The organism is Flavobacterium sp. LAR06, assembly GCF_041946075.1.
In the GTDB taxonomy this organism is placed as follows: domain Bacteria; phylum Bacteroidota; class Bacteroidia; order Flavobacteriales; family Flavobacteriaceae; genus Flavobacterium.
Genome location: NZ_JAUTYT010000010.1, coordinates 173,014 through 230,684 on the forward strand (window position 1 = coordinate 173,014; position 57,671 = coordinate 230,684).

Sequence of the window (57,671 nt, forward strand, 5' to 3'; positions counted from 1 at the left end):
TAACCCGAATAAGAATCCTGATTTAAGTCTTGTATTTGTTTTCCAGTATAAGAAGTACAAAATGGCAAATACGAAAATATAGCAAATTCCTTCGTATAATTGAGTTGGATGCTTTGCAGGAACTTGCGCTAATAATTCAGCGAATTTTGGATCGTGTACAATTGCATTGTAAGCTTCTTTTGGATCTGCGATTTGAGTTGCATTTACGGCTTCAGCTTTACTGAATTTGTCGTGTAAAAAACGAATTCCAAATGCAGAAGAAGTTTCGTGTCCGATGATTTCAGAATTAAAAAAATTTCCTAAACGTACAAAAACAGCACCACTTGCCACCGGAATAACTACGCGGTCTAAAATCCATAATAAAGGGCGTTTCAGGATCTTTTTGCTGTAATAGTACATTGCGATAATGATTGCAATGGCTGCACCATGACTTGCAAGACCCTGGAAACCTGTGAATTCAAATTTAGGTTCAAATCTGAAAGGTAAAAAGATTTCAAGTAAATGATTTCTGAAATACTCCCAATCGTAAAATAAAACATGTCCTAAACGTGCGCCTGCTAAAGTTGCTAAAACGGTCCAAACAAATAAAGAGTCTAATTTATCAATGGATTCATTTTCGCGTTCGAAGATTTTTTTCATTAGGAACCATCCTAAACCAAAAGCAATTACGAACATTAGACTGTAATAGCGAATCATAAAAAATCCTAAATTGATTCCTTCTGAAGGGTTCCAAACAAGGTTTAAGGCGTGTGTCATGTAGTATTGTATTTTTTTATTGGTTGTAAAAATAAATATTTAAAGTAGAGTTCCTCTTTATAAAAAGTTAATGTTTGTGTGAATATTTCTTCTCAGGAACCGGATCGTAGCCTGTTCTTCCCCAAGGGTGACAGCTCAAAATACGTTTCATTCCTAAGTAACCGCCATAAAATAATCCGTGTTTTTGCAGTGCTTCAATCATATAGCTCGAGCATGTTGGTTCGAAACGGCATGACGCCGGAGTAAATGGCGAAATGGCGGTTTGATAAAAGCGTACTAATAAAACAAATGGCGTAATGACTTTCATGGTTTATTAGAAAATGAATTGATTATACAGAAAAAGTTGTACCGTCTTTTCCGTCTTTCAGCTGAATGCCTAAAGCAATCAATTGATCTCGGATTTGGTCAGAAAGTGCAAAGTTTTTATCTGCTCTGGCCTGATTTCTCATTGCGATAAGCATGTTTACGACACCTTCTAATTTATCATTGTTGCTGTCAGTAGCCTTTTCGTCGCTTAAACCTAAAACATCAAAAACAAAAGCATTAATTGCTGTTGTAAAAATTTTTAAATCTTCGGCAGTGATCGTTTCTTTTTCTTCTTTTAATAAATTGATATAGCGAACCGCTTCAAACAACTGCGCAATTAAAATTGGTGTATTGAAATCGTCGTTCATCGCGTCGTAGCACAATTGTTTCCAAGAGGTAATATTAATAGAACTTGTTGCGCTGGCTGCAATAGCGGGCAAGGCCTCAACAGCTTCCATTAATCGTTTGTAACCTTTTTCGGCAGCCACAATCGCATCATCAGAAAAATCCAATATACTTCTGTAATGTGCCTGCAGCATAAAAAATCGTGTTACAGATGCCGAGAAAGCTTTGCTTAAAATAGTATTGTCTCCACTTAAAATCTCACCTGGTAAAATATTATTGCCAGTTGATTTTGCCATTTTCTTTCCGTTTAAGGTCAGCATATTGGCGTGCATCCAGTAATTTACCGGAGACTGACCAGTACAAGCTTCATTCTGGGCAATTTCACATTCGTGGTGTGGGAATTTTAAATCCATTCCACCACCGTGAATATCAAAATGATTACCAAGATATTTGGTGCTCATTGCAGTACATTCTAAATGCCAACCCGGAAAACCATCACTCCAGGGTGAAGGCCATCTCATTATATGCTCTGGTTCTGCTTTTTTCCAAAGTGCAAAATCCTGTGGATTTCTTTTGTCTGACTGACCATCAAGATCACGTGTATTGGCCAGCATGTCTTCTATATTTCGACCGCTTAAAACTCCGTAATTGTTGGTTTCGTTATATTTTACAACATCAAAATAAACAGATCCGTTGGCTTCATAGCCAATTCCGGTATCGATAATTTTTTTAATGATCTCAATTTGTTCAATAATATGCCCTGTTGCAGTTGGTTCAATACTTGGCGGCAGAAAATTAAATGACTTTAAAATGTCATGAAAATCTACTGTATAGCGCTGCACAACTTCCATCGGTTCCAATTGCTCCAAACGCGCTTTTTTGGCGATTTTATCTTCGCCTTCATCAACATCATCTACAATGTGTCCTACGTCTGTAATATTACGAACGTAGCGAACTTTATAATCAAGGTGTAAAAAATACCTGAATATAACGTCGAAAGACATAAAAGTTCTCACATTTCCTAAGTGTACATTGCTATAAACCGTAGGTCCGCAAACATACATTCCAACATTTCCTTCATGAATTGGGTTGAAATTTTCTTTTTCACCCGAAAGTGAATTGTATATTTTTAGATGTTGACTTGTATATAAAGGCATATTCGTTTTTACTGTTTAATCGTTTAATTTGTTGATTTGTTTAATCGTTGGAGTAGTTAACGATTAAAATTGCGTATCTAATTTGATGTAATCCAAGAACTCTCTTTTCGTTTGAGGATCTTTAAATTTTCCACCAAATTCAGATGTTACTGTGCTGCTTTCGATATCTTTAATTCCTCTTGAATTTACACAAAGGTGTTTAGCGTCAATAACGCAGGCAACATCTTCTGTACCTAAAGCTTTTTGAAGTTCCTGAACAATTTGCATAGTAAGACGCTCCTGAACCTGAGGTCTTTTTGCATAATATTCTACAATACGGTTCATTTTAGATAAACCGATAACTCTTCCGCTAGAAATATAAGCTACGTGGGCTCTACCAATAATTGGCAGTAAATGGTGTTCGCAGGTAGAATAAACAGTGATGTTTTTCTCGACTAACATTTCACCGTATTTGTAATTATTGTCAAAAGTAGAAGCTTTTGGTTGTTTTGAAGGGTTTAAGCCACCAAAAATTTCCTTTACAAACATTTTTGCTACTCTATTTGGAGTACCTTTTATGCTGTCGTCTGTCAAATCCATTCCAAGAGTTTGTAGAATGTTTTCGACATCTTTTTTTATTTTTTCTATTTTTTCATCATCTGTTAAGTCAAAAGCATCCTGTCTTACAGGGTTTTTCGCGTTGCTGCTAAAATGATTGTCTCCTATTTCGTCTAAAAAATCTTCGTTATTTATCATTAAAAACTACTATTATAATGGGTATATCTTTTTAAGGCGGTAAAGATAATTAATAAAAAGGAAACCTTTTCTATCGTTTTTACTATTTAATCGATCCTTTTTAGATATAGTTTAAATTAAGACTGTTTAGGTGTTTTTTAGTTTACGTTTTTATTAATTTATATTTATTGATCGAGGAAATAAGAGTACGTTTTTATAAAATCAATTGAAAAATCGGAAAAAGCAAATTTCCTGGTATTAGTTTCTTCAGGGGAGAATTTTTTTGCAGATTGGTATTTTGTTATTTCTTTCTCAGGTTTAGTAAATCCATAATTATAGGCAGTGGCGAAAAATCTAATTTTGTCTTCTGTGGTTTTAAAATCAATGTTTTGAAATTTGTATTCAGCAACATACCAGAAAACTTTTAGATATCGAAGTTGCCATTGAAAATTTGCCAGACGCTTTATTCTTTCTTTTCTTACCTCTGTTTCATTTTTCTTTTGAATAAGAATCCAATTATACTGCTTTAAACTTTCAGTGATAGCCACATAATTTTCTAAATCTTCTAGAAAGGAAGGTTTTATTTGGAAATAACCAGTTGAAAAATCAGATGCATTCTTTCCTTCATTAACATATAAAACTCTGTTTGAGGAGGTTTCCAAATAGTCTGAGTAAGAATCGTATCGTAACATTTCTGGAAAAGCAACAGAAAGAATATGTGCTTTTTCGTTTTTATTGAGTTCTAAATCAATTTTCTTTTTCTGTTTTTTTAATAATGAAAAAGCGCGGTTAATATGTTTACGATAATATTCTATACTTTCGTTTTGAGGATTAAAAAGAGGTTTAATTCTAAGATTATCTTTTGCATCCAAACTATTGTAATCAATAGTAAACGATGTTGATATCAGAAAGGGAAATACTATTATAATTAACTTTTTCATGATAAAAAGCCTATAAGTCTATAGCTAATTTACTAAGAACTAATTACATCAAAACTTTTTTAGTACTTTATTTGAAAAAAAATACAGAGCAAAAAAAATCTGTTTCAACATCTAAGTTAAAACAGATTTTGGAATAAATATTTTTGATCTTTATCTTTTATTATAAACTAAAAGTGCTTCTTTTAAAACGTTAACAGCTTTAATTAAGTCTGCTTTGTTTAAAACATAAGCAATTCTTACCTGATTCAATCCCATCCCCGGAGTCGAGTAAAAACCAGCAGCAGGAGCAACCATTACAGTTTCACCATTAAGATCGTAACTTTCTAAAAGCCATTGCGCAAAGTCTTCTGAGTTTTCAATTGGCAATTGAGCAATACAATAAAAAGCTCCTTTTGGTTTTGTTACAATTACGCCTTCAATTTTATTTAATTCGGTAATTAAAGTATCGCGACGGCTTTTGTATTCTGATATCACTTCGTCAAAATAGCTTTGTGGAGTATCTATTGCAGCTTCACAAGCAATTTGTTCGATCGTTGGTGGACTCAAACGTGCCTGAGCAAATTTCATCACAGTTGCTAAAACGTCTTTGTTTTTAGTAACCAGACAGCCAATTCTAGCGCCACACATACTGTAGCGTTTTGAAACTGAATCGACCATGATTACGTTTTGCTGTACATCTTCAAGGTTCATTACAGAAAAATGAACGTCATCTCCGTCATATAAGAATTCGCGATAAACTTCATCAGCGATTAAATACAAATCGTGTTTTTTGATTAAACCTGCTAATTGTTTAATTTCAGCTTCAGAATATAAGTAACCTGTTGGATTTCCAGGGTTACAAATTAAAATGGCTTTAGTTTTTGGAGTAATCAACTTTTCAACTTCTTCGATACCTGGCAAGGCAAATGCAGTTTCGATAGTTGAAACAAGAGGTACTACTGTTGCACTGGTTGATGATGCAAATGCGTGATAATTAGCATAAAAAGGCTCAGGAATAATGATTTCATCTCCAGGGTCTGTGATTGTGGCTAGTGCAAATAATAAGGCTTCAGAGCCACCAGTAGTTATAATGATGTCTTCTGAGTTAACATTTACGTTTTGACGTTGGTAAAATTTTGCTAATTTTTTTCTATAACTTTCATATCCGGCAGACGGACTGTATTCTATAATAGTTAAATCAATATTTTTTACCGCCTCGATGGCCACTTCGGGTGTCTTAATATCCGGTTGACCAATGTTTAAGTGATACACTTTGTGTCCTTTTTGTTTTGCAATGTCTGCATAAGGAGCGAGTTTGCGTATCGGTGATTCGGGCATGTTTCTGCCTTTGTGTGAAATTGTTGGCATGAGCTTTATTATTGAAGTGCAAATTTGCATTTTTTTTTTCAATTTAACGTAAACATTATGGGGTGTTACGAAAATGTAACAATTATCAATATTTTTATTAATTTTATCCTAAAATTTTATCAATGAAAAAATATTTCATGTTGTTTTTTGGGCTTTTCTTACCTTTTTCACTTTTGGCTCAGCAAGATTTTACCATTTCGGACCACAGAACTCAGGTAGCTATACCCTTTAAACTCATTAATAATCTTGTTCTTATACCGATAAAAGTAAATGGAATCGAGTTGAATTTCTTGTTAGATTCAGGTGTCGAGGAAACTATTTTGTTTAGTATGGAAGACAAAAAAGAAGTAAGCTTTAATAATGTAGAAAAGGTAAAATTAAGAGGATTGGGAGCTGAAGAAGAAATTGAAGGGCTGAAGTCTGCAAATAATGTATTGGAAACTCATGGATTAAAATCGCATAATCATTTGTTGTATATAATTTTAGATCAAAGCTTTAATCTGTCGTCTCATATTGGAATTCCTGTCAATGGTATTATTGGTTATCAATTTTTTAAAAATAATTTGGTTGAAGTCAATTATCAGAAGAAAAAAGTTATTATCCATAGTAACAATGAAAAAAACCGAAAAAGAATTGAGAAAAAGTTTACGACAGTTCCTATTACAATCGAACGAGCGAAGCCTTATATTGTTGCAAATGTTGTTGTTGATAGTGTTAATATTGACGCTAAATTACTTATTGATATTGGTAATAGTGATGCCTTTTGGATTTTTGAAAATAACAAAATTAAACTGCCTAAAAAGAATTTTCCCGATTTTTTAGGAAAAGGATTTAGTGGTGATGTTGAAGGGCATAGGGCAAAAATTGCAAAATTTTCTGTTGATGAGTTTGATTTTAAAAATCCAATTGTTGCTTTTCCTGATTTAACGTCTATTAAAAATGTCAGAATGGTTCCTGGTCGTATTGGTTCTGTTGGTGGGGAAATCTTGAAGCGTTTTACTGTGATTTTAGATTACCAGGATAAAAAAATGTTTCTTAAAAAAAATAGTAAATTTTCTGAACCTTTTACTTATAATAAAAGTGGAATAACTGTTCAACATAATGGTCTGCAATGGGTTCAGGAGACTGTTCATTTACAAACTGTCCAGGTTGCTTCATCTCCGAATGAAGTTACAGATAATAGAAAAGATGATAATTTTAGATATAAGTTCTCATTAAAGCCGGTCTATGAAATTGTAAATATTCGTAAAAACTCAACAGCTGAAAAATGTGGTTTAAGACCTGGAGATATTATCGTCAGTATTAATCAAAATAAACCTTATAAATATTCTTTACAACAAATAAATACACTTTTAAAATCGGAAGAGGATATTTGGATTACTTTGGAAGTAGAGCGGGATAGTTTAATTTTGAAATTTAAGTTTAGATTAGAAGATGAATTATAGGAAAATGCTACTGAAATATATGTGTAATTTTATATTAAAATGATGATTATCAATAATATTTTTTGAGATTATTTGAATATCATTTAAATTTTGTTGTTTAAAAGGAAATAGTAGTTCACTAGCGCTATAATTTTATTAAGTTTATACCAAATTAATAGTTTATGGTGGAAAAATACTCTAATTTCTTAAAAGTAATCCTGTCTTTTGTTTTTCTTTTTTATATCTCTGCGACAACTTATGCGCAATGTGCTGGTGAAGATAATGACGTGACTATTTGCAACGTTTCTGATGTAAGCAACCAAACACTCAATTTATTTGATTTGTTAAAAGGTTCACCTGTTCCTGGCGGAGAATGGACGGATGATGATGAAACGGGAGGTTTAGACGTATTGACAGGAGTTTTAAATGTCCAACTTATTCGCCAGAGTGGTGTTTATCATTATACTTATAAGGTTGAAGGTCTTCCTCTTTGTCCTGATAATTCTGCAACTCTTACACTTACAATTGGAGGATATTCCGGTATCACTTCTCCAAACGTTTCGGTTTGTAGTGCTGTTGAAACCTTTAATCTTTTTTCAGCTTTTAATGGAGTTGGCATGGGGCCGCATTCTAATGGGCAATGGCATAATGATACAACAAATCGGAATGTAGGTGCTGTTATTAATGTAGAGAATTTGGAAGGAACCTTCCAATTCACTTACACAATGCCTGCAATTAGTACTTGTCCGGCGATGTCTTCAACGGCAATAATCACAATTTTTAGATCACCTGAATCTGGAGATCCAAAAAATTTATCTTTATGTGGTACAGATGGTTTGGCTGCTTATACAAATTATGATTTAAATAATTTGCTTACAGGGCAAGATCCTGATGGAGTATGGATTGATCTTAGCGCCACAGGAGAGTTAACCTCTTCAACAGATCATTTTGTGGATCTTCAAAAAATATTCGATGCAAAAGGGGAGGGAACTTATTCGTATGGTTATAGAGTCAAATCTACAAATCCTATTTGTTCAGACAGACAGTCAACCGTTAGAATAAGACTTGAAAAAAAACTCGATTTTACTGGAGCTGAAGTTTTTATAGATCCACCCAATTTATGTGAAAAAGATATCCCGACAGCTACTTATTCTGTGAAAATCACGAAAGGACCGGCAGCTATACCGAACACTACTTATTTTGTTAGCTATAGTGTGTCTGGACCTAATGCAGCTAGTGAAACTATAACGGCGAATTTTATTAATGGAGTTTTAATATTTCCAATAAAATCGGATTACTTTCAACAAATTGGGCATTTTACGGTAAAGATTCTCAATATTGTTGCTGAAAATAGTTCTCGTGCCTGTACTAACATTATCAATGATTTATCTGGTGAATTAACTATTTATCCTATTCCTGATTTAACAGGAGCCAAAATTGTACAGGCAGTAACTTGTCAGGGTGCTGATGCAACTGTACAAATTTCGGATGCAGCTAAGGTAGCTGATGGAATATATCAAATTACATATAATTTGTCGGGTGCAAATACGGTTTCAGGTCAGATTGCAAGAGTTACCTTTGCAGGGGGAATTGCCAATGATTTTATAATTCCCGGAATATTAAATGCCAAAAGTGGTACTACGGAAATTGAAATTACAAGTATCGCGCTGGTCGTGACACCATGTGAAAATGCAGCAGATTTGAAAGGAAATCTTCTTGTAAATTCATTGCCGAATGTATCAGGCTTACGAATACAAATTAACGATGTCTGCTTTGGTTCACCTGTCACCGCCTCGGTTTCAGGATTAGGAAGTTTAACAGATGTTAAATTATCTTATGTGTTGTCAGGAAGTAATACATCAACATTACAAACGATCGATTTAACCGCTACGGGTGGTAATGCAAGTTTTGTGGTTCCTGCTGATTTACTTTTAAACTTGGGGTCTACAACTGCGACGGTAACGAATTTGACAAATAATATTACAAATTGTGGTGTAAATGTAAGCGGTGTTGCAAATGCTTTTTTATTAAATCCTATTCCAGTTGCACCAACTGCCCTTGATCAGTCTTTTTGTAAGTCAGATAGAGCTACAATTGCTAATTTAGAACCTAATGGTGCTCAATACAAATGGTATATTTCTGCAACTGAAACAACCCCTCTTGAGGATACTTATCTTTTAAAATCTGAAAGCTACTGGGTGAGACAGACAATATTAGACTGTGAGTCAGATCCAACCATGATTACAGTGACGTTAAAAGACACTCCGGCACCTGAATTGAATCCGGATGGGCAAAATTTTTGCGGTACTGACGTTCCGACGATTGCAGACTTATCTAATAACACAAATATTCCTTCGTCAATCGTTTGGTATGATGCTCCGGATAATGGAAATGTTCTTCCGTCAACTACTATTTTGCGCGAGAATATTACGTATTACGGTTTTGATTTTGATACAACAACTGGTTGTCTTTCTTTTGAAAACCTTTCTGTTATTCCTGATTTAACAGACTGTAATACTGTGCCTGATACTTTCTTTGTGCCAGATGGATTTTCTCCAAATGGTGATGGTATAAACGACACTTTTGTTATTCCGGACATTGATTTTTTATATCCGGATTATACACTTGAAATTTTCAACCGTTACGGAAACGGAATGTATAGAAGTTATAAAAATAAACCAGGCTGGGACGGTATAAATTACGAAACGCAAGGACTTAGCCATGGCATTGCACCTAATGGAGTTTATTTTTATATTCTCAATTTTAATAAAGGCAATAAACCTCCGCAACAGGGACGTCTTTATTTAAATCGATAATTTCTTTTTTGCATTCCTAATATATTTTTCAAATGAAAAAAATAATACTCTTTGTAAGTTTTCTCTTTTATGTAAACACGGTTTCTGCGCAGCAAGATCCAGAGTATACCCATTATATGTATAATATGAGCGTAGTAAATCCAGCCTACGCTACAGGTGTTCCAGCGATGATGAATTTTGGAGGATTGTATAGAACTCAATGGGTTGGTGCGGTTGGAGCTCCAAAAACTTTTACATTTTTTGGACACAGTGCTTTGACGGAAAAGGTTGAAGTTGGTCTATCCTTCATTTCTGACGATATTGGAGACGGTGCAAAAAAAGAAAATAATATTTACGCCGATTTTGCTTATGTGTTGAACTTAGGAGGAAAAAATAAAATTTCCTTAGGTCTTAAAGCGGGCGTATCTTCAATGCAGACTAACTTTAATGGATTCCGTTTTAGTGATCCCGATGTTGATAGGGCTTTCGCCGAAAATATTAACGCAACAAAACCAAATATTGGAGTTGGAGCTTATTATTTTAGAGACAATTTGTATGTAGGATTTTCAGCACCTAATTTATTAAAGACAAAATATATCGAAGAAAAATCAGGGGTAAATGCTTTTGGTGCTGAAGAAATACACATGTTTTTTACAGGAGGATATGTTTTTCAAATTAATGATAATTTAAAATTGAAACCGGCATTTATGTCACGACTTGTAAAAGGAGCTCCAGTTTCTGTTGATTTGACAGCGAATGCATTGTATAATGAGAAGTTTGAATTAGGGATGGCTTATAGAATTGATGATTCAGTAAGTGCTTTATTTAATTTTAATGTTACGCCTACTCTTAGAGTTGGTTACGCATACGATTACACACTTTCAAATTTAGGACAGTTCAATTCCGGGACACATGAAATTATGCTGCTGTTTGATTTAGACTTATTGGGAAAAGGATATGATAAATCACCTAGATTCTTTTAAAAATGAAAAATATGAAAAAACTACTAGTTATTATATTCGTATTTTCAATACAGTTTATAAACGCCCAGGATAAAGATGTGGCGAGAGCCCAAAGATTTTTTGATAAAACATTTTATAGTGAAGCTATTATTCTTTATGAAAAATTAGCTGAAGAAAAACCTTCTCAGGAAGTAATCAAAAACTTAGCCGATTCTTATTATTATACCAATGAGCTAATAAAGGCACAACGTTATTACAGGCTTTTATTTCAAAAGTATGGAAAAGATTTAGATAGGGAATATTATTTCAGATATGCTCAAACATTAAAAGCGAGTAATACCTATGCAGATGCCAATGAGGTTTTAAAACAATATTATGCCTTATCCACAACTAGCAAGGATTCTGTTTATTTTAAAAATGAGCTTCACGAACTTGAAAATGTATCTGCAATCGGAAACCGATTTGATATAAAAAATCTAGCTATTAATACACCAAATTCAGAGTTTGGGGCTGTAAAATATAAAGGTAATATAGTTTTTGCCGGAGTAAAATTAAAACCTGGCTTATTCGATAAAAAGTTTAAGTGGGATAATGAAACGTATTTGAATCTGGTTACAGTTCCTTTAGCTGAAATTAATGCCACGGAATCAAATGTAAGTTATTTTGCTGATGAGCTAAAAACCGGAATGCACGAAGCAAATGCTGTTTTTACGAAAGATGGTAAAACAATATATTTTACACGTAATAATTCTAAAAACGGAACAAAAAAGAAAAATGACGAGAAGATTTCGAATCTTCAAATTTTTAAGGCCGAATTAGTGGATGGAAAATGGACTAATATTACGGCGCTTCCATTTAATAGCGCAAATTATTCTGCAGAGCATCCTGCTCTTAGCGCTGATGAAAAAGTAATGTATTTTGCTTCTGATATGCCAGGAAGTGTTGGTTCTTTTGATATTTATTCCGTAAATATTAATAAAGGAGCATTTGATACACCGAAAAATTTAGGAGTACTAATCAACACAGATAAAAGAGAGCAATTTCCTTTTGTTTCAAATGACAATAAATTATACTTTTCTTCTGATGGACATTTAGGCTATGGATCTCTGGATGTTTTTGTTTCAGATATTACTGGAAATGAATATTCAGAACCTCTTAATATTGGTTTGCCATTAAACTCTAATTTGGATGATTTCTCTTTTAATATTGATTCTGATACTAAAGAAGGATATTTTGCTTCTAACAGAGAAGGTGGAAAAGGAAGCGATGATATTTATCAATTCAAAGAAATTAAAGATTTAATTATTGAAGATTGCAAGCAGTTTATTGCCGGAACAATTACAGATGTTGATACGCATTTAGCACTTGATAACTCGACTGTGATGTTGCAGGATTCTTCTAAAAAAGTTTTAAATACAATTACGACTTCTGCCGATGGAAAATTTAGTTTTACAGTTGCCTGCGAAAATTCCTATACAATTGTAGCTTTTAAAGAAAAATACACCAACGAGTCAAGAACTTTAGAAATTGGGAAAACCAGAAATAGTATAAACGATGGTTCATTGGCACTAAAATCTTTGGATGCGATTAAATTAGAAGAGCAGAAAAATGCTGAGGACAAACGAAAAGAAGAAATTCGTTTAGAAAAAGAGAAGAAAGATAGAGAAGCGCTGGCTCTTATTGCTCTAAATGAAGCAGCAAAAAAGGCTAAAGCCGATGAAATTGCTGCTGGAGAAGCGAAGAAAAAAGAAAAAGAGAATCAAATTTTGACACAAGAAAAAGATGTCGTAAAAGATAAAGACCGTTTAATTATCAAAACAGATCCTATTTATTTTGATTATAATATGTGGTACATTCGTAAAGAATCAAAAGTTGTTTTAGGTCGAGTGGTGGCTTTGATGAACAAATATCCGGGAATGGTAATCGAAATTGGTTCGCATACAGATTCTCGTGGAAATGCGAAATTCAATGAGGAACTATCTCAAAAAAGAGCCAATTCTACCAGAGAATTTATTATTCAGTCCGGTATTAATGCCAATAGAGTTTCAGCTAAAGGGTATGGGGAATCTGTGCCAATTGTTAAATGTAAAACAGATGACGCCTGTTCAGAAGAGGATCACGAATTGAACCGACGAAGTGAATTTGTAATTAAGAACTTATAAAATTCATCGGAATAAAAACATAAATTTAATTGAGAAGCCTTTTTTTTGGCTTCTTTTTTATTTATTTTTATAGGATAAGAATGAACTTAAAAATTAAATTATGAAAAAAACTGTGTTATTATGTTTGGTTTTGGCTTCTATCGGATTTCAAAGTTGTAAAAATGATGAAAAACAAAAGCAAATTGAAGCTGCAAAAGCTGAAGGTGAAAAGGTTGTAAATACGGAGTGTTTTAAAGCAATATATGAAAAGGATACGATTGACTTAAATGTAAATACACTAAAAAATGGAAAAGTATCCGGAGATATGGTAATGAAAATTGCCAAGGCTCCGCAAAGAACCGGAGAAATAACAGGAGAATTTAAAGGAGATACGCTGTTTATTGATTACACGTTTGTAGATACCGAACATAAAGACACAAAATTCAAAAATCCGATGGCATTGTTAAAACGTGACAAACAACTTATCCTGGGTAATGGAACTATGCAGACTACAATGGGAGTTACGTATTTAGTGAAAGATAAACCGATAGATTTCGAAAATGTGAAATATAAATTCTCAGCTGTTGATTGCGTTGAAAAAGCAAAATAAGTAGAGAAAATTTAAAATGAAAAAGCCGTTTCACAATTTCATGAAACGGCTTTACTATTTTGTTTAAATTCTTTTTTATAAAACTTCACCTTTAATTTTTAAGGCTACACGACCATCAGGATAATTCACCGCATTGGTTTCAACTGTAATAGTTTTACGAATAGGACCAGCGGCCATATTATATTTTACGTCAATTTTCCCTTTTTTTCCTGGCTGAATGGCAGCTGCAGGTTTGGTCACAATAATAGAGCTTACTGTAGATTCGGCACCTAAAATCAATAGCGGTGCATCTCCAGTGTTTGTAAATTCGAAAGAACGAACGGCATTATCACTCTTAGAAATTTTTCCATAATCAATTGTATTGTCCTGAGCCGCAAATTCAATTTTGGGACCATTTTGTGCGTAACCTATTGCACTAAACAATACGATTGCAATAAAAGAGGCAACATTTTTCATTTTGAAATTATTTTAAGTTGTAAGTAAATATACATTCTTTTAATTAACACACAAATTATTAATTCGCTTTTTATAGTGTCTTTAATTATTTACTTTTGCTGTCAATTATAATTACAAATATTGAACCAAAGTTAATTTCTGACTTAGTTACTTGTTTAACAGCTGTTAGGAATATTAAATTTAAAGAAATAACATATCCAAGATAAAATGACAATTCCAGCACAATTTGACGCTAAAACGATCGAGAATAAATGGTATGATTACTGGATGAAAAATAACTATTTTCATTCGGAGCCAGATCATAGAACGCCTTATACAATTGTAATTCCACCGCCAAACGTGACAGGAGTCCTTCACATGGGGCATATGCTGAACAATACAATTCAGGATGTTTTAATTCGTCGCGCTCGTCTTAAAGGTTTCAACGCTTGCTGGGTTCCGGGAACGGATCATGCATCAATCGCAACTGAGGCGAAAGTGGTGGCAAAATTAAAGGCTGAAGGAATCAATAAAAATGATTTAACCCGCGAAGAATTTTTGGCGCATGCCTGGGAATGGACAGATAAGTATGGTGGGGTTATACTTGACCAACTTAAAAAGTTAGGAGCTTCTTGCGACTGGGAAAGAACCAAATTCACGATGGATCCGGACATGTCGGCATCTGTAATTAAATCGTTTGTAGATTTATACAACAAAGGATTAATATACAGAGGATACCGTATGGTAAACTGGGATCCGGAAGCTAAAACAACTTTGTCTGACGAAGAAGTTATTTATGAAGAACAACAAGGAAAACTGTTTTTCTTAAAATATAAAATTGAAGGTTCAGAAGATTTCTTAACCATTGCAACAACACGTCCGGAAACTATTTTTGGGGATACTGCAATTTGTATCAACCCAAATGACGAGCGTTTTACACATTTGAAAGGTAAGAAAGCAATTGTTCCTATTTGTGGAAGAGTTATTCCGATTATCGAAGATGAATATGTAGATGTTGAATTCGGAACCGGATGTTTGAAAGTAACTCCGGCGCACGACATGAATGACAAAACGCTAGGGGAGAAGCACAATCTTGAAATCGTTGATATTTTTAATGAAGATGCTACACTAAATAGTTTCGGATTACATTATCAAGGAAAAGATCGTTTTGTGGTTCGTGCTGAAATTGCAAAAGAATTAGAAGAAATTGGAGCTTTGGCAAAGACCGAAATCCATTTGAATAAAGTGGGAACATCTGAAAGAACTAAAGCCGTAATCGAACCAAGATTATCAGATCAATGGTTTTTGAAGATGGAAGATTTAGTGAAACCGGCAATCCAATCTGTTTTGGTTGATGGTGATATTAAATTACATCCAAAACGTTTCGAAAACACTTATGCGCACTGGTTGAATAATATTCGTGATTGGAATATCTCACGTCAATTATGGTGGGGACAACAAATTCCGGCCTATTATTATGGAGATGGGAAAGAAGATTTTGTAGTTGCGGAAAACATCGAAGATGCCTTAGCTTTAGCTAAAGAAAAAACTTCTAACAACTCACTTACAACAGCTGACTTAAAACAAGATGTTGATGCACTTGATACGTGGTTTTCATCATGGTTATGGCCAATGTCAGTTTTTGGTGGAATAATGGATCCTGAAAGTGCAGATTACAAATATTATTATCCAACCAACGACTTGGTTACAGGTCCGGATATCTTGTTTTTCTGGGTTGCCAGAATGATTATTGCAGGTTATGAATATGCTGGTGAAAAGCCATTTACAAATGTGTATTTGACTGGTTTAGTTCGTGATAAGCAACGTCGTAAAATGTCTAAATCATTAGGAAACTCTCCTGATCCTTTAGACTTGATCGAAAAATTTGGTGCTGATGGTGTTCGTGTAGGATTGCTTTTAAGCGCTTCTGCAGGAAACGATATTATGTTTGATGAAGAATTATGTAATCAAGGAAAAGCGTTCTCAAACAAGATTTGGAATGCCTTTAAATTGATTAAAGGTTGGGAAGTTTCTGAAACTATTCCGCAACCAGAATCATCAAAAGTAGCGATCGAATGGTACGAAGCGAAGTTGCAGCAAACCTTAGTTGACATTGAAGATAATTTCGAGAAATATAGAATTTCAGATGCGTTAATGGCGATTTACAAATTAGTTTGGGATGATTTCTGTTCTTGGTTTTTAGAGATGATCAAACCGGCATATCAACAGCCAATTGATAAAGCGACGTTCGATAAAGCAATCGTAATGTTAGAAAGTAACTTGAAATTACTTCATCCGTTTATGCCATTCTTAACTGAGGAAATTTGGCATTTAATTGCTGACAGAACTCCGGAAGAGGCTTTAATCGTTTCAAACTGGCCAGAATTGAAACCGTTTAATGCGAGTTTAATTGCTGATTTTGAAAGTACAATTGAAGTAATTTCAGGAATCAGAACAATTAGAAAAGATAAAAATATTCCGTTTAAAGATGCGATCGAATTGAAAGCAATCAACAGTGAGAATATTTCAACTTATTTTGATTCAATCGTAACGAAATTAGGTAATATTTCAGCTTTCGAATATGTTTCTGCCAAAGTGGATGGAGCATTATCTTTCCGTGTAAAATCAAACGAATATTTTATTCCGATTTCAGGAGGAAATATTGATGTTGAAGCTGAAGTTGCAAAACTGACAGCAGAGTTGGTTTATACACAAGGTTTCTTAAAGTCAGTTCAGGCAAAATTGTCTAACGAGAAATTCGTTTCTGGAGCTCCGGAGAAAGTTTTAGCTAATGAAAAACAAAAAGAAGCTGATGCTTTGGCAAAAATTGCTACAATCGAGCAGAGTATTGCTGGGTTGAAATAAGAATCAGGATTTACTTTTAAATATAAAATCCCAATGCTGAATTTTTCAGAATTGGGATTTTTTTTTATTTTTCACATTTCACATTTCACCTTTCACTTCTTTCTTTTCAAAACCAAAAACAATGGATGAGAAACTAACGTAATTCCAACAATGATAATAAAGCTTTTAGGATCACTGTAAATGAAACCTGCAAGTAATGCGATAGAAAATATAATAGCCAACATAGTGGTCCAGGGATACCAAGCCGAACGATAGGGACGTAGTAAATCTGGTTCTGAATTTCTAAGTTTTATTAGAGAGCAATAAGCCAACCCCCAAACTATAATAGAAGTAAAGGCCGCAAATGAAAATAGGACTTCAAACGAACCAATGCAAATCAGAAACAAACTGAATACAGAAGAAACCAAAAGAGCCGTAATTGGAGTACCTCCTTTGTTGACGTTAGTTCCTTTTTGAGTAAAAAAACCATCTCGGCTTAAGCCATATAAAATTCGTGGCGGAATCATCATGAAAGCATTCAGAATGCTAATTAGAGAGAAAATAGAGATTACAGTTACGATAATAGCTCCATTTTTTCCGAAGATAATATTAGCAACATCGGCAGCAGCCAAATTTGACTTTGCTATGTTTTCAAGTGATAAAACATGGAAAAAGGCGACGTTTACCAAAACATAAATGGCAATAACCAGAAGCACACCACTATATAATGATTTGGGAATGTTTTTACTCGGATCATCATTCTCTTCAGCAAAAAAGCAAACGCTGTTCCATCCATTATAAGTTCCGATGATAAGTTGCAAGGATTTAAAAAAGCTGAATATAAGTCCAATTTGAAAGGCAGTATTGTCTTTAGGAATCGGAGCTAGTTGTACTCCTGAATACATAAAACAGGCAACGACCAAACAGACAAAGCAAATAACTTTTAGAAAACTCGTAATTTGCTGAATGGCACTTCCGTTTTTTACGCCGCTTAAGTGCAGCAATACAAATGCAACTAGTAACGAAATAGCCATTACGGTAGAATAACTCGCTAAGCCGGGAAACAAAATGATCAAATATTCACTGATTACAATGCAGTAAAAAGCAGGAGGAATGGCATTAGTAATATAATCAAACCAACCGGATAAAAAGCCGGCATAATCCCCAAAAGCCCTTTTAATGTAATTGTAAGAGCCTCCGGCTTTCGGAAGCATTGTAGCCAGTTCTGCATAGGAATTGGCGCCAATTAAAACATATACTCCGCCAAAAAGCCAGGAAGCAATAATAAGCCAATAATTATCTAGCATTCCGGCAATAGTTCCCGGTGTTCGCAGAATTCCAACTCCAATTGTTCCTCCAATTAATACGGCAATGTTAAAACTTAATCCGAGCGTTTTTTTTAATTGGTTTGGTTTGGAATCTGACATAGAATTTTGTTTTGTTGAATTTGAAATGTTTTCTGCAAAAGTAAAGATATTTAAAGCAGTCTCGCCTATGAAAATAAAAAACCTCATCTATTGCTAAATGAGGTTTTATAAGTTTAAAAGCCAAAACTTTCCCCGCTTTTTCAAATAGGAAAGTGCAGAAAAAGCCCTGGCTAATTAAAATCTAATTCAAATTTTTAGAACTTGTATCGTAGACTTGTCATGATTTGACGAGGTGCGATAGGATTCACACTATAATTTTCGTGAACGGTATAATTCAACTCGTTTGTTATGTTTGAAAGTTTACATAAAATGGAGAATTTCTTCCATTCATATCCAAGAGAAGCATCTATAGTAACGTATCCTTCTAACGGAATATCGCGATCTCTGATTGTAACAGTGTATGCCGTATCTGGTTTTGGTTTTTCAGGTGTAGGTTTATTTTCTGTCCACAAGTAATCGTCATTCCATCCGCCTAAACGATCTCCGATATAATTTGCGATTGCTCCAAAAGATAAACCTTTTAAAACACCTGATGGCAAAGTATAGAAGAAACTTAAATTTGCTGTATTTTGCGGTGTTCTGGCTACACGGTCACCCTCTACAAAACTTCCACTGGTTCCGGAAGTATTTGTATAGCGCATATCATTATAGCTGTAACCTGCAATTATGTTAAGTCCTTCAATTGGTCTTGCAGTAACATCAATTTCCACACCTTTACTTTTAGTACCTCCGCCAAGTACTTTTAGCTGATTATTCACATTAAGAGCTCCATTTGCGTCTAATTCTGCTGTTTGTGCCAGATTACTATTTGTAATTTGATATACGGTCAAGTTTGTACTTAAAGACCCGTTCCAGAAATCTTTTTTGATTCCAGCTTCGTATTGATTTATAATGGAAGCTTCTAAGGGTTGTAAATCAACCGTTGTTCCTGTATTTGGCGTAAAAGAGCTTGAGTAACTTGCAAATAATGATAGGTCTTTTTGTGGCTGATAAACTAATCCTATTTTTGGAGAAAATGCGTTATCAAGACGTTTTGGAGTAACAGTTGGAACTGCTTTTTCTGGATTTCCTTCGCCAGCAGCAGTTTCTTTGTAAGTACTAACTTCTGCTTCTTGCCAAGACCATCTTAGACCTGCCAAAACTTTGAATTTTTCTGTAATTGAGATGAAATCCTGGAAATAAACTCCAAAGCGATTTGTTTCTGTTTTTGCAATTTGTGTTGCTCTTGCGTTCGGAATGTCATTTCTTTGTGTTGACGGATCAAAATCATAAAGATAAATTGTGTCATAAAGACTAGGGTCATATTTATCATTTATTAATACAGATTCTTCACTAAAAGCATAAGTATAAGCAGTTGCAAACGAGTTTTCCCAATCCACACCAGTAAAAATTTGATGTTTTACTGATCCAGTATTAAAGTTACCCTGAAGGCTTAATTGATCTCCTAAAATTTGCTCTAAGTTTTGTCCTTGAGTTAATCCTCTGTTCCAGTAACCTGGAGTTGGATATATTTTGGTATCATCTAAACCTGATAGCTGAGCTGTAGATTTTTGTGATCTATTGTACGTTTGATAAGAACTATTGAAATTAAGCTTCCAGTTTTTATTGAAATCATGATTTAATAATACAGATGCACTGGCAGATTTAGTTGTACCATTTGACCATAATGATCCGTAAAAAGCATTACGCGGTAAGTCTAAAATTTCTTTTCCGATAATTCCAGTTCCAAAATCAGGAGTCCAATCTGCAGATAGATAATCTCCCTGAAGCGTTATTTGTGTTTTTTGAGTTACATTAAAAAGTAAAGATGGATTAATGTATAAACGTTCGTTTTTTACAACATCTCTAAAACTTTCTGAGTTTTCATACGACCCGTTAATTCTAAAAGCGATAGAGTTAGTTAAGGGACCATAAAAATCGATAGATGGCTTATAAAAAGCATAACTACCCATTTGCATTGCTATTTCACCACCACTTTTGAATGATGGAGTTTTAGTTACAAGATTAAGGATTCCACCCGGAGCTACATTTCCAAATAGCAATGCTGAACCGCCTTTAAGGAATTCTACTTTGTCTAAACCGGAAACATCAGGGATAGAACCCGCATTATAGCGGAACCCATTTTTAAACATATTATTTGGTCCCATATCATACCCTCTTGAGAAAAATGATTCCTGAGCACCACCTCTTGCAGAACTTACATAAACACCATTTGCATTTTTCAATACCTCACTTAATCTGATAGCTTGTTGTTGTTCGATAATTTCAGAACCAATAACTTGTATAGCTTGTGGATTATCCATTGGTTTTAATCCAGAACGAACGGCAGTTACAGGTTTTGGCTCTCTTGTTTTAGTAACAATTACCTCATTAAGAATCTCTCCTTTTTTATTTTTTACAGTATCATTTAAAGTAGTCGTGTTTTCTGCACTTGTGTATTCCTGGCTATAAGCTGCAAAGCTTAGAAACGATAATGCAAGTAGTAAACTATGTTTCATGTTCTTTATTTAGATTTAATAAAAATAATTTTTTTGTGCAAATATAAGTCTACTTATTAGTTTTAACAAAATTTAACAATGTCTTTTCTTGCTTAATATTACATTATTTTTGTCTTAAGATTAGATTAAGATATTGCGTTTTTTATTTTTATTCATTATAAATAGTAATAATATATTTCACTTCTAAAGCTTTAGGTACTAATTAAAATGAAAAAAACCTTGCTCAAAAGAACAAGGTTTTAATTATTGCAAATAGATAATGATCTAAATATAGTATGTTATTTAACAGAAATTAAGTAAGTAGCCATTTTCCAGATTTCATCGTATTTTTTGCCATTGTGTTCGCCAGAAGCTTTTTCAGTATAAGCAAATTCTACCATATAATTTCCTGGCCAGATTGGTGTAAATGAGATCTCTCCATTTTCATTACTCCATAATTCTTTTTCCCATCCGTTTGGAGCAATTACTTTCATTTTTTGCTCTTTGGCAATTTTACCTTCGTATAGAGCATTTACATTGATTTTTGTATTTTGTTTTGCCGTTAAAACATCTTTAGAAAATAAACTGATAACATTTGTGTTCGCTACAGCTTCATTTCCTTTTGCTGCAGTACCAACAGTTACGTTAGCGCTTGAGTTATAATCTAAAACCATAGTACCATAAACATCTTTTACTTTATGATGCATTACAATTGTATATACTCCTTCTTCATCTGGTGTAAAAAAGGCCTGATATTTATTATCTAATGCTTTTGCTGAAAGTTTAGTTTCCTTTTTTGATGGGCTAATCACAACCAGCGAAAAATCTTTTAAATCTGAAAACCATTTGTCAGCTTTAGTAATATCGTTATCTGAAAATTCTCCAAAGTAAACAGAGATTTCCTGCGCTTTTCCTTTTGTTCCTGTTGCCTTAGTTTCTATCCAAAGGGCATGTGCAAATAATTGCGGACTTGCAACAAGCATAAAAAGAAAAAAGGTGATTTTTTTTAATGTATTTGATTTCATAAGATCAAGGTATAAATTATTAAGAATGATATTTTTTACAAATCTAAAGCTTATTTAGAATAATTAAAATTAATAATTCGTAAAATTATAATTTTTATTCTGATTTAAAAATTGGCTTTAAATATATAAGGAGTGACTTCAAAAATTAAAAAGAGTATCGTAGAATAGAATAGGAGCAAAAGCCCTAATTTTGCAGCCGAACAAAATGACACAACTACATGATCATTCCTTTTTTTAAAAAAATACAGGGTTCGCCAAAAGGATTTAGACTTGCCAATACTGTATTTTTTTTCCTTTCAGGTTTTGGATATTCTTCCTGGGTATCGCGAATTCCACATATACAAGCAGAATTACATTTGTCTGAAGCTGAATTTGGTGCTGTTTTATTTGCATTTCCGATTGGTTTAATGCTGACAATGCCTTTTACCGGAATGTTATTAAATAAATACAGCAGTCGTTATATTATGTTGTTAGGAGCAGTCATGTTTAATATTGCCTTGGCCTTACCTGGTTTAGTGGCTTTTGTATGGCAGTTGGTTATAGTTCTTTTAATTTTTGGAGCTTCTCGTAATATTTTCAATTTATCTATTAATGCACAGTCGCTGGAGGTTCAAAAATTATATCCAAAATCGATCATAACGCGGTTTCATGCGGTTTGGAGTATTGCTGTTTTTTCCGGAGCAGGTTTAGGCTATGTGATGGTTACACAGCATATTGCGCCTTCACATCATTTATTAGGAGTAAGTGTTTTTATGATGGGACTTACGGCTTGTTTTTATCCAATGAGTATTCACAATGAGCCGGTACCGGTTAAAAAGAAGTTCTTTTCGATGCCAGAAAAAAACCTTGTTAAGTTTGCCATGATTTGTTTTGTGTCTATGGCTTGCGAAAATACGATGTACGACTGGAGCGGTATTTATTTTAAAAATATTTTGCATGCTTCTTCAAAATTAACCAGTGCTGCCTTTGTATTTTTTGCAACAGCAGTAACGTTAGGACGTTTGTTTGGAGATTATGGTGTAATGAAATTTGGTACGAAACGAATTCTGTTTTATAGCGGTATTTTGATCACAGCAGGATTTGGTATCTGTTTTATTCTCCCTTATGCTTACCCAACTATTTTTGGCTATGTATTGATTGGAGTAGGGGTTTCCTGCGTGGTTCCGCTAGTATTTGCTATTGCCGGCAGATCATCAAAATTGAGCAGCGGTTCTGCCTTAACTTCTATATCTACTGTTGGTTATCTTGGATTTTTACTTGTGCCGCCAATGGTGGGTTTTATCTCGGAATATCTAAGTATGAAATGGGCGTTTTTAATAATGGCGCTCTTAGGAATACTGATGATTTTTATGGTGAATAAGATTGGGGAAAATGAGTAGCCAGGTTTGCCACGAAGGCGCTAAGTTTTTTGTTTGGGTCTAGAATGGACTGAAATCCAGCCGTACGAAAATGGTAGAACCGTGTTTTTTTTTAATTTTTAAAATTCGTTTAGATAATCTTTCCATTTTTGTTTTTCAATGATATAAGAGTATTGTAAGCCCTTTTCATAGATTCTTACCTTGTTTTTAAATTGAAGCGTATCAACATAAAGTAGATCCAGTTCTTCTTTTGTATTTAAAAAATGAATGGAATAAATAGCTGTGGGACAACAACAGTATCCAGTTTTTTTAGCATTTATAAATAATCTGTCAAAACTTTCAAGTTGTTGCTTATTTAAAGCTTTAAATTCTTTTTTTGAAGGGAAGAATTCAACATCTGTTATTCTTCTTTTGGTAATTGTTGTATCGTATAGCTTGATAATTATTTCTTTACTGTTAGATTTTGTTTTATTAAAGGAATAATTATCAATAACATCTTCTAATGTATTTTCAATTTTTGAATTACAACCTACGATGAAAATTAAAGTTAAAATTAAGAAGAAAGCTCTTTTCAAAGTTTTAATTTTTATTTATTATTTTCTAATGACTCACAATTTAGCAATGTACTTTTCAATTTTAATTCTTTTCTAAATTTTTCGGGTAATTGCAATTTATCGTCACAAAAGTCTTTTATCTCATAGACTTAAGTTTCTTTATTAAATAAAATTGCGTGTGAAGAACTATAATCTGAATTATAATATCATATGTCAAAATTTCTATCGGCATATAAAGCCCAATAATGATATTTGCTGAAAGTTTGATTCAGGCTTTGCTGAAATAGTATTTTGTTTCTCGAATTTCTAATGGCAAATATTAGCGAGCCATCTTTTAATTCTTTAACTAAAAGATTTTTTCGCTGATGTGGATTTGAATAAATTCCAGCTTCATAAATAAAACAGGATTTGAGGTTTTTATAATCCAATCCTGGATCTCCACATGATATAAAAAGAGAAAGTAAAAGAAGATGAAGAAATAGAATTTTTACTTTTTTTATGATTTCAAACATTTTACTTCTTACTTTTAACTGTTTACAAAAAAAATCTACTTCTTAGTCATAACAAACTTCTCCTTCGTCATCTTCCCTTGTAAATTCCCGGAAATTTCAGCTGTCAAAGTATTATTAGCTCCTTTTGAATACGTTATTTTTTGAGGATAATCGTGTGATGGATTTTCGAAAACCAATTTGTTTTCGCTTTCTGTAGTCGAACCAAAATCGATGGCTTTGTCGTTGTTTTGTCCGTTTACCGCTGCGCTGTACAATAACATTTCGCCTTTTTGAGCTAAGGTTATTTTCTCAGCATGCAAAGTGTCGTTGTTTTTAATGAAATAGGAAGTTGCTGTAAATGTACTGTCGTTTAGTTTTTGCCAGTTTTCTGTCAAAACACCGTCTTCTGTTTTATTTTCCCAGGTTCCAATAAGCCAGTCGGCCAATTTGATTTTATCTTTCTCAACTGTTTCTGCTTTTTTGCAAGATACAACGGCTAATAAAACAAGGAGAAGAGTGGTTTTTTGAAACATATTTTTGGTTTTTAGATGATGTTAAATAGTACTACTAAATTATGAAAAAAAAGCATACCTGCGACCTGAATGAAAGGAATGGGCAAGCAATTGTGAAATGAAAAATCATTTTAATCCTTGATCCCGATAGCTATGGGAGTGGCAAAAAACTTTAAACACTTTCGCTTAAAATGGAATAAACCAATTCTTTGGTAGGTTTTTGGTCCTTTAGTTTCGCTCTGACCTCATCAAAGCTTACTTTGAAATCGCAACCCAGTTTATAATCACTGCAGCCGTAAGCTGTGTTTCCTTTTAGAACCGTTCCATTTTTGCATTTAGGGCACGCTAATGCATCTGATGCTGTATTTACTTTTGCTTCAGGTTTTGCTTTTGAAGCTGTTTTTTTTGCCTCTAATTTAAGTTTGTAGTTTTCTTCAAAACGAATTAAACCTTCTACGGCACCAGCTTCGGTTTTAAAGCCTTTTATATTTACGGTTGAACCTTTTTGAAGCAATCGCATATATTGGCTCTCCGTTATTTTTTTATCTGAAAAAACATAAGGCAATACAAAATCACAACCCGACTTATATTCAGAACAGCCGTAAGCCGATTTTCCTTTAATCAGATTTCCTTTTTTGCATTTAGGGCAGGCTTCTGCCAAAATTCCGGCCACTTTCTTTTGTTCGACTTTTACGGCTTCTTTCTGCAAATTACCAACATGCGAAATATTGGCGTGTCGGGTTTCACTTCGGACTTCCGTGACCAAAGCTTCAACCATGCGTTTCATGTTTTTTATAAAGGCACCGGCGGTGTAAGTTCCTTTCTCGATATCTTTCAGTTGCTTCTCCCAGGAACCTGTCAATTCAGCCGATTTGATTAATTCATTCTGAATCGTTTCAATAAGCTGAATTCCGGTTGGTGTTGGCAATACTTGTTTTTTGTTTCGAACGATGTATTGACGTTTAAAAAGCGTTTCAATAATATTTGCACGTGTTGACGGACGGCCAATTCCGTTTTCTTTCATCAATTCGCGCAAATCTTCGTCGTCTACTTGTTTTCCAGCAGTTTCCATGGCGCGCAATAAAGTCGCTTCCGTAAACTGATTCGGTGGTTTGGTTTCTTTCTCTAAAAACGAAGGTTCATGCGGACCTCTTTCGCCCACAACAAAACTTGGTAATATATCCGCTTCTTTTTCTTTGGCATTCGGATCTTCAAATACAACACGGAAACCTTTTTTCAGGATCTCTTTTCCGGTGGTTTTAAATAGTACGTCAGCCGCTTTTCCAACTACTGTGGTGTTGGCAACCAAACAATCATCATAAAAAACAGCAATAAAACGCTTTACAATGATATCGTAAACCTGTTGCTGATTGTACGGCAAATTGATTTCTATTCCGGTTGGAATAATAGCGTGGTGATCGGTAACTTTTTTGTCGTTGAAAACCTTTGGTGATTTTTTAATTTTTTTCTCTAAAAGCGGTTGGGTCAACGTACTGTAATTCGATAATTTCTGCAGAATTCCCGGTACTTTGGGATAAATATCACTAGGTAAAAATGTCGTATCAACTCTGGGATAGGTAACTACTTTTTGTTCGTACAAACTCTGCGCAATTTTAAGCGTTTCATCTGCCGAAAACCCAAATTTGGTATTGCAATACACCTGTAAACCTGTTAAATCAAACAATTTTGGAGCAAATTCATTTCCGTTCTTTTTATCTACCGAAACAATTTCGAAGTCACTTTCTTTTACTTTATTGGCCAAAAGCTGTCCGTCTTCTTTATTCAAAAAACGGCCTTCTTCATAACTAAAAAGTGTTTCTCTGTATAAAGTCTGCAATTCCCAATAGGGTTGGGGTTTGAAATTTTCAATCTCTTTAAAACGATCCACCACCATCGCTAAGGTTGGCGTTTGCACACGACCAATGGACAATACTTGTTTGTAACCGCCATGTTTTACGGTATACAAACGGGTAGCATTCATTCCGAGTAGCCAATCGCCAATCGCTCTTGAAAAACCAGCGTAGAATAAATTATCGTAATTGGCAGAGGGTTTTAGGTTATCAAAACCTTCTTTTATGGCTTCTGTTGTCAAAGACGAAATCCACAAACGTTGTACTTCACCTTTATAATTGGCTTCGTTCATCACCCAACGCTGAATCAGTTCTCCTTCTTGCCCGGCATCCCCGCAGTTTATGACTACTTCGGCTTTGTCGAATAGACTTTTTACAATTTTGAATTGTTTTTGGATTCCTGAATTCTCAACCACTTTGGTTTCGAATTTCTCCGGAAGCATGGGTAAGTTATTTAAATCCCAGCTTTTCCAGTGTGGTTTGTAATCGTTGGGTTCTTTTAAGGTGCATAAATGCCCAAAAGTATAGGTCACTGCATAACCATTGCCTTCGTAATAACCATCATGCTTGGTATTAGCGCCCAAAACGGATGCGATTTCACGTGCTACACTTGGTTTCTCGGCAATACAGACCTTCATTTTCTCTTTCTTAATTGGAAAGCGAAATTAGCGATTTATTATAAGAAAGTTGCTAAGATGCTAAGCTTCTAAGATAGTAAGTTTTTTGTATTGTCGTTAAGAAGCTGAATATGAAGTTTTTTAGAGGAGGATTTATTCAATCTCACAAGGGCGCAGAGTTTGCTCTCGCAGATTTTGGAGATTAAGCAGATAAATGCATTAAAAAAAATCTGCCAAATCTGCGAGAGAAAATTCTTCATTGTCTTTCTATATTGTGAGTTAAGAAAAAAACTCCAACATTGTTTTTAATGCATCTTTTGAGTGCATTTTTTCACCGTTTTCAAGGGATTCCTTTGCGGCTTTTGATGCTCTTTCACACATATTTAATTCATAGTTTGCAATGGCTTCCTGCAGCGTTGCATATTGATTTGAAGTCAGGTTCTCGCTTAATTCCAAAGCATCAAGCATGGCCATATTGGCACCTTCACCTGCAAAAGGAGGCATTACGTGTGCAGCGTCACCAATGATGGTTACATTAGGTAAAGCTTCCCAGGTTTGATCTAATGGCATACAATTAATTAGGCGCGGAATAAAAGGTACCGATACATTTTCGAATAGTTCATACCAAACAGTGCTCCATTCGGGATAGGTGTTTTTAAACCATTTTAAAATTTGCTCTTTGTCAGCGAAATCTAAACCACTTTCAATAGACCAGTTTTCATCCGCTTTAAAGCTGGCGTAAAAACCAAGAGCGCCGTCGCCTTTTTGTCCCATCAATATGTTTTTTTTATTTCCGAAAGCCATTATTTTTCCTCCCTTTATTACCGAATGCAGATGTGGTGCGGCTTTTTCAGAATTGTAAATATTGCCCTCCAGCATGGTTATGCCTGAATAAAAAGGTTTGATATCTGTAATGTAGGGGCGGATTTTCGAATTAGCACCATCAGATCCAATTACAAGATCAGCGTAAACGGATAGACCGTTTTTGAAATGCAGCAGCCAGCCTTCGTTTTGTGGCTCCATCGAAATAAAATGACTGTCCCAAACTATTGTTTCTGGTTGTATCGATTCGATTAATACTTTTCGGAGTACACCGCGGTCAATCTCTGGACGAAAATATTCATTGTCAAAGTCTTCCTCAAGATTCGTTTCGTGATCGCTGTAAAATACTTTTGCCTGCTCGTTTAAAAGGAGTGTTTTATCTGCACCAGGCATAAAATTAGTTCTGAATTCTTCAAATAAATTGGCTTTGCGAATAGCGGCTAAGCCTGAATCATCATGCATATCCAAGGGAGAACCTTGTACTCTTGCATTTTTATTTAAATCTCTTTCGTATACTTTTACATTAACGTTTTGCAGTTGTAAAAGTCTGGCTAATGTAAGTCCGCCGGGGCCACCGCCAATGATAGTGACTTGTTTATTTTCTAGTAACATTTCCGTTCCATTTTAAGTTAATTTGATTCCGTTTAGCTTTTCAGCCTTTGGTCGGAACAAAATTATTGCTGTTTTAGAACGGATAATAGTATAAATCGGTCATCTTTATTTTTCAGCAATTCGCTGGGTACAACGCCGGAGAATTTTTTTATTTCTTTGATGAAATGCGTTTGATCGGTGAAGTTTAATTCCGGGAAAAGTCTGCCTTTTGCAATATGTTCTAATGATGCCTTGAATCGTAATATTTTGCAGAATGCATTTAATGAAAGCCCGAATTGTTTGTTGAAATACCTATTGATTTCACGGCTGCTCCAGGATATTTCTTCAGAAAGCTGCTGTATTTTTATTTCACCATTTGATTCATAAACCAGTTTAAAAAGTTTGCGTTTTCGTTCGTCGATTTTAGCGAGTAAAAGTTCCTTTAGTTTTGTGGTTATTTTAAAATGAAAGGCGTCAAAATTTTTCAAATCTTCGTTGGTAACATCCCAAAAGTCTTTTGGTAAAACTTTGGCGCTGTTTAAAATATCAGCAATAGAAGTCTGTAAAAGATATTCGACTCCTAAGGGTTTAAAACTAATTTTAAAAGCGATTGTATGGGCCGGAATAGTTTGTTGTTCAGGTACATTTTCCAGACCAATAAGTGTAATTTCAAATGGCTCTGATTCTGTTTTCATAAAAAACAAATCAATTCTTCCGTCTGGCATTAAGACCACTTCCATGGCTTTGTCTGACGGATTATGAAACATCCCAATATTTTCTACAAAGTCAAGAAGTGACTCGTCTGGTTCTACAGCTTTATAATAGAAATCATTGTTCATTGGAAAATTGTTATTTAGGTGCTTATTTCTTCTTTAAAATTAAGCTTTCTTTCTTCTTTCCGTTAAATACTTTCGAATTGGAGTATCATAAAAAACCATTGTTAAATAAGCGAAACCAAGCAAAAGAAGTGTTCCAATTACGATGATAAGAGCCAATTGACCTGTTGCTGGTTTGTATTTCGCATAATAGCCTGCGAATATCCACATCACGGCATAATGCGTCATGTATAACGGATACGATATTTTTCCGAAGAAGATGCACAGTTTTCTGAAACCTTCTGTTAGCGTAGCTCCAGCTCCCACTGCAATTAATAGCGGAAAGTAAACTAATACAACTATAGGTTCTGTCAGCCAGTTCCAACTAGTAAAAGGCAATAATAGGGCGAACAACAATAATACAGACAACACAATAAAACCCTGTTTTGTTTTGATGATCCAATTAGAACGATAAATCAACATTCCGGCTAAGAAGGAAAACGAAATACGACCACATCCATCCCAAAAGGTTTCTCCGTTCCATCCGCCCATTAGAGAACCTCCCGCACGATGGCTAACAAAACAAATTCCTGCTGCAGCAAAAAGGGTTAATATAAAGAGCGCACGACGACTTAGTTTATGAAGGAAAAGGGCATAAAAAATATTGGCAACATATTCCCAAAACAAAGACCAGGCTGGCGCGTTTAGACCAAATATATTGAAATAACGATCTGGCATTGCTGGAAAAGGAATCAGAAGCAGCGTGCTCAAAATTACCAGAATCAATTTTCCGGTTTCGTAAGTTGCCGTATGATTATTAAACGGATCAAAAAGAAAAGTAAGCAAGCCCAATACGGAACCAAAAATTACCAACGGATGCAATCGAATTAATCGTAATTTAAAGAATTCAGTGAGACTCATTTTTTCCATGCGATCATGATAAGCGTAGGCAATAACAAATCCGGAGAGGCAAAAGAAAAAGGCGACGGCTAAAAACCCGTGAGCAATGAAATTTTCAGCAGGCGGATAAACGATTTCCATAAAATGGAAAACAACAATGGCTAAAGCGGCTATTCCTCTTAAACCGTCAAGTATTTCAAAATGTTGTTTTGGTTTTAAAACTTCGATATTGATTTGTGTCATGTTTAATTTTTCTTAAAATAGATTGCCAGATTTGCAACACTGTTTAGCAAAGATTGATTTTTTATGTATTTTTTTATAAAATTGATTTGTTAAATAAACTATAATTTTTTTATAACTTCGTGCTCGTTTTTTAAACCATTTTTTTTATTCTGAAGTTACAACTGGCTTGTAAAAAATAAAAGAATGGCCACTTAAAAATGTAATTTATCCATACCAAAAAATCAGTACAGCCGCCTTTATGAACTTACAAAACTTAAAAAGCTATATCTTTTATTTCTTCACTTTGTTATTATTTGTTAATTGTTCGAATGACGAAGAGCGGATTCCGGAAAATGCAATTTATGAACCCCAAACGGAATTAATTAGTTTAACAGGCAATAACAATAAGTTAGAGTTGACATGGAAACCTGTTGTAATAAATAAATTTAAAAGTTACAAGGTTTATAGATTCGAAACAAATGCAAGTGAGTTTATGAATCAGGAGGTGATAGTACATTCAGGAGAACTGGTATTTGAAACTAGTAAAAACTTGACCACTACATACACAGATAATGAAGTTCCGTTTAATTCGTTTGTAGGGTATGCCGTTGTAACAGAATATGTTAATGAGGAGGACAGGCAAATGACAGCCATTAGTATTAATTATCTTTTTCATGAAAATAAAGAGCTGTCATTCTCCCTTACGTCTTTAGAAAAAACAGCAGATGGCGGTTTAAAATTAACATGGGAAGAAGATACCAATACAGGTTTCGAAAAATACACGATACACGCCATAGGCGCTTCTTATTTAAATAATCAGGAAATTTATCTTCCTGAAAATATAATAAAGGTCAATGTTAATCAGAAAGAGAATAACAGTATTGATCTTAGACAATACGTGAAACCTAACGTATTTTATACGGTTACAAAGGTTGTAAATGGAAAAACAATTAAGAGTAAAAATATCTTATCCATAGAAAATCCAAGAGGATTGAAATTCAAACCGGGTCAAACCCTTAAAAATCCTAAAAACGAAAATGAAGTCATCATCATTGACAACGAGGGAGGTGAGGTTATATTTTACAATGTAAATAACCAGAATAAGGATAAAGTTGCAGTAAATGGTCGAATCTTTTTTTGTTCGATTGGAGAATACAATGGCGTTGAAGATTTGTATGTACCGAGTAAAGAAGGAAACGTTTTTGTGATCGATTTAGTTACTCATCAAATAAAGGAAACAATAAGTTTAAAGACAGATTACGACATTTGGACTGCAATACCGATCAATAATTATATAGTCTTTATTGAAAAACATATTCATGCAGATATAGGCGGATTGCTTGTTTATGACCGTTCAACGGATAAAGTTTTAAATCGTTTTGGTTCATTTGGTACAAATGCAAACAGAAAATTGGTATACGCAAAAGGAGATTATTTTTATGTTTTAGATCCTGAAGGACGAGAATATGGAAGTTCAACAGCTTTAACAAAACTAATCGTAGAGGGTGATGAAGTATCGTATTATTACACTTTTGAAGGAGCTGTAGCTGACAGTCACTTATTTGCTTTATCTGAAGATAAAAGTTATTTTGTAAGTACCAATTATGGTTACCAATGTGATATTAATTATGAAAATTTCACAGAAGTTCTAGCTGGAAAATATTCTCAGCAATTAGATTTGACCGATGTAAAAATTACTGCAGACAATCGTATTTACTTTTCAAGAATGTATTCTGCCGGGATTGACGTTTTTGAAAAGAATAATTTCAATACACCAATTAAACACTACAATACCAGTGCAATTCCGGTTCGTATTGAGGTTTTAAAAAATCAAATTATCGCTTTCAATCAATTGGAAAGCAGTTATATTATTGAAAGTATTCCGAAATAGAAAAGGCAGGAATAAATTGTACTGTACTATTAAAAAAGAGAAATAACAATTTCAAAAATGATATTTAAGTAAAGGGTAACTAATGTTACCCTTTACTGTTTTAATTTATATCTTAAAAACATCAAGTTTCTGCCACCAAAGGTGAAACCTTAATTGTAATCTTAGAGGGAACGTAAAAAGTCAGGAGTCTTTTAAAAGGTTTATAGTTTCTAAGAACGTAAAAAAAATACGCAAAGGTCAGAGACATTTACGTAGCGCTTGGGAAGGAACACTTCGGAGAGCGAGGTCTTTCCATTTTTATAAAAATCAATAAAAGTTAAGAAGAAATTTATACAGCAAGTGTTGTGAAATAATTTAGCCGAAACTTCTTATTCCATTAAATTTGCACTATTGCAACTGTCGTAGGAATTGTAAATTGGTACGGCAAAATCTGTTTTTTTAATTTTAGAGTCTTTAATCAAAAAAGTTCTTGTAAATTCTTTTTTCATAGCCTTCTTTTTCGATTTTAAAAAGCCGTAAAGTCTTCCGTAAATTTTCTTCATTTCACTGTCTTTACATTTTATATCAAGTATTTCTCCGGCTTTTAAATTTCCTCGAATGCAAAAGTTAGTTTTTACCGAATATTTATTTCGACTTTCTCTTTTAATTGCACCAACGACTAAAGCATCATTTTCTCCGAATGTTATACTGCTTTGCTTATTTAGTAATTCTCCATCTTTGTTGAAAGTATAGTTGTAAAATTCATACGTTCTTATGGTTATTTCTTTACTGTCATTAAAATCAAAATCATTGAAACACCAAAACATGTGGCTTACAGAATAACTTAACGAACACATATTTTGAACTAAATCACCAAGTTTAAGACGTTTTATTCGTTTATTTTTTTCATAAAATGTCATAATTTCAAATCCTTTATAACAAAATCCTGGCAAACGATCGTCGATAATAACTATATTCTGTCCATCATTAGAAATCAAAGCAGTTTTGAATTCAATAAATAAACTGTCGTTTTTTATTGTATAAAGCTTTTCTTTAGTTTTTGTGTCATATAAACCCCAATAATACCGGTCAGGAATCGTGTAGGTTGATTTGTAATATGATTTAGTTTTACTGTCATAAATAGAATCCTCATAAACTTTATTGTCTGAAAATAAAGTGTCAGAAGGTTTTAACTCATATCGCGAATTAAGACTTTTAAAATTATATTTAACTCTGGGATTGTCGGCAAATATTTTTTGTAAACAAAGGAGTGTAAGTAATAAAAAGAATATCCTCATTGACAGTTTGGTTAGTTTTTCAGAAGTTCAATTATCTCCGTATTCTTCACTTCTTGTGCAGCCTTTAATGCAGTCATTCCATTCATGTCTTTTGCGTTTTTGTCGGCCCCTTTTTTCAGTAACAGTTTTGTGAGTTCTACATTTTGATTGTTTGCTGCCCACATTAAATTGGTCATTTTAAAACCATCTGTTTGATTAATATCGGCTCCGTTTTCAATTAAATACTTCGAAATTTCAAATTCATCATTTACGACTGCCTGCATTAATACCGGTATATAAAATGATGCGTTTATTTTTCTAACGTAGTTTACTTGCGATTTATCTTCTTCAATAATCTTTTTTACAGCATCTAAATTATGATCAAAAATGGCTTTAAAAAGTTTTTCTCCAGCTGATTGAGAATAGCTGCTAATTGAAAATACAAATAAAATTAAAAGTAATATTTTTTTCATTGAATTGGTTTTTGAGGTTGGTTTTCATAGTAGTGATTAAACACAGTATGTTTTATCAATAGTGTAGACTTGTATTTTTAACAATAAAATCAATGGCTAGTTTTACTTTTTCAGATTTAGTAAGTCTCATAATCTTTTTATAAGCCTTGCTTTCGTCAACCATGCATACAGTAAAACTACTTTGCGAATAATTTAAGTTAGGTTCCCAATAACGTAATCTTTTAATGTCGTATGTGTAACCATAGTTTGTTGAAAGTTTTCCATTAATTATAGAAAGCAATTGAAAATCTGTTGTATTAATTACTATTTTTCTTAATACAAATCCAAACAAAAAAGTCGCGGTATAAAGTTTTCGATTTTCAATCAACAGCCCTTTTTTAGTAAATAAAATAGAAATGAAAATAAGGATCAAAAGCAGAAAAACTATTTCGATGCTATAATAAGATTTAAAATCGACTGAATTTAGCATGCCGAGAAATACCATTACAGTAATAAAAGTCAAAATAATCAAATTTTGAAACTGTTTAAAATCTAATTTTCTTTCTAGAATAATTTTCATTTATGCGAATTGTAATTTTTAAGTTGGAAGTAATGTTTCCGAGAGATGTAATGGTAAAATTAAATTTTTTGTATTTATTTGTATTCGTAAATCCTGATTCTGCCGCTATCTGTATTTTCTTTTACAAACAATAGTTTTTCTTTTTGGTAATTTTTTTCTATTTCTAGAGTGTCATTACAGTCAATAATTTTATCATACGAAGACGAAAATTTTATTAAAAATTTCTCACCAATTGTTTTCTTGTTTATTTCAATTTTTTTCATCCCAAAATCTGAATAATTAAAACTATGATATAAGTGTTCATTCAATATTTTCAGACTTCCATCACCGTATAATCTAAAATCTATATCAATTTTATATACTTTTCCGTCTATTTTAAATGGTTCTTTGTCATTATTATCGCTTCTGTCAAATTCTTTTACATTCGCTACGTCATGAACTATTCTTCTGCTAATATTTTCATTTAAGACAATATATTTTGCGGTTATTTTTGATCCAATTGGTATTTCATGCTTTCTTTCACAAGCAATCAGAATAAGAAGAAATGCTAATTTATATAGAGGTGTTTTCATATCTTAAAAATATCAATCCTTTCCATCGAGGGAATTCCTGATTCCAAAAAAGCAAGTTTCGTTTTAACGATTTTGTCCGACTTATCTCTTGGGTTTTTAGTGACAAACCTCGCCGTAGACTTATTAAAATCCAAAGTATATTTTGCATCAAAATCTTCTTGTTTGTTTGAAGAAAAAGTAATCAGATTGTCTTTTGCAGTCCATTTTCCTTTTCCGTATTTATTGACTTCTGGTGGAACACCTCCATTAATCTTTGAATACGAATGAAATAAAAATGTTCCGTCTTGATTTAGCGTTAATTTGTATTCGATCAAATGTTTATTTTGTGTGTCTTCAAGTCTACGCTGATATTCGCCAGCAACTTGATTTGATTGTGCGAATAGGGTTAAGTTGAAGATTAAAAATAGGATGGTAGTGATTAGTTTCATTGGTTTGTTTTTTTTTAAATCAGATTAATATTTTACTCAATCTCCAGATATTCAGATCTTCCTTTTGCATTTTCTTCGTCGAGCCATTCCCAATCTAAAGTCAATTTAATTTTGCCGTTTTCTGTGAATCTAATTTTTGCTAAAGCCTTACCCGCCTTCAATTCATTGTCTACTGTTAAACATTGATAAAGCATGTGTAATCTATCGTCTTTTAAGTTGGCGATAATTTTTCCGTAGGTTATTGTTCCTCCAGAATAGTCTGCTGTTACAAGATTACCTTTCTGCTGATAGTGGAAAACGGTTTGCGTGTTTACTTCTCCATTATCGGAATTTTCAATAACAGCAAATCTTTTATTATTAAAGTCAAATTTATTCATTTGGAATGGAGGCTTAATTTCTGGTTTGTTGAGTAGCTCTTCTGGAGCAATATTTACTCCTTCTTTTTTTGCAAATTAAAAACGGTTCCTGAAGGATCCATAATCCAATGCATGTTTTGCGGAATTTCTTCAATTTCATCGCAAGTCGATACTCCATTTTGTTTTAAATAATTGGTCGCTTCTTCGACATCAGGAACTGTTAATTGTAGCCAGGTTTCAGAATGTGTATAATTATCAACACAATCCAGCCAAATGACATTATGTCCAAATTGCACCGAATGCGTCCTTGAGACAGTTGGATTAGTTATAGGCACTTCTTTAACTTCCAGTTTTAAAATGTCACGGTAGAATGCTACGGTTTCGTCGTATTTATGTTTTGGAAGTTTAATGGCGATATTAATTCCTGCTTCAAATTTTGTTTCCATAATTAAAATGTATTTTAATTAATAACTATTTACGGAATGAAATATAAGGATTTATCCTATAGATAATTAAAAATAATACTTTATCCTTCAATGGTATAAGGGAAATTACCACTCTCCGGAATGGTCAAAAGTCCTTTCTCTTTCATTTCGTTTGTCGCCTGAGTGTAAATAAGGTGGTACCACCAGATAAAAAATTCTTCGAAAGTTATCTCTTTATCGTAGCCCAATTGAACGTATATTTTTTTGCTGTAGTTTCTTTCCTCTTCTAAGATTTTTAATAATTCAGGCAAAAAGCTTTTGGCCATTTTATCAAAAGTTTCGTTGTCTGCAGTTGAAACCAGATTTTCAGAAACAGCCATTTTTAAGTGATCACGATTATTTCCGTAGACACTCACATAACGGCCCTCAATTTGCTCGGTTTGATTGCCATAAATTCCAAAAGATTCTATTTGCTGATTGGTATTTTCAGTGATTCTAAAATAATAATGTTTGCCGTTTCGTAAAGGTCTGTCATCCTGTTTAAGAAATTCTTTCTCCACATTATCAATTTGCCAGGAATCTAATAGAACGTCACTTAAAATAAAAAACGACCAGGTTTGAAAATCCTGTTTTTTTGCTATTTCTGTTTTGCCAAATTGCTCTTTTATTGCGGCTAAATTTTTATGTATAGATTTCGTTATTTTTCCTGAAATCGGTTTTGCATATTTAAAAAGCAGCTCACCATCTTTTGCATCGGCAATAAAAACGGTAGGTTTGTATTGATTATTAACTTTATGAAGCCAGTTTTTAGATTCTAAAAGTGCAATTGAACCAGTCATTTTTTCATCACTAAACTTCAAATATTCTTGAAAGTCTTTTGGTGAAAAGCCTTTGTGAAGAGCAAATAAAAATTTATCCAAGCTGTCCTTTTTTATTTTAAAATCGGGAAAATTATCTCCTCTCGAGATCATAGCCCTTTCAATTTTAAGTTTAAAAATTTCGTCAATTTTATTTTGCGCTTTTACAGGTTTTCCAAGTAATAGTAAAAAGATAATGATGAGTAGTTTTTTTGATTTCAATGGTTTGTATTTTGGTTTGTAATTTTGTTTTGATTGGTTCTGGCCGTCGGCTATACTGAGCGTCACGCCTGCAACAGAGAGGGAATCGAGATTATTATCACTTTACTAATTTTTGTTTTTCTCTTTCTTTTAATTGAAAAATAGCTTCCCAACATAAAATAGAAGAAATTGCATTAGCAAATAGTGAAATAGAAATTGTTTCCCATCCGAGATTTAGATTTGTAGTAATTGTTACTGATAAAACCCCAAGAGATGTAACAACAGCAGCGGCTATAATATTCAATAGTTTGTTTGCTAATTTTAGAAAAGTAAAAGCCAGCAATGCATTTAAGATAAGTAATTCCGTTGCCATTATATAAAAAAAGGAATCGTCATAATTCATAAAAATCTGTTGTGTAATTCCGGGAAGAAAAACATATAGAATCAATAGAATTAAATATAGCAATATTCTTTTTATCATAATTTATTCTTGGTTATTATCGGAGATATCTGGATTTTGCTTTTATTTAGATTGTATCAGGTTAGCTAGAATCCTTATTTCTTTACTATTTCATAAACAATAGTTATAGTTTCTTGTAATTCTTTTTCCTCAACTTCAAATTTGTTAAATGAAGTTTGTGCACCTGCAGCCATGGCAGCCATAGGTTGACTGATTCTTTCTCCAGCAACTCTCGTCACGAATCTGTTGTCACTTTGAAAATTATATTTCGAAACTTGTTTGACATTACTAATTTTCACATCCAATGCTTTTGCAATATTTTCAGCATTGCTTTTAGCATCTAAAACAGCCATTTGAACCAATTTTTGTCTGGTCGTTTTTTCTAATTCTTCAGACATTTGAGTTTCAAAATTAACGTCTAAATCTTTCATGTTTTCACTTTGAATTTGCTGATAAAAAGCGTCAATAAGTTTGTTGTCGAGTGCAAAATTAATCGACAAACTATTTATCGCAGAATATTCCTTTTTATTGTCGCTATTCTCGCTGCTTGATATTTGATAATCGGCAATCTTTATATTTTTATCAGTGAAACCAAGGCTGAAAAGTACTTTTTGTAACTTTTCAATTTCCTCATTTAATTCTTTAATAGCCGTTTTTTCAACTAAATTTTCTTTTATAACTGTTATTTTAAAATTGGCTAAATCAGGTTTTACTTTTGTTTTTGCGCTTCCTTCTGCGCTTATTTCATTTCCACTTGTTGTTTGTGAAAATGCTGAAATGGTAAAGATTGAAAAGAGGAATATTACAAGTGTATTTTTCATTGGTATTTTTTTATTTATAGAGATTTTGGTTTAATAAGCCAGAAACGTTCGTAGTATTTTTCAGGAAAGCTTTACGAGTCTGACAATTTGATAAATAGCATGATTTTTTAAAGATAAAGAACGAGCAATTTCTGGAATGCTCTGTATGTTGACTTCACAGATATAACCAAATTCTAGTTCTGAAATAATCTTAGAATGTTCTGCTATAATTTTGGCTAACTCATCATCTGCTTTATAAAGTTCGACATAAACCAAATACAAACTATCTGAATACTCTTTTGGAGTACCAATGTTTTTGATGTATTGTTCGTAATCCTTATTTTCCATTTGTTTGAAATTAATCTAATTTTTCTAAACCGAAATTTACATATTTTCCTTCAAACAAAGCTTTTCCTTTAGCCATATTCCCATTTATATTAAATATTTCTACAGACATGGTTTTTCCTATAAGCTCTGGTACAGGGCCTTTTGTAAAGATAAATTCATAAGTACAATTTGATTTCCAAACGATTGTGCCTTGAATAACTTCTGGCGATTCTTTAATGGTTTCTGTTTGCGTGGTTTTAGTTCGGGTTACAGTTATGTCTGGAAGTCCTTCACTGGTATAGAGAAATTTTCCGATTTTAAATTTTTCGCAAATGGATTCCTGAGAAAAACCGATGTTAAAAAGTAAACCAAAGAAGAGGAGGAAATAGAATTTTTTCATGATTGTATTTTATGATTTCTCAAACATAGTCAGTTTTAATTCCAAAACCTTACGTGAAACCGTAATTGTAATTTTAGAGGGATTCGTAAAAGTCAGGAGGTTTTTATCAGGTTTATAGTTTTTAAGAAGGTAAAAAAATAGGCAAAGTCAGAGACATTTGCGTAGCGCTTCGGAAGGAACAGCAGGAAACAGCTCCTAAAAATCATCATAATTCCACTAAACAATCTCAAGAAACCAACCCTAAAAAACTCAAAAAGTTAATGATAGAATTTTCAACAAAAATTTTGTAATTTTGCAGTCCAATAAAAAGGAATTAAAAATGTTAGATAGACTTCAAATAGTAAAACAACGTTTCGACGAGATTTCGGACTTAATTATCCAGCCGGATGTTATTGCCGATCAGAAACGTTATGTGCAATTGAATCAAGAGTACAAAAACCTGAAAGCATTGGCTGAAAAGCGTGATGAATATGTGCTTTTGATGGCTAATATAGATGAGGCAAACGAAATTATTGCGGATGGAAGTGATGCAGATATGACCGAAATGGCCAAAATGCAACTAGATGAAGCAAAAGAAAGATTGCCTGAACTGGAGGAAGAAATTAAGTTTATGCTGATCCCTAAGGATCCTGAAGATGCTAAAAACGTCATGGTCGAGATTCGTGCCGGAACGGGTGGGGATGAAGCGAGTATTTTTGCCGGAGATTTGTTCAGAATGTATACTAAATATTGTGAGAATCAAGGCTGGAGAACTTCAGTTGTAGATATGAACGAAGGAACTTCTGGAGGTTTCAAAGAGGTTATTTTTGAGGTTTCGGGAGAAGATGTTTACGGAACTTTGAAGTTTGAAGCGGGTGTTCACCGTGTACAACGTGTTCCTCAGACGGAAACGCAAGGTCGTGTGCATACATCGGCAGCTACGGTTATGGTTTTACCAGAAGCAGAAGAGTTTGATGTACAGATTGATATGAACGATGTTCGTGTGGATTTCTTCTGTTCCTCTGGACCTGGAGGACAATCGGTTAATACAACGAAATCGGCTGTACGTTTAACGCACATCCCAACCGGATTGGTGGCGCAATGTCAGGATCAGAAATCACAACACAAAAATAAAGATAAAGCGTTGAACGTTTTACGTTCTCGTTTATACGAACAGGAATTGGCTAAGAAAGAAGCTGAAGATGCTACAAAACGTACTTCTCAGGTTAGTTCTGGTGATCGTTCGGCTAAGATTCGTACGTACAACTACGCTCAGGGTCGTGTAACCGATCACAGAGTTGGTTTGACACTTTACGATTTAGGAAACATCATGAATGGTGATATTCAGAAAATTGTGGCTGAGCTGCAGTTGGTGAATAATATGGAGAAATTGAAGGAAGCTTCGGAGGTGTTTTAATTTTAGAACAAAGAACAAAGAATAAAGAGAATAGATTAGAGCCGAACTTACGTTCGGCTTTTTTTTTAATATAGCCCGAGGTTTTAACCTTGGGGACGTTTTTTTAGAGAAAAGGATATAGAATATAGAGAAAGCCGGGCTACTTTGTGGTTTGGCTTTTTGTTTTGTCTCAGAACCGTCGTCTCTCGGTACACCGGTATCTTTTTTTAAAGTGCAATACTACTTGAAATGGTGATGAAGTAGGAGAAGTAATACCTTTTCAAAAACTTAGAACCTCAGTACCTTAGTATCTTAGCATCTAGAAAAAAAAGCCTTTTTTTTTCGTTTTTTTTGTTAAATATTTGCAAATATTTAAACATGACAAACCAACTAATTTATGAAGAAAATTTTACTTTTATTATGCTTCCTGGGAAGCTTTTTTTGTGCCCGATCGCAATCGTATTTCGGATTTAGAGATGACAATTTTGCCGGAATTCAGGGGGCTTTATTTAATCCGTCTGTTATTGTAGAATCTAAATACAAGGCCGATGTTACTCTTTTTTCTGTTAGTTCGACTTTACAAAATGATTTGTATGGTGTTAATTTCGCCCAAGTGTTAGACGGCGGTTTTGATTTGCAGGCCGATGCAAGCAAAAACATTAAATCGAATAACAGAGGGAATTTTAATGTTGATATTATGGGACCTTCGTTTATGCTGAATATTACGCCGAAACACAGTGTGGCGCTTTTTTCACGAGTTCGAAGTGTAACCAATATTGTGGATGTAAATGGAGAGCTAATCGACGAGGTTAATAAAGAAATTGACATGTCGAACAGTTTTATGATTAGCGGAGGAAGTCCGAATGCGGTTAGTAATTCCTGGGCAGAAATTGGTGCAAGTTATGCCACTGTATTATGGGATGACGATTACCATTTTATAAAAGGTGGAATCACATTGAAATACCTAATGGCGGGCGTGAACGGTTATATCAACGGAAATGACTTGAATGTCGCCTTTAATAAAAATGAAGTTGATCCGGCTTTGAGTCAATATTACTCTACAGGAACGTTAAGAACATCTGCAAGTTATGATTATGAAAACGGACAAGATCCGGAGTTTGATGCTACATCGGCTGGCGTGGGTGTTGATTTAGGTTTTACCTATGAGTATCGTACCAATTGCCATACTTGTGTTGGAAACCGTTATAAATACAAAGCGGCAATTTCGGTGACGGATATTGGTAAGATTAATTATAAAAATGCGATTGAAAATACGTATGACTTAAAAGGTGTCGTTACACAGGATGATATTGATAGTGCTGATGATATCTTTGAGTTTTTTGACGCAAACTATACTAAAACGGCAACCAGAAAAGGAATGAAAGCCAATTTACCAACGGCGTTACACACAAACTTTGACTGGAATATAAATCAAAGATTTTACTTGAATTTAAGCGGTGATTTTAATTTGGTTGATGCTAAAAAAATAAATGCAACTGCTATTGCGAACTCGGTAACTTTTACGCCAAGATATGAAACAAGGCAATTCAGTTTTTATCTTCCGGTAACGTATATGCAATATAGCGGTACACAGGTTGGAACAGGTTTTAGAGCTGGTCCAATATTTATTGGTTCGGGTTCTTTGATTTCGAATTTGTTTTCAAACACTTCTAAAGCTTGTAATCTGTACGTTGGTTTGAAATTGCCGATTTATCAGAATTACAACTAAGGGACTAAGGCTCTGAGGGGCTAAGGTTTTTAGATTAGAGGCAAGAGGCAGGAGGAAAGAATATAGAATATAGAAAATAGAGAAAGCTGGACTACTTTGTAGTTTGGCTTTTTTTGTCTTGTTGGCATAGAGTCTTAGTCCCGAAGCCTCGGGATAGCAACTTAGTATCTTAAAAGTAAAAAGAGACTATTTCACAACTGTGAAATAGTCTCTTTTGCTTTCTTAGAACCTTAGCGTCTTAGTGCCTTAGTGGCTAAGAAAAAAATATAGTGAAGTATTAACTGTTTAACCGTTGTAAAAGTAAAAACGTATAAACGAGTTAGATACCTAAAAATACTCTCGTAAATTCAAAACATTTATATAGATTAGAGTACATGTACACACCGTTTTTTATTATTATTTCTTCGATCTTTTCCATAATACATAATATTAGTTAGACAATTACTCTTCTGACGATTCGTGTTGTGATGATCCTTGCGGCGAAGATTCATGATGTGGTTTTGCAACCAAAGTGGTTACGGCAAGTTGCAAAATAGACCCCAGGATATTTTTGAATACCGAATCTGTTTTTCCTACAACTAATTTTTTTGCCAGATAACCAATTCCGATGCTGATCGCTGATTGCGCCAGATCGCTTTTAAAACCAACCGTTTCATTGATTTCTTCCACCGTGTTTCGAATGAGATTAAGAGGTTTTAAATTCTCTTTAATTTCATCGATTTCATCTTTTATTGCAACCCATTCCGCATCTTGTTGTGCTTCTAATTGCTTTATTCTCTGATTTAATGCATCAATAGTATAAACAGCTTCCATGACAGTCTTATTTATTAATTAGTTAAATCAGTTTTTGTTTCTTTTAAAATACTGGAAACAATCATGTTTCCAATTGGCGTTTTGATAAGCTTATGTTGCGCAGAATGTAAAATAATTGCAATGATAAGATAAAATAGCGCCATGATAAAAAAGCCGTAGTAATACTCCCCAAGCTCTTTTCCAATCCATAAACTAAGCCCGATATTCAGGAACAAAGTAAAAAATGCAACAACAGCGCCAACCGCAATTTTGGATGTTAGTGATGATAATACATCTGCTGACGCTTCTACTGTTTTCAGCTTGATTAACTCAAGGCTGGTTTTAGTATAGTTCTCAGCTTTTTCATACATATTAAGGTTCTCGGTAGTTGTTGCATTTGGTTCCATGATATAGGGTATTTTTATGGTGGAAAAATTTCACTATTTAGTAGTTCGTTTTTACAGTTTTAGCTTCGTCTTTAATAGCATTGTAATCTTCTTTTACCTGATTGAATTTTGCTTTTCCTTCATCAATGATGTCTTTACCATTTGAAGTAATTGTGCTTAAAATTCCATCAACTTTGCTTTTTAGGTTATCTCCGTAATCTTTTGATTTATCTGAGATTTTTTTTCTTGTATTTGAACCTTTGTCCGGTGCAAACAATACTCCTAAAAATGCTCCTGCCGCTGCGGCTCCTAAAATTCCTAATAATGTGCTACTCGTTTTCATAATATTTGATTTAGTGATTAATATAAATTTGTATAATTTTTAATTTTTAAATTTCGCGACCTTTAATAAGTCTGAATAGTATTGCGATAATCGCAATGACTAATAATATGTGGATAATACTTCCGGCGCTATAAGCAAAGAACCCAATGGCCCAAAGTATAACTAAGATAACTGCGACTGTGTATAATAAATTTGACATGGTTTTTATTATTTAATGGTTAATAATTTGTTTTTATTTAATTCAGCTTATACGATAAGTATAAGGTAAGATTGCTGTTTTTTGCATCTGGAAACGTATAGGTAGTTCCTGCAATAGTTCTTTCTTTACCAACAGTTGTTAAACCGTAATTGTAACGTAAACCAACACTAATTGGGTTAAAATCTACTCCGACACCAGCTGCGATACCAGCATCAAATTTGTTCAAATCATCAGTGTCAACTGCTTCATCAAAGTTGATGTCTCCGTCACCGGTAACTTTAGAACTTACCAGGTAAGATGCGTAACCACCGGCATGAACATTAAAGTTTTTAGTGATATTAACTCTAACTAATAAAGGAACTTCAATATAGTTTAATTTGAATTTTGCATTCCCATCTACAAAAGCGTTGTTATAATCTAATTCGGCACCTTTTGTAGTGTATAAAATCTCTGGTTGAATCGCGATAAAATCAGAAATTGGTAAAGTTGCATAAACACCGGCATTGAATCCGTAAATTACGTTGTTATCATCAGCTTCGCTTTGATAAAGGTTTGACATGTTAAATCCTCCTTTTACACCAAACTCAGTGGTTACTTTTTCTTCTTGTGCTTGCAGCATTCCAAATGAAGCTGTCATAAAAAGGGTTAAGGCGCATAAAAAATTTGATTGCATTTTCATTGTTAAAAAATTTTAGTTGTTAAAAAAATATATAAAGGCATTTAATAAAATTCACTCTTAATTTGTTCTGTTTCTCGTAAAAGCTGGTATTGTTCAGGCAAGTATTGCAGGACTAATTTCAAAATCAACTGATCATTTGTTCTTTTTGAAATTTGCTCAAATAATTTGATTTGCTGGTCCAGTGCTGTTGTCATCGAACTTAAATAAGCGTCATTAAAGTTGGAACCAGTTGTATTACTTAATTCTGTTAATTCATCTTTATGAGCTGCGTTGATGTCGGTAATGATAATGAGCTTTTTATTGGCCATTTCAGTTACTTGCTGCAACAAGTGATTTTGATGATCCGCAATCTTTTTGCTTACTTCCACTATTTTACCGTCAGAACTTTTTTGTTGTGCAACTTGACTTTTTGAAATCATTGAATTCATAACATTTCCCATTTCTATAAAAAAAGAATTTTCTAATTCTTCATTATTACTTTTATTAAAAGCTTCTTTCTTAAATGAGTTTGTCTGTTGGTTTTTTTTCCCGCAGGAAGAAAAACAAATTGTAAAAATCAATAAGAAAAGAACTTTAAAAATGGGTGCTTTTAGTATGCGTATTGTTTTCATTATTACTTCATAAAGTATTACATTACAAAGATGCTAACGAATAGAAGGTTTTGCTTTACAGCATAAAAAAGAAACGTTATATAATTCCCATAACGGCTTTATACAACGTTTTTTAAGGTGTTTTTGAGAATGAAAAAAGCGTTTACTACAAATGAAATCAGATCATTTTTCAGTAAACGCCTTCTTACAATATTGTATGGGTTATTCCGGAAGAAATACAGTAAAAACCGACCCTTTATTTGGAGTACTGTCGGCCAGAATATGTCCTTTATGATTTTCAACAATCTTTTTGCAAATTGCTAAACCAATTCCGGTTCCGGGATAATCTGTTTTAGAATGCAGACGCTGAAAAAGTATAAATATAGTTTCCTTGAATTGTGGATCAAAACCCATTCCGTTATCTGTAAAAGTTATTTTATGGAATTTCTTAACCGATTGTTCTAAAAGATCCGGATAATCTGCTGATAGCACTTTTTCGCTTTCAATAGAAATTTCAGGCGGAACTCCGGGTTTATTATACTTTAAAGAATTTCCGATTAAGTTGATGAAAAGCTGTTCGATTTGATAAGGTATAACCTCCAGTTTCGGCAGTTTTGAAGCTTTAATTACAGCTTTGTTCTCATGAATAACTTCAGTTAATTCCGATTCAGCATTTTGAAGTAATTCATTCAAATTCGATTTTATAAACTCTTTTTTAGTCGTATTCGTTCTTGAGAATAAAAGTAAATCGTCAATTAAGACACGCATTCTTTTAGCAGAAATGGCAATTTTAGCCAGATAATCGCGTCCACTTTCAGACATAACCGCTTTATCTGCCTCAGAAACCCTTGAGATAAAGGTTTGAATTTTTCTAAGCGGTTCCTGTAAATCGTGACTTGCCACATGATTGAAAGAAGCTAATTCTTTATTGCTTTTTTCTAATTCTCTGTTTCGTTCCTGAAGTTCGATATTAAGTAAATGTTCATCGGTAATGTCAAAATTGATTCCGAGCAGAATTTTACTTCCCTGCTGATCGGTCAATAATTTGCCGGTTGATTTAAAATATCTGATTTCATTATTTGGACGGACAATTTTATAATAAATAAAAGGAAGATTCTTTTTCTCTATAATTTTATCCATGGATTCTGAAACAGCTGCTCTGTCATCAGGATGTACGAAATCAAGAAAAGTTTCTATAACAGGTACAAAAGAGTTTGGTGTAACGCCCAGTAATCGATACTGATTGTCAGAATACGTAATTTTATGAGAATCTAATTCCCATTGCCAGGTGCTGAATTTTCCAATGATTTCAGACTCGGCCATTAGACCGCCAGAAATTAAAAGTTGTTTGTTGAATAATTTTAAGCGCTGAAAATCTCGGCTGATTTGTCTGTAAGCCAATAAAATAAAAAGTAAGGCTGTTAGAAATAATGAGATTGAGAAAACTGGACTTAATGAAATTTCCTGATCGTAGATTTCCAATCTTTTTTTAAGATAATTTCTTTCGATATCATTCATTTTATCCACCTGGAAACGAATGTTTTCCATCAATATACGTCCGCCAAACATATGATTGTCCAGTTTTCGTTTATCGTATGTTTTTGGATCGCTGTATTTAAGGCAATTTTCGAACGAAACAAATCGCTGAATAATTAATTTGAAGAGATACTCTAGATTTTTCTGTTGAACAGCATTGTCAACAGTGAGTTTTTTCAGTGTAACAAAGGAAGCATTCACTTTGTCACGCGAATAAAGATAAGGAGTTAAAAACCTGTTGTTTCGTGTGATGATGTATCCACGCTGGCCAGTTTCCGCATCTTTAATCGCCGACATTAATTGTTCTAACTGTATGTTGATTTCATACGTATGCATTGCCAGCTTACTGGATTCGTTTAAATCCTGATTGTGCTTGTAAGCAATAGAAGATAGAAATAACAGAATGAAAACTGCGATGACAAAAATAACTCTCAAAGAGTTTGAAGAATTAAAATTTGGTATCCATTTCATTTAGTATGCGTATTATTTTAGTCGTAACAAAAAGTTATCACGATTCAAACCGGATGTATGGTAGTGCCAGTTAACGGTCACGACTTCGTTGATAATTTTTTTAAGCGTATTAAAATCGCTTGGTTTTTTAATATAAATATTGGCTCCTTGTACAAATGTATCTTCAATATCTTCTTCAGATGATGAAGTGGAGTAGATGGCAATAATAATGTTTTTTAGATGATCTGTTTTTTTAATTTCGATCAAACATTCCTTACCCGTTTTTTTTGGCATATTCAAATCCAGGAACAAGATATCCGGCAATTTCGTTTCAGGATCCGATAAATGATCCATTAACTGCATTCCATCATGAACAAATTGTACTTTAGTTTGTATTTTGATTTCTTCAAAAGCGTCTTTGAAAAAAAGACGATCATCTTCATCATCATCAGCCAATAAAATATTTAATGCGTTTTTTTGCATTTTAGTATAGTATTTAGTTTTATTTTAAATTTTCTCTTCGTTTTTTAATGATTCTCTGAAAAGCCGATGGCGTAATTCCGGTAGTGTTTTTAAACTGCGTACTTAAATGCGCAACACTTGAATAATTTAGTAAAAAAGCAATTTCTGTCAAACTCATTTCATTAATAATAATTAATTGTTTGGCTCTTTCAATTTTTTGTAAAATGATAAAATTTTCAATTGAGGAATAGGTTACTTCGGAAAAAACATTCGATAAGTAGCCATAACTGTGATTTAGTTTTTCTGCTAAAAATACAGAACTTTTATAATTATTACTGTCTTCCAGGAAAACAAGCTCAATAATAGCATCCTTAATTTTTTGGACTAAAACACTTTTTTGGTTCTCAACTACTTCAAAACCATGGGGAGCTAAATTTTCTTTTAAGGCTTCAAGTGTTTCAACGTTCAGATTATCTTCAATTTCGATCTCACCAAAACCTAAAGTTTTAAAGTTTACATTTTGCTCTTCAAGATTTTGCTTTAAATAAAGAGAACAAATGGTGTTTATGTCGAACTTTATAAATAGTTTCATTTTATAAAAATTTGGTTAAAGATAATTAATTTATTTTTGGTTCCGGGCGTACGACCCATCGGATACTTCAAGTAATTCATGAATATACTAAAAAAAATCAAAAAAATACCGTCTAATGTTTTTTTTATTAGACGGTATCCTGGCTGACCTGGAAAATTTTACAAATCTGAAATGATTTGTTGTACCTCTTCTTTGGTCTTACCTAATTTTTGCTGAAGCTTTCCATACATTTCATCTTCTTTACCTTCAGCGTACATTAAATCATCATCTGTAAGTTCTGCGTATTGTTGTTTAAGTTTCCCCTTCATCTCGTTCCAGTTCCCCTTTATCTGAGTCGTATTCATGATTGTTGTATTTGTATATTTATAGTATTGTAAAATTGCAAATTTTCGGTTAGATTGTTGTTACATTTATACGGCTAACTGTTGTATAATTCACATTTGGATATTTTGTTAAATCTGATAACGTCTTAAAATCCAGGCCATTTTTTCATGTTCCTGTAATAAACCTGTAATAAAATCAGCCGAACCAATATCATTATTTTCAGTCTCAAAAAGAGGAATATAAGTTCTGAATTCTGTTACCAGTTGCTCGTGATTTTCCAAAAGTTCTTCCAGCATGTGTTTTTGTGATGCGTATTCTTTTGGAGATTCTTTTAAGGTTGAGTTTTCAATAAACTCCTTCATTGTTCCAATTGTTTTTTCACCAAGCTGACTAATGCGTTCTGCTACTTCATCAATATTGGCTTCCAGAATTCTGTATTGATCTTCAAACAATTTGTGTAATTCCATGAAGCTGTTTCCTGAAATATTCCAATGAAATTTTCTGGTCTTAACATACAAAGTCATTTCGTTAGATAATATAGTGGCTAATATGCTGGTGCTCTTCTTTAAATTTTTTGGAGTAATTCCAATATTTGGGCTCATAATTGCTTGATTTAAGGTTGTTTTACAAAAATAGATTAGGAGTTGATTTTTTCTCTTATACAATTTTGAGAAGATGTTATAGGAATTCAATGTTTATAGAAATTAGGACAAAAATGATTCGTGAAATCCAGTTTTAGGATCATTTAATTCGTAAACAGTCGTGAAATTAGTGGCCGAAAATCATTCGCAAACCAATAATATTATTTGTAATTTTGCCGCACTAGTAAAATACAATATGACAACACAACAACTACACGAACAAATTCTTCAAAAAAAATCATTTTTATGCGTTGGCTTAGATCCTGATTTAACTAAAATGCCATCTCATTTATTAGAAACGGAAGATCCTATTTTCGAATTCAATAAAGCTATAATTGATGCCACACACGATTTGGCTGTTGGATACAAACCAAACACCGCTTTCTTCGAGGCATATGGAATTAAAGGGTGGATGTCATTGCAAAAAACAATCAACTATATCAATGAAAATTTTCCGGAACAGTTTACGATTGCCGATGCAAAACGTGGTGATATTGGTAATACTTCAAGCATGTATGCGAAAGCTTTTTTTGAAGATCTAAATTTTGACAGTGTAACCGTTGCACCTTATATGGGAAAAGATTCAGTTGAACCTTTCCTGGCTTTCGAAAACAAACATACCATCATGTTAGCCTTAACGTCTAACGAAGGAGCATTTGATTTTCAAACCTTAACTACAAACGGAACAGAATTATACAAACAAGTTTTAGAAACCTCTAAAACATGGAAAAATAGCGAAAACCTTATGTATGTGGTTGGCGCTACCAAAGCCGAATATTTCGCAGACATTAGAAAGATTGTTCCGGACAGTTTTTTATTAGTTCCCGGAATTGGCGCTCAGGGCGGAAGTTTGTCTGAAGTATGCAAATACGGAATGAATGATAAAGTAGGTTTATTAGTAAACTCGGCAAGAGCAATTATCTACGCCTCAAAAGGAACTGACTTCGCAGAAAAAGCAAGAGAAGAAGCATTGAAAGTACAAAAAGAAATGGAAGAGATTCTTAGTTTAAAGTTTCAGGTTTAAAGTTTATACTTTGAGCATAATTTAACCACAAAGGACACTAAGGTTTTTTATTTAACTGTCTGTTGAGAAACACAAAGTTCACAAAGTTAGATCAACACAAAGTTTTGTGAACTTTGTGTTTTATAAAATCATGGAGGTAAAAAAACTTAGTGTCCTTTGTGGTTAAAAACACAATCCAACAACCTGAAACAAAAATAACCTGAAACATGAAACAATTAATTGATCAGCTTGGTACTTTACATTCTTTTGAGACGGCTCCAAAACGTATTATTTCGTTGGTTCCTTCTCAAACCGAATTACTATTTGATTTAGGTTTAGAAGAAAAAATAATAGGAATCACAAAGTTTTGCGTGCATCCTTATCATTTAAAATCGACTAAGAAAATTGTTGGAGGAACCAAGAAGATTCATTTTGAGAAAATAAAATTATTGCAGCCCGATATTATCGTTTGCAACAAAGAAGAAAACACACTTGAAATCGTCGAGCAATTAAGTCCAATTTGTCCGGTTTGGGTAACGAATATTGTTTCTGTGGAAGATAATTTTCAAATGATTTCCGATTTCGGTCAATTGTTTAATTGCAGAACCGAAGCACAAAAATGGAACGACAAATTAAATTTCGCCCTGAGCGATTTTAAAAAATATATTCAGGATATTCCAGAAAAAAAAGCAGCTTATTTTATTTGGAAGAATCCTTATATGGTTGCAGGAAAAGATACTTATATAAATGAGCTATTAAAGCTGAATCATTTTCAGAATATCTACGAAGAGAAAGGACGTTACCCTGAAATAGAACTCAAAAAAATGCGTTTAGAAGGCGATCCCGATTTGGTTTTCCTTTCATCAGAACCCTATCCTTTCAAAGAAGAAGACGCGTTCGAAATAGGCCGTTTTACACATCACGCCAAAACCATCTTCGTCGACGGCGAAATGTTCTCCTGGCACGGCAGCCGACTTTTAAAGGCTTTCCCGTATTTTAAATTACTCCACGAAAGATTGAAAAATTAGTTTCAGGTTTGTTGGATTGCGAATTTAACAACAAAGAGCGCAAAGATTTTATACATGCATGGTTTTAATAAAACACAAAGTTCACAAAGCTAGATCAACTCATCGCTTTGTGAACTTTGTGTTTTCTAAACATACAGTTAGACAAAAAAACCTTTGCGTTCTTTGTGGTAAAATATGCTCACAGTTAACTTAACTTGAAACAAAAGTCTATAAAAAAAGAATGCCGGCATCTCGAAGACGCCGGCATCATTTAACTAACCAAAACCAAAATAATAAATAACCAGTTTATTACACTACAAAGATCTAACATATATGAATGTTTTGCTGTTAAGGTTTTGTTATTACTTTGTTGGACATAAGTTAAGATTTTTTAAGAGTTCATTTTGAGGATTTTATTGCTAAATATTGTTTTTGATTATTAAAATATAATAACAATCAATTTTACTTATAAATATGATAAGTATTAGTTTGTATATTTGATAAAACATTAAATATCAGCAAGATGGAATCAGGCAAAAAATTAACAACTGCAACCGGAACTCCGGTTCCAGACAATCAAAACATTCAAACGGCGGGACCTCGCGGACCTGTTTTATTACAAGATTTTTGGTTTTTAGAAAAGATGGCGCATTTTGATCGTGAGGTAATTCCGGAACGAAGAATGCACGCCAAAGGTTCTGGTGCATACGGAACTTTTACGGTTACACATGATATTACAAAATACACAAGAGCCGACTTATTTTCGGAGATTGGTAAAAAGACTGAAATGTTTGTGCGTTTTTCTACTGTTGCAGGAGAAAGAGGTGCTGCTGATGCCGAAAGGGACATTCGTGGTTTTGCCATGAAATTTTATACCAATGAAGGAAATTGGGATTTGGTAGGAAACAATACACCTGTTTTCTTTTTTAGGGATCCGATGAAATTTCCGGATTTAAATCACGCCGTAAAACGTGATCCAAGAACCAATTTGAGGAGTGCTGATAACAATTGGGATTTTTGGACTTTATTACCCGAAGCCTTACACCAAATTACGATCGTAATGAGTGATAGAGGTATTCCGAGATCGTACAGACAAATGCACGGATTCGGGAGTCATACTTTTAGTTTTATCAATCATCAAAACGAAAGATATTATGTGAAATTTCATTTCGTAACACAACAGGGAATTGATAATCTTTCTGATGAAGAGGCAGCCAAATTAGTGGGCGGTGACAGAGAAAGCCACCAAAGAGATTTATATGATGCCATTGAAGAAGGAAACTTCCCAAAATGGAAAATGTTTGTGCAAATTATGACTGAAGAACAAGCTGAGAATTATCGTTTTCATCCTTTCGATCTAACGAAAGTTTGGTTAAAAGGCGATTATCCGCTAATTCCGGTTGGTGAATTCGAATTAAATAAAAATCCTGAAAACTATTTTGCCGAAGTAGAACAAGCCGCTTTTAATCCGGCGCATGTGGTGCCGGGAGTTAGTTTTTCTCCAGATAAAATGCTGCAGGCCCGTTTGTTTTCTTATGGAGATGCACACCGTTACCGTTTAGGTGTAAATAATTTCCAGATTCCGGTGAATTCTGCAAGATGTCCTTATAACACTTTCCACCGCGATGGAACAATGCGCGTAGACGGAAATAACGGAAGCCGTAAACATTATGAGCCAAATAGTTTTGGAGAATGGCAGGAACAACCAGAATTTAAGGAACCACCATTAAAACTTCATGGCGATGCGTACGCCCATAATTTCAGGGAAGATGACAACGATTATTTTACCCAGCCTGGTTTATTATTCCGTTTACTGACAGACGAGAAAAAACAACTATTATTCAAAAATACCGCCGGACAAGTAGGAGGAGCCCAGAAATTTATTCAGGTTCGTCATATCCGCAATTGTTACAAGGCCGATTCTGCATACGGAGAAGGTGTAGCAAACGCTTTAGGATTAACCATGGAGGAAGTAAATAACTTCGATGATCCAAGATTGTCGATAGTGGTTAGATAACAGGTTCTAAGATGCTAAGATACTAAGGTTCTAAGCTTTTTTTCTGAAGCAAATAAATAAACCCTACAGGTTTTTAAACCTGTAGGGTTTATTATTTAATATAAACAGAACTTGATTTACAAATGTTTAAATATTTCGTTTAGACTAGACTGAAGTCCAGCCCTACAATATAACTTGTTCCTCCGGAACTATTGATAAACCTTTGGTTCATGTTTTATGAGCAGATCTCGTGCGGTTTAATTTTGTATAGGCAACAGCCTTTGTGAGCTTTATAAAGTTTTAGTAAAGACAAAGGAAAATAACCTTAGCACACTTTTCGGTAAAAAAAACTTTGCCTCTTTGAACCTAAGAAAAAACAACTGTCTTATTACTATAAACCATAGTCTTTCGCTCTGCATGCAATTTAATAGCACGAGCCAAAACAATACGTTCCAAATCACGTCCTTTCATAATAAAATCATCAACAGAATGAATATGCGAAACCCTCGCAATATCCTGTTCGATAATTGGACCTTCGTCTAATTCGGCAGTCACATAATGACTTGTTGCACCAATAATTTTCACTCCACGTTTAAAAGCCGAATGATAAGGTTTTGCACCCGGAAAAGCCGGTAAAAACGAATGGTGAATATTAATGATTTTATTCTCGTAAAGCGAAATCAATTTTGGTGTAATAATCTGCATATAACGCGCTAAGACAATAAAATTGATCTGATATCTTTTTAGCAATTCAATTTGTTTTGCTTCGCCTTCCTCTTTATTATCTTTTGTAAAAGGCACACAGTGATACGGAATATCAAAACGTTCCGCAATCGATCGTAAATCATTGTGATTGCTAATGATTACCGGAATCTCAACATTCAATTCATCAGCGCTGTAACGTCCTAAAATGTCAAACAAGCAATGATCATATTTAGATACAAACAAAGCCATTTTTGGTTTTTGTTCCTTATTGTACAAATCCCATGACATATTAAAATCGGCGGCAATAGTTTGGTCAAAATCTGCTTTAAATCCGTCAATAGTAATGTGGTTATTCGTTAATTCACATTCCAATCGCATAAAAAACACATTTTGTTCCACATCAACGTGTTGGTCGATATAGATAATGTTGCCTTCCATTTTTGCAATAAAAGTTGTAACAGCGGCAATAATTCCCTTTTGGTCTTTACAGTGAATCAGAATGGTAATTTTTTGCATTTTTGGTTGTTTTTTGGTTAGTGACAAAGTTGCAAAGGCTCAAAGTAACAAAGGTTCACTCTGTACCTTTGTTACTTTGTCCCTATGAACCTTCAAGAAAATTATTTTCCGTCCTGCATCGCAAAAACACTTTTTAATAAAGGTGTTGTTCTTGCGCTGATGTTATTTCGGATTTCTTTTTCTTCAACAGCAATCATTTTAAAAACACCAGACAAAGCCTGGTTTGTTGTATAGTCTGTCAAATCAGGATTTACCTTTTTAACTAACGGAATCGTATTGTATTTTGTAATAATCTTTGTCCAAACCACATCGGCACCTACTTTTTCGAAAGAGCTTTTAATCACCGGATTAAATTTCCCGTACAAAGCTGTTGTCGTACTTCCTTGCAAATAACTTGTTGCGGCACTGTCGTTTCCTAATAAAATGTTTTTAGCATCTGTAAAAGTCATGTTTTTCACTGCTGATACAAATATCGGAGTGGCTTCTTTTACCGCATCTTCAGCAGCACGATTCAGCATTTTTACACCTTCATCAGCCAATGAACTTAAACCTATTTTTCGTAAAGTAGCATCTACCTTTTGTAATTCCGCCGGAAGCAAAATTTTTACTGCTTCATTTTTATAAAAACCATCAACAGCAGTTAATTTGCTAACTTGTTGTGTAATTCCTTTGTTTAGGGCTTCTTTTAATCCGGAAGCAATGTCTACACCGCCTACTCCGGGAATTTGTGATGAAATTTGCGGGAACTGATTTAATGTTTGCTGCATCTCAGCGCAGGATGTAAGTGAGAACGTAAGGGCTAATAATAAAATCTTTTTCATGTTTGGGGTTTTATGAGTTCAAAAATACTACTTATTCAAAAACAAAGCCACAATTTTATTTTAGGAGCATAAGTAATTTGTTTCAGAATTAACTTTTTTGGAAGGTTCTGAGATTTTTTAGATTTTAGAGTAAAGAAAATAGACTGCATAAGCAACAATGGTTATTGCTAATCTTTGTGTGGTGTTTCTTGTGTGATCTTTCCTTCGTCAAGATGACAAGAGTGCGAGATAAACTTTACTCCCGTAGCTTCGGGACTGCATCTTTGCTCGGAAATTGATAAACAATAAAAAATCTGCTCTGATCTGCTAAAATCTGCGTGAAAAAACCTCGAACTATTTAGTCAACAAATCAATTTCCTCATCCGTTGCTTCAATATAAACAGACATTTGACTGTATTTCCATTTGCCTCTTTTTTCGGCAACTACAAATAAAGTTCCTTTGCCTTTAGAGCCTTTTATCGGAATTTGTAAATCGCAGTTTCCCGTATCATTATGAATACTGATATTTCCACTCACCATTCCGTCACCTTCAATAGGAGATCCTAGTTTATCGTTTACTGATTTATCATGTTGTACGATAGTCATGGATTCTTTATAAGCATCAGAATCTTTCATCATCGAAGTTACACCAAAGAATATTCCGGCTATAAATAATCCGAAAAGAACTATAAGGCCCAGACATCCGGTCGGAACAAACCATTTCCAGTTTCTGTCCCACCAATTTTTTCTAACTTCTGTGTAATTATCTTCCATAATAAAAGGGTAATTTTAGATTTGAGTTTAATATTCGAAAGATATTATTTTTCTTCCAAATTCTAAATCAAATTCTAAAATTACCCCCGAGTTTAAAAAAAATGTATTTTTAATTACTTACAACATTATTTTCAGGAGAAAGGTTTTGGTCTAAATCACTATCTTTTTCATAAACGTCCTGAAAGAAACTTACCTGACCAGCTTCGTTTACCCATGTTGTAAAATAAGTAATATAGATAGGAACTGAAGTTGGTAATTTAAAAGTCGTTTCTGCTGTTCCGTCCATAGCCTGATCGATTTTTTCAGTGGTCCATTCCGGATAATCTTTCACCATTGCAATCGCAAGTTCTTTGGCATCACGTACATTAATACAACCGTGGCTAAAAGTTCTTTGTTCAAAATCAAACAAGGTTTTAGATGGGGTATCGTGCATGTAAATATCATCCGGATTTGGGAAAATAAATTTCACTAAACCTAATGAGTTATTCGGACCTGGTTTTTGTCTCACCATACCATTTACCATTTCCATATTGCGCTCTGCCAAATAATTTGGGTCGGCAGCTATTTTCATTTTTAATTCATTTTCAACTATACTTTGAGGAACTGTCCAATAAGGGCTAAAAACCACTTTTTCAATTTTTCCGCTAAAAATAGTTGTTTTAGTTAAAGGCGCTCCAACAAAAACTTTTGATACCAGTTCTACTTTACCATTTTTTACATAAATCAACTCAAAGGAAGGAACATTGACCATTACATATTCAGTGTCCGTTAATAAAGTTGGGTAAATCTCTTTACAACGCTCCATGTTAATGGTAATTTTTTTAATTTTTTCCTGTATCGACTCGTTCATGTCTTTAATATTGGCTTCAGAAATAATGTAATTTGGTTTTAAACCGTTACGTACTTTATATTTCATCACACCTTCCATTAATTCCTGATCATAAAAATCACTTTTTGAGTCGTTTTGTAAATCTCCCATCACAAACAATCTGTTTCTGATTTGAGCAATCGTAGCTGATTTTGCATCAGGTCTGATGTCTTTAAAAGGACTTTCAACTGTTATTGGTTTCCAGGTATTATCTTTCTCTATTTTTTTATATTTGTTTAGAACACTCTGAAGTTTGTTGTATTGATCAAATTTTACAATTTTATTATTGTTCTCCGCAACAGGTTTTGTCGTTGCAGAAGCTGTTAAAGTATCAGCAGTTATTTTTTTCTTAGGCAACAACCATTCTGAATTTTTAACGGTTTCAATATCTACTCCTTCAAATGTATGATGAGCATATATAATGTAAGCGGCACTTAATAACATGTCAGAATCTGTTTTTG

Annotated in this window: 57 protein-coding genes (2 of these 57 only partly in view); 13 read left to right on the top strand and 44 right to left on the bottom strand. The window is 33.7% G+C overall.

What is annotated here, in order from left to right:
- The 6 genes from lgt to Q7C23_RS15580 form a co-directional block, all read right to left on the bottom strand.
- Positions 1-756, bottom strand: partial view of a prolipoprotein diacylglyceryl transferase gene (lgt, locus tag Q7C23_RS15555; protein ID WP_375033399.1) — the 5' portion only. It extends 177 nt beyond the left edge of the window; 756 of the gene's 933 nt are visible here — the first part of the coding sequence; its start codon is at positions 754-756; its stop codon lies beyond the left edge, outside the window.
- 67 nt (positions 757-823) lie between these two features.
- Positions 824-1,063 (bottom strand): membrane protein insertion efficiency factor YidD, encoded by a 240-nt coding sequence (gene yidD, locus Q7C23_RS15560; RefSeq protein WP_375033400.1) that lies wholly within the window; start codon positions 1,061-1,063, stop codon positions 824-826.
- A gap of 22 nt (positions 1,064-1,085) precedes the next feature.
- Positions 1,086-2,564 (bottom strand): cysteine--tRNA ligase, encoded by a 1,479-nt coding sequence (gene cysS / locus Q7C23_RS15565; RefSeq protein ID WP_375033401.1) that lies wholly within the window; start codon positions 2,562-2,564, stop codon positions 1,086-1,088.
- Positions 2,565-2,627: 63 nt separating this feature from the next.
- A complete protein-coding gene (folE, locus tag Q7C23_RS15570; RefSeq protein ID WP_072975704.1) occupies positions 2,628-3,299 on the bottom strand; it encodes a GTP cyclohydrolase I FolE in 672 nt (223 codons plus the stop codon).
- Between the two features lie 164 nt (positions 3,300-3,463).
- Positions 3,464-4,219: a hypothetical protein gene (locus Q7C23_RS15575; protein WP_375033402.1), complete on the bottom strand. Its 756-nt coding sequence runs from the start codon at positions 4,217-4,219 to the stop codon at positions 3,464-3,466.
- 150 nt (positions 4,220-4,369) lie between these two features.
- The gene (locus tag Q7C23_RS15580; protein ID WP_375033403.1) at positions 4,370-5,566 is read right to left on the bottom strand and encodes a pyridoxal phosphate-dependent aminotransferase; all 1,197 of its coding nucleotides are present in this window, start codon (positions 5,564-5,566) and stop codon (positions 4,370-4,372) included.
- A 122-nt stretch (positions 5,567-5,688) separates the two neighbouring features.
- Here Q7C23_RS15580 and Q7C23_RS15585 point away from each other — a divergent pair, with 122 nt between their 5' ends.
- From Q7C23_RS15585 to Q7C23_RS15605, 5 genes are all read left to right on the top strand, one after another.
- Complete coding sequence (locus tag Q7C23_RS15585) at positions 5,689-7,011, top strand: PDZ domain-containing protein (protein ID WP_375033404.1); 1,323 nt, start codon at positions 5,689-5,691, stop codon at positions 7,009-7,011.
- Between the two features lie 161 nt (positions 7,012-7,172).
- Positions 7,173-9,806 (top strand): gliding motility-associated C-terminal domain-containing protein, encoded by a 2,634-nt coding sequence (locus Q7C23_RS15590; RefSeq protein WP_375033405.1) that lies wholly within the window; start codon positions 7,173-7,175, stop codon positions 9,804-9,806.
- A 32-nt stretch (positions 9,807-9,838) separates the two neighbouring features.
- Positions 9,839-10,768, top strand: a complete 930-nt coding sequence (locus tag Q7C23_RS15595) for a type IX secretion system membrane protein PorP/SprF (protein ID WP_375033406.1) — start codon at positions 9,839-9,841, stop codon at positions 10,766-10,768.
- An 11-nt stretch (positions 10,769-10,779) separates the two neighbouring features.
- Entirely contained in the window at positions 10,780-12,909 is a 2,130-nt protein-coding gene (locus tag Q7C23_RS15600; RefSeq protein ID WP_375033407.1) for an OmpA family protein, read from the top strand.
- 100 nt (positions 12,910-13,009) lie between these two features.
- Positions 13,010-13,498 (top strand): hypothetical protein, encoded by a 489-nt coding sequence (locus Q7C23_RS15605; protein WP_375033408.1) that lies wholly within the window; start codon positions 13,010-13,012, stop codon positions 13,496-13,498.
- Positions 13,499-13,573: 75 nt separating this feature from the next.
- On the opposite strand, the gene Q7C23_RS15610 is transcribed toward Q7C23_RS15605, so the two are convergent.
- Complete coding sequence (locus tag Q7C23_RS15610) at positions 13,574-13,954, bottom strand: DUF1573 domain-containing protein (RefSeq protein ID WP_375033409.1); 381 nt, start codon at positions 13,952-13,954, stop codon at positions 13,574-13,576.
- 207 nt (positions 13,955-14,161) lie between these two features.
- Between Q7C23_RS15610 and Q7C23_RS15615 the strand changes: the two genes are divergently transcribed.
- The gene (locus Q7C23_RS15615; RefSeq protein ID WP_375033410.1) at positions 14,162-16,798 is read left to right on the top strand and encodes a valine--tRNA ligase; all 2,637 of its coding nucleotides are present in this window, start codon (positions 14,162-14,164) and stop codon (positions 16,796-16,798) included.
- 92 nt (positions 16,799-16,890) lie between these two features.
- Here Q7C23_RS15615 and Q7C23_RS15620 read toward each other — a convergent pair whose 3' ends face one another.
- The 3 genes from Q7C23_RS15620 to Q7C23_RS15630 all read right to left on the bottom strand — a co-directional run bounded on the left by Q7C23_RS15620 (position 16,891) and on the right by Q7C23_RS15630 (position 21,706).
- Positions 16,891-18,204: an APC family permease gene (locus Q7C23_RS15620; protein WP_375033411.1), complete on the bottom strand. Its 1,314-nt coding sequence runs from the start codon at positions 18,202-18,204 to the stop codon at positions 16,891-16,893.
- A gap of 194 nt (positions 18,205-18,398) precedes the next feature.
- Entirely contained in the window at positions 18,399-20,702 is a 2,304-nt protein-coding gene (locus Q7C23_RS15625; RefSeq protein ID WP_375033412.1) for a TonB-dependent siderophore receptor, read from the bottom strand.
- A gap of 278 nt (positions 20,703-20,980) precedes the next feature.
- A complete protein-coding gene (locus Q7C23_RS15630; protein WP_375033413.1) occupies positions 20,981-21,706 on the bottom strand; it encodes a DUF4198 domain-containing protein in 726 nt (241 codons plus the stop codon).
- Positions 21,707-21,924: 218 nt separating this feature from the next.
- Here Q7C23_RS15630 and Q7C23_RS15635 point away from each other — a divergent pair, with 218 nt between their 5' ends.
- On the top strand, positions 21,925-23,085 hold the full coding sequence (locus tag Q7C23_RS15635; protein ID WP_375033414.1) for an MFS transporter: 1,161 nt from the start codon (positions 21,925-21,927) through the stop codon (positions 23,083-23,085).
- 98 nt (positions 23,086-23,183) lie between these two features.
- Here the strand turns inward: Q7C23_RS15635 and Q7C23_RS15640 are convergent, their stop codons facing one another.
- The 7 genes from Q7C23_RS15640 to Q7C23_RS15670 form a co-directional block, all read right to left on the bottom strand.
- Complete coding sequence (locus tag Q7C23_RS15640) at positions 23,184-23,639, bottom strand: hypothetical protein (RefSeq protein WP_375033415.1); 456 nt, start codon at positions 23,637-23,639, stop codon at positions 23,184-23,186.
- A 185-nt stretch (positions 23,640-23,824) separates the two neighbouring features.
- Entirely contained in the window at positions 23,825-24,130 is a 306-nt protein-coding gene (locus tag Q7C23_RS15645; protein WP_375033416.1) for a hypothetical protein, read from the bottom strand.
- A gap of 35 nt (positions 24,131-24,165) precedes the next feature.
- Positions 24,166-24,642, bottom strand: a complete 477-nt coding sequence (locus Q7C23_RS15650; protein ID WP_375033417.1) for a DUF6265 family protein — start codon at positions 24,640-24,642, stop codon at positions 24,166-24,168.
- Between the two features lie 151 nt (positions 24,643-24,793).
- Complete coding sequence (locus tag Q7C23_RS15655; RefSeq protein ID WP_375033418.1) at positions 24,794-27,109, bottom strand: DNA topoisomerase 3; 2,316 nt, start codon at positions 27,107-27,109, stop codon at positions 24,794-24,796.
- 258 nt (positions 27,110-27,367) lie between these two features.
- Entirely contained in the window at positions 27,368-28,522 is a 1,155-nt protein-coding gene (locus Q7C23_RS15660; RefSeq protein WP_375033419.1) for an FAD-dependent oxidoreductase, read from the bottom strand.
- Between the two features lie 62 nt (positions 28,523-28,584).
- Complete coding sequence (locus Q7C23_RS15665; protein WP_375033420.1) at positions 28,585-29,340, bottom strand: helix-turn-helix domain-containing protein; 756 nt, start codon at positions 29,338-29,340, stop codon at positions 28,585-28,587.
- A gap of 39 nt (positions 29,341-29,379) precedes the next feature.
- Entirely contained in the window at positions 29,380-30,459 is a 1,080-nt protein-coding gene (locus Q7C23_RS15670; RefSeq protein ID WP_375033421.1) for an acyltransferase family protein, read from the bottom strand.
- Between the two features lie 238 nt (positions 30,460-30,697).
- Between Q7C23_RS15670 and Q7C23_RS15675 the strand changes: the two genes are divergently transcribed.
- The gene (locus tag Q7C23_RS15675) at positions 30,698-32,329 is read left to right on the top strand and encodes a hypothetical protein (RefSeq protein ID WP_375033422.1); all 1,632 of its coding nucleotides are present in this window, start codon (positions 30,698-30,700) and stop codon (positions 32,327-32,329) included.
- 368 nt (positions 32,330-32,697) lie between these two features.
- Here the strand turns inward: Q7C23_RS15675 and Q7C23_RS15680 are convergent, their stop codons facing one another.
- The 12 genes from Q7C23_RS15680 to Q7C23_RS15735 all read right to left on the bottom strand — a co-directional run bounded on the left by Q7C23_RS15680 (position 32,698) and on the right by Q7C23_RS15735 (position 39,443).
- Entirely contained in the window at positions 32,698-33,606 is a 909-nt protein-coding gene (locus Q7C23_RS15680; protein ID WP_375033423.1) for a hypothetical protein, read from the bottom strand.
- 11 nt (positions 33,607-33,617) lie between these two features.
- Positions 33,618-34,058, bottom strand: coding sequence for an ankyrin repeat domain-containing protein (locus Q7C23_RS15685; RefSeq protein WP_375033424.1), 441 nt, complete (start codon positions 34,056-34,058; stop codon positions 33,618-33,620).
- Between the two features lie 55 nt (positions 34,059-34,113).
- Positions 34,114-34,617 carry a hypothetical protein gene (locus Q7C23_RS15690; RefSeq protein ID WP_375033425.1) on the bottom strand — a complete coding sequence of 168 codons (504 nt, stop codon included), beginning with the start codon at positions 34,615-34,617 and terminating at the stop codon, positions 34,114-34,116.
- A 74-nt stretch (positions 34,618-34,691) separates the two neighbouring features.
- Positions 34,692-35,189: a hypothetical protein gene (locus Q7C23_RS15695; RefSeq protein ID WP_375033426.1), complete on the bottom strand. Its 498-nt coding sequence runs from the start codon at positions 35,187-35,189 to the stop codon at positions 34,692-34,694.
- Positions 35,186-35,617 carry a hypothetical protein gene (locus Q7C23_RS15700; protein WP_375033427.1) on the bottom strand — a complete coding sequence of 144 codons (432 nt, stop codon included), beginning with the start codon at positions 35,615-35,617 and terminating at the stop codon, positions 35,186-35,188. Before Q7C23_RS15700 ends, Q7C23_RS15695 begins: the two co-directional genes overlap by 4 nt.
- A 32-nt stretch (positions 35,618-35,649) precedes the next feature.
- Complete coding sequence (locus Q7C23_RS15705; RefSeq protein WP_375033428.1) at positions 35,650-35,994, bottom strand: hypothetical protein; 345 nt, start codon at positions 35,992-35,994, stop codon at positions 35,650-35,652.
- A gap of 53 nt (positions 35,995-36,047) precedes the next feature.
- The gene (locus Q7C23_RS15710) at positions 36,048-36,419 is read right to left on the bottom strand and encodes a VOC family protein (RefSeq protein ID WP_375033429.1); all 372 of its coding nucleotides are present in this window, start codon (positions 36,417-36,419) and stop codon (positions 36,048-36,050) included.
- A gap of 80 nt (positions 36,420-36,499) precedes the next feature.
- Positions 36,500-37,477: a hypothetical protein gene (locus Q7C23_RS15715; protein ID WP_375033430.1), complete on the bottom strand. Its 978-nt coding sequence runs from the start codon at positions 37,475-37,477 to the stop codon at positions 36,500-36,502.
- Positions 37,478-37,574: 97 nt separating this feature from the next.
- Positions 37,575-37,937, bottom strand: a complete 363-nt coding sequence (locus Q7C23_RS15720) for a hypothetical protein (protein ID WP_375033431.1) — start codon at positions 37,935-37,937, stop codon at positions 37,575-37,577.
- A 74-nt stretch (positions 37,938-38,011) separates the two neighbouring features.
- Positions 38,012-38,737: an SIMPL domain-containing protein gene (locus tag Q7C23_RS15725; protein WP_375033432.1), complete on the bottom strand. Its 726-nt coding sequence runs from the start codon at positions 38,735-38,737 to the stop codon at positions 38,012-38,014.
- 60 nt (positions 38,738-38,797) lie between these two features.
- Entirely contained in the window at positions 38,798-39,064 is a 267-nt protein-coding gene (locus tag Q7C23_RS15730) for a hypothetical protein (protein ID WP_375033433.1), read from the bottom strand.
- Positions 39,065-39,074: 10 nt separating this feature from the next.
- Positions 39,075-39,443, bottom strand: coding sequence for a hypothetical protein (locus Q7C23_RS15735; RefSeq protein WP_375033434.1), 369 nt, complete (start codon positions 39,441-39,443; stop codon positions 39,075-39,077).
- Positions 39,444-39,762: 319 nt separating this feature from the next.
- Here Q7C23_RS15735 and prfA point away from each other — a divergent pair, with 319 nt between their 5' ends.
- A complete protein-coding gene (gene prfA, locus Q7C23_RS15740) occupies positions 39,763-40,839 on the top strand; it encodes a peptide chain release factor 1 (RefSeq protein WP_072975643.1) in 1,077 nt (358 codons plus the stop codon).
- A 376-nt stretch (positions 40,840-41,215) separates the two neighbouring features.
- Positions 41,216-42,547 carry a DUF5723 family protein gene (locus Q7C23_RS15745; protein ID WP_375033435.1) on the top strand — a complete coding sequence of 444 codons (1,332 nt, stop codon included), beginning with the start codon at positions 41,216-41,218 and terminating at the stop codon, positions 42,545-42,547.
- 441 nt (positions 42,548-42,988) lie between these two features.
- Here Q7C23_RS15745 and Q7C23_RS15750 read toward each other — a convergent pair whose 3' ends face one another.
- The 11 genes from Q7C23_RS15750 to Q7C23_RS15800 all read right to left on the bottom strand — a co-directional run bounded on the left by Q7C23_RS15750 (position 42,989) and on the right by Q7C23_RS15800 (position 49,502).
- Complete coding sequence (locus Q7C23_RS15750; protein WP_194655360.1) at positions 42,989-43,360, bottom strand: hypothetical protein; 372 nt, start codon at positions 43,358-43,360, stop codon at positions 42,989-42,991.
- 14 nt (positions 43,361-43,374) lie between these two features.
- Positions 43,375-43,746 (bottom strand): hypothetical protein, encoded by a 372-nt coding sequence (locus Q7C23_RS15755; protein WP_375033436.1) that lies wholly within the window; start codon positions 43,744-43,746, stop codon positions 43,375-43,377.
- A gap of 37 nt (positions 43,747-43,783) precedes the next feature.
- The gene (locus tag Q7C23_RS15760) at positions 43,784-44,068 is read right to left on the bottom strand and encodes a YtxH domain-containing protein (RefSeq protein ID WP_194655362.1); all 285 of its coding nucleotides are present in this window, start codon (positions 44,066-44,068) and stop codon (positions 43,784-43,786) included.
- Positions 44,069-44,114: 46 nt separating this feature from the next.
- Positions 44,115-44,267 (bottom strand): lmo0937 family membrane protein, encoded by a 153-nt coding sequence (locus Q7C23_RS15765; protein WP_139257033.1) that lies wholly within the window; start codon positions 44,265-44,267, stop codon positions 44,115-44,117.
- A gap of 37 nt (positions 44,268-44,304) precedes the next feature.
- Entirely contained in the window at positions 44,305-44,946 is a 642-nt protein-coding gene (locus tag Q7C23_RS15770) for a porin family protein (protein ID WP_375033437.1), read from the bottom strand.
- A gap of 41 nt (positions 44,947-44,987) precedes the next feature.
- Positions 44,988-45,557 carry a DUF4142 domain-containing protein gene (locus tag Q7C23_RS15775; protein ID WP_375033438.1) on the bottom strand — a complete coding sequence of 190 codons (570 nt, stop codon included), beginning with the start codon at positions 45,555-45,557 and terminating at the stop codon, positions 44,988-44,990.
- Positions 45,558-45,758: 201 nt separating this feature from the next.
- On the bottom strand, positions 45,759-47,543 hold the full coding sequence (locus Q7C23_RS15780; RefSeq protein WP_375033439.1) for a CHASE3 domain-containing protein: 1,785 nt from the start codon (positions 47,541-47,543) through the stop codon (positions 45,759-45,761).
- Positions 47,544-47,555: 12 nt separating this feature from the next.
- Entirely contained in the window at positions 47,556-48,005 is a 450-nt protein-coding gene (locus Q7C23_RS15785) for a response regulator (RefSeq protein WP_375033440.1), read from the bottom strand.
- Positions 48,006-48,024: 19 nt separating this feature from the next.
- Positions 48,025-48,576 carry a helix-turn-helix domain-containing protein gene (locus Q7C23_RS15790; protein WP_375033441.1) on the bottom strand — a complete coding sequence of 184 codons (552 nt, stop codon included), beginning with the start codon at positions 48,574-48,576 and terminating at the stop codon, positions 48,025-48,027.
- Positions 48,577-48,734: 158 nt separating this feature from the next.
- Positions 48,735-48,920 (bottom strand): CsbD family protein, encoded by a 186-nt coding sequence (locus Q7C23_RS15795; RefSeq protein WP_375033442.1) that lies wholly within the window; start codon positions 48,918-48,920, stop codon positions 48,735-48,737.
- 108 nt (positions 48,921-49,028) lie between these two features.
- The gene (locus tag Q7C23_RS15800; protein ID WP_375033443.1) at positions 49,029-49,502 is read right to left on the bottom strand and encodes a Dps family protein; all 474 of its coding nucleotides are present in this window, start codon (positions 49,500-49,502) and stop codon (positions 49,029-49,031) included.
- A gap of 235 nt (positions 49,503-49,737) precedes the next feature.
- Here Q7C23_RS15800 and pyrF point away from each other — a divergent pair, with 235 nt between their 5' ends.
- The 3 genes from pyrF to Q7C23_RS15815 all read left to right on the top strand — a co-directional run bounded on the left by pyrF (position 49,738) and on the right by Q7C23_RS15815 (position 53,568).
- Positions 49,738-50,565, top strand: a complete 828-nt coding sequence (gene pyrF / locus Q7C23_RS15805) for an orotidine-5'-phosphate decarboxylase (RefSeq protein WP_375033456.1) — start codon at positions 49,738-49,740, stop codon at positions 50,563-50,565.
- 206 nt (positions 50,566-50,771) lie between these two features.
- The gene (locus Q7C23_RS15810; RefSeq protein ID WP_375033444.1) at positions 50,772-51,572 is read left to right on the top strand and encodes an ABC transporter substrate-binding protein; all 801 of its coding nucleotides are present in this window, start codon (positions 50,772-50,774) and stop codon (positions 51,570-51,572) included.
- 502 nt (positions 51,573-52,074) lie between these two features.
- Positions 52,075-53,568 carry a catalase gene (locus tag Q7C23_RS15815; protein WP_375033445.1) on the top strand — a complete coding sequence of 498 codons (1,494 nt, stop codon included), beginning with the start codon at positions 52,075-52,077 and terminating at the stop codon, positions 53,566-53,568.
- A 345-nt stretch (positions 53,569-53,913) separates the two neighbouring features.
- Here Q7C23_RS15815 and purU read toward each other — a convergent pair whose 3' ends face one another.
- The 4 genes from purU to Q7C23_RS15835 all read right to left on the bottom strand — a co-directional run.
- Positions 53,914-54,768: a formyltetrahydrofolate deformylase gene (purU, locus tag Q7C23_RS15820; protein ID WP_375033446.1), complete on the bottom strand. Its 855-nt coding sequence runs from the start codon at positions 54,766-54,768 to the stop codon at positions 53,914-53,916.
- Between the two features lie 101 nt (positions 54,769-54,869).
- Positions 54,870-55,589: a DUF4197 domain-containing protein gene (locus Q7C23_RS15825; protein WP_072975615.1), complete on the bottom strand. Its 720-nt coding sequence runs from the start codon at positions 55,587-55,589 to the stop codon at positions 54,870-54,872.
- A gap of 333 nt (positions 55,590-55,922) precedes the next feature.
- The gene (locus Q7C23_RS15830; RefSeq protein WP_375033447.1) at positions 55,923-56,342 is read right to left on the bottom strand and encodes a cytochrome c oxidase assembly factor Coa1 family protein; all 420 of its coding nucleotides are present in this window, start codon (positions 56,340-56,342) and stop codon (positions 55,923-55,925) included.
- 109 nt (positions 56,343-56,451) lie between these two features.
- On the bottom strand, positions 56,452-57,671 hold the 3' portion of the coding sequence (locus tag Q7C23_RS15835; RefSeq protein ID WP_375033448.1) for a murein L,D-transpeptidase. The gene runs 388 nt beyond the window's last position; only the last 1,220 of its 1,608 coding nucleotides appear in the window; the start codon falls outside the window, past its right edge — the gene reads right to left on this strand; the stop codon is at positions 56,452-56,454.

Excerpts from the sequence above, each read along its gene's own strand:
- yidD (WP_375033400.1), bottom strand. The coding sequence starts at position 1,063 with ATGAAAGTCATTACGCCATTTGTTTTATTAGTACGCTTTTATCAAACC.
- cysS (WP_375033401.1), bottom strand. The coding sequence starts at position 2,564 with ATGCCTTTATATACAAGTCAACATCTAAAAATATACAATTCACTTTCG.
- folE (WP_072975704.1), bottom strand. The coding sequence starts at position 3,299 with ATGATAAATAACGAAGATTTTTTAGACGAAATAGGAGACAATCATTTT.
- Q7C23_RS15575 (WP_375033402.1), bottom strand. The coding sequence starts at position 4,219 with ATGAAAAAGTTAATTATAATAGTATTTCCCTTTCTGATATCAACATCG.
- Q7C23_RS15580 (WP_375033403.1), bottom strand. The coding sequence starts at position 5,566 with ATGCCAACAATTTCACACAAAGGCAGAAACATGCCCGAATCACCGATA.
- Q7C23_RS15585 (WP_375033404.1), top strand. The coding sequence starts at position 5,689 with ATGAAAAAATATTTCATGTTGTTTTTTGGGCTTTTCTTACCTTTTTCA.
- Q7C23_RS15590 (WP_375033405.1), top strand. The coding sequence starts at position 7,173 with ATGGTGGAAAAATACTCTAATTTCTTAAAAGTAATCCTGTCTTTTGTT.
- Q7C23_RS15595 (WP_375033406.1), top strand. The coding sequence starts at position 9,839 with ATGAAAAAAATAATACTCTTTGTAAGTTTTCTCTTTTATGTAAACACG.
- Q7C23_RS15600 (WP_375033407.1), top strand. The coding sequence starts at position 10,780 with ATGAAAAAACTACTAGTTATTATATTCGTATTTTCAATACAGTTTATA.
- Q7C23_RS15605 (WP_375033408.1), top strand. The coding sequence starts at position 13,010 with ATGAAAAAAACTGTGTTATTATGTTTGGTTTTGGCTTCTATCGGATTT.
- Q7C23_RS15610 (WP_375033409.1), bottom strand. The coding sequence starts at position 13,954 with ATGAAAAATGTTGCCTCTTTTATTGCAATCGTATTGTTTAGTGCAATA.
- Q7C23_RS15615 (WP_375033410.1), top strand. The coding sequence starts at position 14,162 with ATGACAATTCCAGCACAATTTGACGCTAAAACGATCGAGAATAAATGG.
- Q7C23_RS15620 (WP_375033411.1), bottom strand. The coding sequence starts at position 18,204 with ATGTCAGATTCCAAACCAAACCAATTAAAAAAAACGCTCGGATTAAGT.
- Q7C23_RS15625 (WP_375033412.1), bottom strand. The coding sequence starts at position 20,702 with ATGAAACATAGTTTACTACTTGCATTATCGTTTCTAAGCTTTGCAGCT.
- Q7C23_RS15630 (WP_375033413.1), bottom strand. The coding sequence starts at position 21,706 with ATGAAATCAAATACATTAAAAAAAATCACCTTTTTTCTTTTTATGCTT.
- Q7C23_RS15635 (WP_375033414.1), top strand. The coding sequence starts at position 21,925 with ATGATCATTCCTTTTTTTAAAAAAATACAGGGTTCGCCAAAAGGATTT.
- Q7C23_RS15645 (WP_375033416.1), bottom strand. The coding sequence starts at position 24,130 with ATGTTTGAAATCATAAAAAAAGTAAAAATTCTATTTCTTCATCTTCTT.
- Q7C23_RS15650 (WP_375033417.1), bottom strand. The coding sequence starts at position 24,642 with ATGTTTCAAAAAACCACTCTTCTCCTTGTTTTATTAGCCGTTGTATCT.
- Q7C23_RS15655 (WP_375033418.1), bottom strand. The coding sequence starts at position 27,109 with ATGAAGGTCTGTATTGCCGAGAAACCAAGTGTAGCACGTGAAATCGCA.
- Q7C23_RS15660 (WP_375033419.1), bottom strand. The coding sequence starts at position 28,522 with ATGTTACTAGAAAATAAACAAGTCACTATCATTGGCGGTGGCCCCGGC.
- Q7C23_RS15665 (WP_375033420.1), bottom strand. The coding sequence starts at position 29,340 with ATGAACAATGATTTCTATTATAAAGCTGTAGAACCAGACGAGTCACTT.
- Q7C23_RS15670 (WP_375033421.1), bottom strand. The coding sequence starts at position 30,459 with ATGACACAAATCAATATCGAAGTTTTAAAACCAAAACAACATTTTGAA.
- Q7C23_RS15675 (WP_375033422.1), top strand. The coding sequence starts at position 30,698 with ATGAACTTACAAAACTTAAAAAGCTATATCTTTTATTTCTTCACTTTG.
- Q7C23_RS15680 (WP_375033423.1), bottom strand. The coding sequence starts at position 33,606 with ATGAGGATATTCTTTTTATTACTTACACTCCTTTGTTTACAAAAAATA.
- Q7C23_RS15685 (WP_375033424.1), bottom strand. The coding sequence starts at position 34,058 with ATGAAAAAAATATTACTTTTAATTTTATTTGTATTTTCAATTAGCAGC.
- Q7C23_RS15690 (WP_375033425.1), bottom strand. The coding sequence starts at position 34,617 with ATGAAAATTATTCTAGAAAGAAAATTAGATTTTAAACAGTTTCAAAAT.
- Q7C23_RS15695 (WP_375033426.1), bottom strand. The coding sequence starts at position 35,189 with ATGAAAACACCTCTATATAAATTAGCATTTCTTCTTATTCTGATTGCT.
- Q7C23_RS15700 (WP_375033427.1), bottom strand. The coding sequence starts at position 35,617 with ATGAAACTAATCACTACCATCCTATTTTTAATCTTCAACTTAACCCTA.
- Q7C23_RS15705 (WP_375033428.1), bottom strand. The coding sequence starts at position 35,994 with ATGAATAAATTTGACTTTAATAATAAAAGATTTGCTGTTATTGAAAAT.
- Q7C23_RS15710 (WP_375033429.1), bottom strand. The coding sequence starts at position 36,419 with ATGGAAACAAAATTTGAAGCAGGAATTAATATCGCCATTAAACTTCCA.
- Q7C23_RS15720 (WP_375033431.1), bottom strand. The coding sequence starts at position 37,937 with ATGATAAAAAGAATATTGCTATATTTAATTCTATTGATTCTATATGTT.
- Q7C23_RS15725 (WP_375033432.1), bottom strand. The coding sequence starts at position 38,737 with ATGAAAAATACACTTGTAATATTCCTCTTTTCAATCTTTACCATTTCA.
- Q7C23_RS15730 (WP_375033433.1), bottom strand. The coding sequence starts at position 39,064 with ATGGAAAATAAGGATTACGAACAATACATCAAAAACATTGGTACTCCA.
- Q7C23_RS15735 (WP_375033434.1), bottom strand. The coding sequence starts at position 39,443 with ATGAAAAAATTCTATTTCCTCCTCTTCTTTGGTTTACTTTTTAACATC.
- prfA (WP_072975643.1), top strand. The coding sequence starts at position 39,763 with ATGTTAGATAGACTTCAAATAGTAAAACAACGTTTCGACGAGATTTCG.
- Q7C23_RS15745 (WP_375033435.1), top strand. The coding sequence starts at position 41,216 with ATGAAGAAAATTTTACTTTTATTATGCTTCCTGGGAAGCTTTTTTTGT.
- Q7C23_RS15750 (WP_194655360.1), bottom strand. The coding sequence starts at position 43,360 with ATGGAAGCTGTTTATACTATTGATGCATTAAATCAGAGAATAAAGCAA.
- Q7C23_RS15755 (WP_375033436.1), bottom strand. The coding sequence starts at position 43,746 with ATGGAACCAAATGCAACAACTACCGAGAACCTTAATATGTATGAAAAA.
- Q7C23_RS15760 (WP_194655362.1), bottom strand. The coding sequence starts at position 44,068 with ATGAAAACGAGTAGCACATTATTAGGAATTTTAGGAGCCGCAGCGGCA.
- Q7C23_RS15765 (WP_139257033.1), bottom strand. The coding sequence starts at position 44,267 with ATGTCAAATTTATTATACACAGTCGCAGTTATCTTAGTTATACTTTGG.
- Q7C23_RS15770 (WP_375033437.1), bottom strand. The coding sequence starts at position 44,946 with ATGAAAATGCAATCAAATTTTTTATGCGCCTTAACCCTTTTTATGACA.
- Q7C23_RS15775 (WP_375033438.1), bottom strand. The coding sequence starts at position 45,557 with ATGAAAACAATACGCATACTAAAAGCACCCATTTTTAAAGTTCTTTTC.
- Q7C23_RS15780 (WP_375033439.1), bottom strand. The coding sequence starts at position 47,543 with ATGAAATGGATACCAAATTTTAATTCTTCAAACTCTTTGAGAGTTATT.
- Q7C23_RS15785 (WP_375033440.1), bottom strand. The coding sequence starts at position 48,005 with ATGCAAAAAAACGCATTAAATATTTTATTGGCTGATGATGATGAAGAT.
- Q7C23_RS15790 (WP_375033441.1), bottom strand. The coding sequence starts at position 48,576 with ATGAAACTATTTATAAAGTTCGACATAAACACCATTTGTTCTCTTTAT.
- Q7C23_RS15795 (WP_375033442.1), bottom strand. The coding sequence starts at position 48,920 with ATGAATACGACTCAGATAAAGGGGAACTGGAACGAGATGAAGGGGAAA.
- Q7C23_RS15800 (WP_375033443.1), bottom strand. The coding sequence starts at position 49,502 with ATGAGCCCAAATATTGGAATTACTCCAAAAAATTTAAAGAAGAGCACC.
- pyrF (WP_375033456.1), top strand. The coding sequence starts at position 49,738 with ATGACAACACAACAACTACACGAACAAATTCTTCAAAAAAAATCATTT.
- Q7C23_RS15810 (WP_375033444.1), top strand. The coding sequence starts at position 50,772 with ATGAAACAATTAATTGATCAGCTTGGTACTTTACATTCTTTTGAGACG.
- Q7C23_RS15815 (WP_375033445.1), top strand. The coding sequence starts at position 52,075 with ATGGAATCAGGCAAAAAATTAACAACTGCAACCGGAACTCCGGTTCCA.
- purU (WP_375033446.1), bottom strand. The coding sequence starts at position 54,768 with ATGCAAAAAATTACCATTCTGATTCACTGTAAAGACCAAAAGGGAATT.
- Q7C23_RS15825 (WP_072975615.1), bottom strand. The coding sequence starts at position 55,589 with ATGAAAAAGATTTTATTATTAGCCCTTACGTTCTCACTTACATCCTGC.
- Q7C23_RS15830 (WP_375033447.1), bottom strand. The coding sequence starts at position 56,342 with ATGGAAGATAATTACACAGAAGTTAGAAAAAATTGGTGGGACAGAAAC.